Below are 55,454 nucleotides of genomic sequence, written 5' to 3'. Positions count from 1 at the left end.
CGGTGTCCTGGTCGGAACACATGGCGCACTGCCCGTTCGACGGCCGGAAGCTCCCGCTCGCCCCTCGGGGCCCGCGACACTGCATGTGCGCCCGGGCCGGCCACCGCGTCGAGAAGCATCACCAGCGCGCGTTCCTTGTCGCTGGGCACGGACAGCAGACGCCCGGGCGCCCGGCCGAGCCGGTCGGCCAGGTTTCCGGACGGCCCTCGGTGATCCCCCGCCACTGCCCGGTGACCGCCTCCACGACCGTCACGGACATGCGGCCGCCCTCGAACGTCCAGGTCTCCGTCACGCCCGGATCCTTCCCCCGGCCGACGGGGGCGGGCGTGACGCTCGCGCCGGCGGCTGCGGCGCGGCGCACCGGCCCGGCCGTACCGCTGCCGTGGCGGGTTCCAGGTGTTGTCGGGTTCTGGTCAACACGCTTCAATGCGGGGGAACTCGGGGCCGGGCACGCCCGCGTACGCGCGCGGCGTGCGCAGCCAACGGCGTCCACGGGGGTGGCCCCGCACACCAGCTCAGGCGGTCTGACCAGCCGTAGCAACACTTCACAGAAAGGTGCCCCGGCATGCGGCATGCCACAGAGCACGCGCACCTCACCACCGCGGAACTGGACACGGCCCTGCGGGGCGGCCCCTTCCATGTGGCGCTGCGCGCCGCGATCGCCGCACGCGGGCTGCCGCTCCAGCGCGTCCAGCACCATCTGTCCCGGCACGGGGTCAAGGTCGGCGTCACGAGTCTGAGTTACTGGCAGCAGGGCGCCCGCCGCCCTCAGCGCCCGGAGTCGCTGCGCGCCGTACGAGCACTGGAGGAGATCCTCCAGCTGCCGGACGAGTCGCTGATCCGGCTGCTCGCCGAGGCCGACGGGCGCGCTGCCGCCGGGCGCACGGCCGGCCGCTCCTACCGCTCCGTGATCCAGGCCTCGGGCGCCCTGGACCGGCTCCGGGCCGAACTGGGCTGGTCCCTCGACGGCGGGCTGCACACCCTGGGCCATCACGAATGCGTCCGCATCGGCGCCCGGCGCGAGCTGGCGGGCCGCGAGGCACACCACATCGTGCGGGCCCACCGCGACGGCGCCGACCGCTTCGTCGCCGTCCACCACGGCGACCCCGGCTGCCGCCCGCGCGCCATCAGTGTGCGGGCGCTGGAGAACTGCCGCACCGGTCGGATCCGCTGGGACCAGGACACCGGCGTGCTGGCCGCGGAACTGCTCTTCGGCACCCGGCTGCGGGCCGGCGACACCTTCTCCTTCCGGTACGGCATGGAGGACGGCACGGCCGGGCCCTCCCGCGAGTATCTCCAGCGTTTCGGCTCCCCCGGCGGCCAGTACGCCCTCCAGGTGCGGTTCGACGCGGCCTCGCTGCCGGCCCGCTGCCATCGATTCACCCAGCACTCGACGGCGGCTCCCCGCAGCGCCCGCCACGAACTGCCGGTCACCGGCCCGCACCATTGCGTCCACATGGTGGAGCCACGGATCCGACCGGGCATCGTGGGAATCGCCTGGGACTGGGAGTGAGGTCGCCTCGCGCGCCAGCCTGTCCGGTCCGGGATCCCTTCAGACGGGGAGGGCGGTAGATCTGTTCAGTCAGGGGTGGCAGTAGGGCGGGTGCCGGGGGCTCGGCGGGAGGGCTGACGGGAGCCCGGCTCCAGCCGAAAGGGTGCGGTCGCGGCTCAGCCGAAGAGGGTGCGGTCGCGGCTCAGCCGAAGAGGTGCGGTCGCGGCTCAGCCGAAGAGGGTGCGGTCGCCGCGGGCGACCACCGAGATCGGGGGGCACCTGGGCGTGAGGGGGAGGCGGAAGCCGGGCCGTGGCGGAGAACGCCGGCGCGGCATGACGGGACGGGCGCGCATGGCGGCACAGGGTCATCCCATGGCCGTGTCGCCCCGCAGGGCATCGGCGCCTGCGGCTGCGGTGTCGCCCGGTGGGCACCCGCCCGCGCCGTGCGGCTGCGTGAACTCGGGATGGCTGTGCGCCGGTGCTGTACAGCAGTACAAAGCCGCCGTGCGAGGGAGCGGCCATGCGGCCGGGGCGCGGCGTGGCACGGCGCGGCCGTCCGGTCAGGCGGCCGGGCCCGCGATGATCCTGCCCTTCGTGGTCTTCACCGACAGCTCGGCCAGCGGCTCGGTGGCCGGTGCCTGGACCACCTTGCCCGTCACGGCGTCGAACTGGCTGCCGTGGCAGGGGCAGATCAGGGTCGTCCCCTGCAGCTTGTCGATGGGGCAGCCCGCGTGCGTGCAGATCGTGCTGTAGGCCTTCAGCGCACCACTCCCGTCGCGGCTGATGACCACGTTGTGGTCCCGGTAGAGCTTGGCCCCGTCCTTCGGGACCTCGGTCTCGGCACCGAGGTCCACCGGCGCGGTGGGTGTGGCCGCGGCCGGGTCGCCCTGGCCCGGCGCCGCGCATGCGGCCAGGCCGAGCCCGGCGACCGGGGCCACCGCGGCCCCTCGAAGGACGGTACGGCGGCTCGGGGACGGTCGGGCGGGCATCTTGGACTCCACTGCTCAAGGGGTGTGCAGGGCGACGATACCCGGGCAGAACAGCCAGCCGACCCCGGGGTGCGGACTGTGACCGCGGGGCCCGATGGAGGCAGAAGGGGCTGAAGGAAGGGCACGGAGGCCCTGCGGGCGCGCAGATCGGCCGGGACAGTGGACGTAAGCGCTTGCGCAAGCGTTTACGCGAGAGCGGGCGATGGGATAGCGTCCCGGTCGGGAGGCCGGTAGGCCGGTTCGATCGGTTCGGGAGGGAGACGCGATGCCCACCATGGCGGACGTGGCGCGGAGCGCCGGGGTCTCCGTGGCGACGGTCTCCCACGTGCTGAACGGCACGCGCCCGGTGCTGCCCCACACCCGCCAGGCCGTGCTGGACGCCGTCGACGCCCTCGGCTACACCCCCAACACCCTGGCCCGCTCGCTGGTGACCTCCCGCACCCGTTCCCTCGGGCTCGCGGTGTCGGCGATCAGCAACCCGTACTTCACGGAGATCCTCCAGGGTGTCGAGGCCGCCGCACTCGAGGCGGGCTACAGCCTGCTCATCGCAGACCCCCATGACGACCCGGAGCATGAACGCAAGGTCGTGCAGCTTCTCCATGAACGCCGGGTGGACGGCATGATCGTCGCTCCCTCCGCCCGTCCGCACGAACTGGTGGCCTACCTCCGCCGCCACGCCGTACCGACCGTGTTTCTGGACCGGATGATCGACGGCGGCATGGCGGGTGGTGCCGCGGGCATCGGCCCCGGTGAGCCCGCGCCCTGGTACGACCAGGTGTGCGCCGAGAGCGCCGAGCCGACCGCGCGTCTGGTCACCCATCTCGCCGGACTGGGTCACCGCCGTATCGGCCTGGTCGCGGGCCTGCCCGGGCTCAGCACCACCAGTGAGCGTGTCCGCGGTTACCGGGACGGCCTCACCGCCGCCGGACTGGCCCACGACGAACGGCTCCTGGTGTCCGGCAACTCCGAGTCCACGGGTGCCGAGCAGGCCACGACCGCCCTGCTCGCCCTCCCCGATCCACCGTCGGCACTCGTGACGGCCAACAACGCGATGACCATCGGCGCGCTGCGCGCCCTGCGCCGGCACGGCCTGTCCGTCCCCGACGACATCGCCCTGTGCTGCTTCGACGACTTCGCCTGGGCCGATCTGTTCTCACCACGGCTCACCGCCATCGCCCAGCCCAGCAGGGAGCTGGGGACACAGGCCGTCCGGGTGCTCCTGGACCGTCTGGAGGAACCACGCCGGGCGACCCGGACGATGCGGCTGCCGTGCGCGTTCGTCCATCGCACGTCCTGCGGCTGCCCCGAGGAGCCGGGCGGGCCCGAGGAGCCCGGGCTCACCGCATCACCCACGCTGTCGGAGAAGGGAACCGCCTCGTGATCGTCGTCGCCGGTGAGGCACTGATCGACCTGGTACCGCAGGGCCCCGGCGCCCTGGCGGAGCTGAAACCGGCACTCGGCGGCGGCCCGTACAACACCGCCGTGGCCCTCGGGCGGCTCGGGTCCCGCACCGCCTTCTGCTCGCGGACGTCGCACGACGCCTTCGGCGAGGCGCTGCTCGACGGGCTGCGGCACGCGGGCGTGGACGTGTCGGGCGTGCAGCGCGGGACGGAGCCGACGACCCTGGCCGTGGCCACGATCGACGCAAGCGGCTCCGCCGCGTATTCCTTCTATGTGGACGGCACCGCCGACCGTCTGTTCACCGCGCCCGCCGCGCTGCCCGCCGGCACGCGCGCGGTGTCCTTCGGTACCTGTTCGCTCGTCCTGGAACCCGGAGCGAGCGCCTATGAGGAGCTGATGCGCACGGCGGCCGCACAGGGGCTGTTCACCGCACTCGACCCCAACGTCCGGGCGGGGCTGATCCCGGACGCGGATGCCTATCGGGCGCGTTTCAAGAGCTGGCTGCCCACGGTGACGCTGCTCAAGCTCTCCGCGGAGGACGCCGAGTGGCTGGGCGGCACCCCGCGCGAGTGGCTGGCCGCGGGGCCGGCGGCCGTCGTGGTGACCCAGGGCGGGGACGGGCTCACCGTGTTCACCCGGAACGGCGCGGAGTACTCCGTACCGGGTGAGGAGGTCGCCGTGGTGGACACCATCGGCGCCGGCGACACGGTCAACGCGGCCTTGCTGCACGGGCTTTCCACGCAGGACGCGCTGTCGGCGGAAGCGCTCGACGCCCTCGGGACGCAGGGCTGGACGCGGCTGCTGCGCTTCGCGGCACGCGCGGCGGCGATCACCTGCTCACGGGCGGGGGCCGAGCCGCCGTACGCGGCCGAGCTCGGTGATCTGTGAGCGGCTGTCTTCCTCTCTGCTGTTGTCAAGGTGCGGCCGGCCCCGAGGTGCGGGAGCCCGTCGGACCGCGGAGCCGGGGCGGCTGATGGTGGAACGAGCGGCGCCCCGCGGGGAGTTCCCGCGGGGCGCCGCTTTTCTGGTGCTGTGTCAGGCCTTGCGGGCCCGTGTCGTCTTCTTCGCGGGCGCCGCCTTCTTCGTGACCGCGCCGGCCTTCTTGGTCGCCATGTTGTTGGTCTTCGCCGTCACCGTCTTCTTCGCCGCCGTCTTCGCGGCTGCCGTCCGCTTGGCGGCGGGCGGCGCCGTCACCGGTTCCGCGTCGCTGATGCGGTCGGCGCCGAGGATCTCGCGCAGGAACTTGCCGGTGTGGCTGGCCGGAACCCCGGCGACCTCCTCGGGCGTACCCTCGGCGACCACCAGGCCGCCGCCGGCGCCGCCCTCCGGGCCCATGTCCACGATCCAGTCGGCGGTCTTGATCACGTCGAGGTTGTGCTCGATGACGATGACCGTGTTGCCCTTGTCGACCAGGCCGCCGAGGACCTTCAGGAGTTTGCTGATGTCCTCGAAGTGCAGACCGGTCGTCGGCTCGTCCAGGACGTAGACCGTGCGCCCGGTGGACCGCTTCTGCAGTTCGCTGGCCAGCTTCACGCGCTGTGCCTCACCGCCGGAGAGGGTGGTGGCGGACTGGCCGAGGCGGACGTAGCCGAGACCGACGTCCTTCAGGGTCCTCAGGTGGCGCGAGATGGCCGGGACGGCCTCGAAGAAGTCGGTGGCCTCCTCGATCGGCATGTTCAGCACGTCGGCGATGGACTTGCCCTTGTAGTGGACCTCCAGGGTCTCCCGGTTGTACCGGGCGCCGTGGCAGACCTCGCACGGGACGTAGACGTCCGGGAGGAAGTTCATCTCGATCTTGATGGTGCCGTCGCCCGCGCAGTTCTCGCAGCGTCCGCCCTTGACGTTGAAGGAGAAGCGGCCGGGCAGATATCCGCGGACCTTGGCCTCGGTGGTCTCGGCGAACAGCTTGCGGATGTGGTCGAAGACACCGGTGTACGTCGCCGGGTTGGACCGCGGGGTGCGGCCGATCGGCGACTGGTCGACGTGCACGACCTTGTCGACGAGGTCGTCGCCGTCCACGCGCGTGTGGCGCCCGGGAACGTTCCTGGCGCCGTTGAGCTCGCGGGCCAGGTGGGTGTACAGGATGTCGTTGACCAGCGTCGACTTGCCGGATCCGGAGACGCCCGTGACGGCCGTGAACACGCCCAGCGGGAAGGACACGTCGATGTCCTGCAGGTTGTTCTCGCGGGCGCCGTGCACGGTGAGCTTGCGGGACGGGTCGCGGGGACGGCGGATGTCCGGAAGCGGGATCGCCTTGCGGCCCGACAGGTACGCGCCGGTCTGCGATTCCGTGTTGGCGAGCAGTTCCTTCAGGGAGCCGCTGTGCACCACCTTGCCGCCGTGCTCGCCGGCGCCCGGACCGATGTCCACGACCCAGTCGGCGACCTTGATGGTGTCCTCGTCGTGCTCCACGACGATGAGCGTGTTGCCCATGTCGCGCAGCCGGACCAGCGTCTCGATCAGCCGGTGGTTGTCCCGCTGGTGCAGACCGATCGACGGCTCGTCCAGGACGTACAGGACGCCGACGAGGCCGGAGCCGATCTGGGTGGCCAGGCGGATGCGCTGGGCCTCGCCGCCGGAGAGCGTGCCGGCCGCGCGGTTCAGGGAGAGGTAGTCCAGGCCGACGTCGACCAGGAACCGCAGCCGTTCGTTGACCTCCTTCAGCACCCGCTCGGCGATCTTCTTGTCACGGGCACTCAGCGTCAGCCGACCCAGGAAGTCCGCGCAGTCGCTGATCGACATCGAGGAGACCTCGGCGATCGACTTCTCCATGATCGTGACCGCGAGGACGATCGGCTTCAGGCGCGTGCCCTCGCACGAGGGGCAGGGCACCTCCCGCATGTAGCCCTCGAAGCGCTCCCGGCTGGCGTCGCTCTCGGCCTCGCTGTGGCGTCGCTTGACGAACGGCACCGCACCCTCGAAGGGCGTGGTGTACACGCGCTCACGGCCGTACCGGTTGCGGTAGCGCACCTCGATCTGGGTCTTGTGGCCGTGGAGCAGGGCCTTCTTCGCGCGCTGCGGCAGGCCCGCGAACGGGATGTCCGTACGGAAGCCGAGGGCGTCCGCGAGAGCACCGATCAGGCGGCCGAAGTAGTCCTTGGTGTGCCCGTGCGACCAGGGGTGGATGGCACCCTCGTCCAGGGACTTGTCCTCGTCCGGGACGATCAGCTCGGGGTCGACCTCCATGCGCGTCCCGATGCCCGTGCACTCGGGGCAGGCGCCGAAAGGCGAGTTGAAGGAGAAGGAACGGGGCTCCAGCTCCTCGAAGGACAGGTCGTCGTACGGGCAGTACAGGTGCTCGGAGTACATGCGCTCGCGCTCGGGATCGCCCTCGGGGAGGTCGACGAAGTCGAGCACGACCATGCCGCCGGACAGGCCGAGCGCGGTCTCCACGGAGTCGGTGAGGCGGCGCTTGGCCGAGTCCTTCACCGTGAGGCGGTCCACGACCACCTCGATGGTGTGCTTCTCCTGCTTCTTCAGGGTGGGCGGGTCGGAGAGCTGGATGGTCTGGCCGTCCACCCGCGCGCGGGAGTAGCCCTTGGTCTGCAGATCGGCGAAGAGGTCGACGAACTCGCCCTTGCGCTCGCGCACGAGCGGCGACAGCACCTGGAAGCGGCTCCCCTCCGGCAGCTCCAGGACCTTGTCGACGATGGCCTGCGGCGACTGTCGGGAGATCGGGCGGCCGCACTCGGGGCAGTGCGGCTTCCCGATGCGCGCGAAGAGCAGACGCAGGTAGTCGTAGACCTCGGTGATGGTGCCGACCGTCGAGCGCGGGTTGCGCGAGGTCGACTTCTGGTCGATGGAGACCGCCGGGGACAGACCCTCGATGAAGTCGACGTCCGGCTTGTCCATCTGGCCGAGGAACTGCCGGGCGTACGAGGAGAGCGACTCCACGTAGCGACGCTGGCCCTCCGCGAAGATCGTGTCGAAGGCCAGGGAGGACTTGCCCGACCCGGACAGGCCCGTGAAGACGATGAGCGAGTCACGTGGCAGGTCGAGCGAGACATTCTTCAGGTTGTGCTCGCGCGCGCCACGGACGATGAGACGGTCGGCCACGCCGGTCCGCACCTTTCTTGAGAGAAGTGACAGGGGCGAGGCCCCCGTGCTTCTTCAGACTAGGGGGAGCCACTGACAACGCCGGTCGGATTGCCCGGTTGCATAACAACCCCCGGCCATCCAGCATGCCCGACGCCGCCTTCGACGATATAGCACGTGCTTTCGATTTGCGGACGAGGTTCACCACCTTCACCCGAACGTGTGGCGGGGCTAATGTCAGGCCCATGATTGATCACGCTCATGACCTGGCATGTGTACGTGACGCGACCGAACGGCTCCTCACCGCGGTCGCCGGACTGGACAACGCCTCGCTCTCCGGACCGTCACGGCTCCCGGGCTGGTCCCGGGGGCATGTCCTCGCCCACCTCTCCCGCAACGCGGACGCGCTCGTGAACGTTCTCGAGGGCCGGCCCATGTACGCGAGCGCCGAGGCGCGGGACGCCGACATCCGGCGCGACGCCCCGCGTCCGCTGGACGCCCAGCTCACCGACCTGCGCGAGAGCGCGGCCCGCTTCCAGGCTGCGGGCGACGCGCCCGCGGACTGGACGCGCACGGTGGAGCTGCGCAACGGCGTCACCGACTCGGCGTCCCGGGTGCCGTTCCGGCGGTGGGTCGAGGTGGACCTCCACCACGTGGATCTCGGTATCGGGTACGAGCTGGCGGATCTTCCCGCGGAGTTCCTGGAACGGGAGATCGAGTTCCTCGCGCAGCGGTTCACGGATCACCCGGGCCTACCGGGCATCGCGCTGTCCGCCCTGGAGGATCCCGGCCGCCTCACGTGGCCCACGGGCCGCCGGAGCGACGACGAGCCGGTCACCGTGACGGGACCGGCCCCGGCCCTGCTGGGCTGGCTCGCGGGACGCACCCGCGGGGAAGGGGTGACCGTACTCGACGAGGGAGTCGCGCTTCCCGTGCTGCCGCCGCTGTGATCTCGTCGGTAGGCTGGCAGCCATGACGTACACGGGCGAAGTCAAGGTCGGCGGACCGGCGGATGTGCACGAGCTGAAAGACCTGATGATCACGAAGATCGCGGTCGGCCCGATGGACAACAACGCCTATCTGCTGCGCTGCCGGGCCACCGACGAGCAGCTCCTGATCGACGCCGCCAACGAGGCGCACACGCTGCTCGGCATGATCGGTGACGACGGCATCGCGTCCGTCGTCACCACGCATCAGCACGGTGACCACTGGCAGGCGCTCGCCGAGGTCGTCGCGGCCACGGGCGCGCGTACGTACGCCGGCCGCGAGGACGCCCCCGGTATCCCCGTGGCCACCGATGTCCTCGTGGACGACGGCGACGTGATCAGGGTCGGTCGTGTGGAGCTCACCGCGCGGCACCTCGTCGGGCACACCCCGGGTTCGATCGCGCTGGTCTACGACGACCCGCACGGCCACCCGCACGTCTTCACCGGCGACTGCCTCTTCCCGGGCGGCGTCGGCAACACGCACAAGGATCCGAAGGCCTTCGCCGACCTGATCCACGACGTGGAGACGAAGATCTTCGGCGTGCTGCCCGACGAGACCTGGGTGTATCCGGGCCACGGCAACGACACGACGCTGGGCGCGGAGCGGCCGCATCTGCCGGAGTGGCACGCGCGCGGATGGTGAGCGCCGGGCGCGTTGTTCACGCAGCGCGCCCCGTGCGACCTCGCCGCGCGCCCCGTGTCACCTCGCCGCGCGCCCCGTGTGAACGTTTCGCACGCGCTGGGGGCGCGTGCGCGCTCCCCGCACTCCCTGTCCCGGAGTCAACTGGTGACAACCCCGCGGAGGATGACGGCTCCTCTGGGGCAGGGCCGCCGGTCTCAACCCCGCCCTCGGCCGGCGGCCCAGGCCACATCCGGTCACTTGCGGCGCCGTTCACACGGCTGCAACACCCGTTCCCAGCATGCGGACAGTCATCGGCGTGACCTGGACAAACGAGGGGTTCACTGCCAGTCTCCCGCCATGCACCTCGCCCCTCGCGCCCTGCGCCGTGCGGCGGCCGCCGCCACCATAGCTCTGCTCGCCACCGCCGTCGGCTGTGCTCCGCAGCCCGAGCAGAAGTCGTCGGCCACCCCGGCCGGCTCGGCCGCGAAGGGCTGCGCCAAGGGCAAGTTGGCCACCAAGACGACCGGCAGGCTGACGATCGCCACGGACGAGCCCGCGTACGATCCCTGGTTCAAGGACGACAAGCCCGCGAACGGCAAGGGCTTCGAGTCGGCGGTCGCCTACGCCGTGGCGCAGCAGCTGGGTTACGGCAAGAGCGCGGTCCTATGGCAGAGCGTGCCGTTCAACAAGGCGTTCGCACCCGGCGTGAAGACCTTCGACTTCGACATCAACCAGGTGTCGATCAGCGCCGAGCGCAAGAGGGCCGTCGACTTCTCCTCGGGCTACTACGACGTACGCCAGGCCGTCATCGCGCTCAAGGGCAGCAAGGCAGCGGAGGCGACGAGTGTCGCGGCACTTAAGGAGCTCAAGCTGGGTGCCCAGGTGGGCACCACGAGCCTCGACTACATCGACGACGTGGTGAAGCCGTCGCGGGAGGCGGCCGCGTACTCCAAGAACGACCAGGCCATCTCCGCGCTCAGGAACGGCCAGGTGGACGCGATCGTCACCGATCTGCCGACCGCCTTCTACGTCACCTCGGCCCAGGTGACCAACGCCAGGATCGTCGGGCAGTTCGAGCACCAGGGCGGTGCGCCCGAGCAGTTCGGGCTCGTCCTCGACAAGGACAGCGGCCTCACGCCGTGCGTGACGTCGGCCGTGAACGCCCTGCGCAAGGACGGCACGCTGGCCAGGCTGGAGAAGCAGTGGCTGTCCGACGCGGTCGACGCCCCGGTGCTCAGGTGACGGTCACACAGGAGGACTTCGGGGAGCACGACGGCAAGGGCGTCGTGCGGGACGTGTACGTCCCGTCCGAACGCCGGCTTGAGCGCGAGCGCCACAAACGCGCGCGTGCCCGTCGCGCGACGGCGATCGCCGCCCTCTCGACCCTCGTCACCGGCGTCGTCCTCTACCTGGTCGTCGTCGACGCTCCCGGCTGGCCGCGCACCGAGGAGACGTTCTTCGACGGGCAATACGCTCGCGAGGCGTTGCCCAAGGTCCTCGAAGGGCTGTGGCTCAACGTCCGGCTGCTGCTGATCTGCGGCGTGCTGGTGCTCGTCCTGGGCATGCTGATCGCCGTGGCGCGCACCCTTCGAGGGCCCGTGTTCTTCCCCCTGCGCGTGTTGGCGGCCGCGTACACGGACTTCTTCCGCGGCCTGCCACTGATCATCAACCTGATGATCGTGGTCTTCGGGGTGCCCGCGCTGCGCCTGCAGGGCGTGAGCGTCGATCCCGTGCTGCTGGGTGGTACCGCCCTGACGCTGACGTACTCCGCGTACGTCGCCGAGGTGTTCCGCGCCGGCATCGAGTCCGTGCACCCCTCGCAGCGTGCCGCCGCCCGTTCGCTGGGCCTGACCCATCGGCAGGCCCTGCGGTACGTGGTGCTCCCCCAGGCGGTGCGCCGTCAGGTGCCGCCGCTGCTGAACGACCTCGTGTCCCTCCAGAAGGACACTGGGCTCGTGTCGATCGGCGGTGCGATCGACGCCGTGCGGGCGGCCGACATCATCGCCCAGCGCAGCCTCAACTACACGCCGTACATCGTGGCGGGCCTCGTCTTCGTCGCGCTGACCATTCCGATGACCCGCTTCACGGACTGGGTGACGGCTCGGATGGACCGGCGGCGGGCCCAGGGAGGATCGCTGTGAGCGAGGCAGACGCGCCCGTCCTGCGCATGGAGTCCGTCCGCAAGACGTTCGGTGGCTCCGTCGTGCTCCGGGACGTCGGTCTGGAGGTCGCTCCGCACACGGTGACGGCGCTGATCGGGGCCTCCGGCTCGGGCAAGTCCACGCTGCTGCGCTGCGCCAACCTCCTGGAGGAGATCGACGACGGCGCGATCTGGCTGGACGACGAGGAGATCACCGATCCACGCGTCGACCAGGACGCGGTGCGGCGGCGGATCGGCGTGGTCTTCCAGGCGTACAACCTCTTCCCGCACATGACCGTGCTGGACAACATCACGCTGGCACCGCGCCGGGTGCACGGCGTCTCGCGCGCGGAGGCCGAGGAACGGGCCAGGGAGCTGCTGGAGCGCCTCGGGCTCGGCGGCAAGGCGGATGCCTACCCGGACCGGCTCAGCGGCGGCCAGCAGCAGCGTGCGGCGATCGTACGGGCGCTCGCCGTGCGGCCCCGGCTGTTGCTGCTGGACGAGATCACCGCGGCGCTCGATCCCGAACTCGTGGGCGAGGTGCTCGAGGTGGTCCGGGGCCTGAAGGACGACGGCATGACCATGGTGCTGGCGACGCACGAGATGGGCTTCGCGCGGGACGTCGCCGACCAGGTGTGTTTCCTGGACGGTGGCATCGTGCTGGAGCGCGGCACCGCCGAGCAGGTCTTCCGCGACCCGCAGCAGGAGCGCACGAGGCGCTTCCTGCGGCGGATCGTGGAGGCGGGCCGCCTGTAGCTACGCCTCGGCCTGTGCCGCGCCCACCAGGGCGGCCACGCGCTCCACGCCGAACACGTAACCCTGCGCCCCGCACCCGGCGATCACACCGTCTGCGCGCAGCGAGACGTAGGAGTGGTGCCGGAAGGATTCGCGCTGGTGGATGTTGGAGATGTGCACCTCCAACACCGGCATGCCGTCACAGGTGTTGAGTGCATCCAGGATCGCGACCGAGGTGTGCGAGTAGGCACCGGGGTTGATGACGATCCCGCAGTGGTTCAGGCGCGCCTCGTGGATCCAGTCGACCAACTCGCCCTCGTGGTTGGACTGCCGGAAGTCCACCGTGCCACCGTGCGCTGCCGCGGCCTTGGCGCACAGCGCCTCCACGTCGGCCAGCGTGTCCTTGCCGTAGATCTCGGGCTGGCGCCGGCCGAGCAGGTTCAGGGTGGGCCCGTTGAGGATCATGATCGGGGCGTTGGCCAGGGTGCGGGGCACGGTTCCTCCGGTCCGTTCGGGGCGGTACGTCGACGACCGCTTCGCACCCGGTCTATCACGGTGTCGCGAACCCCTGGCGGGCCGTGTGCGCCGGTGGCCTCGGCGCACAGCGTGTTCGCTGATCGCTCCCGCGCGCCCCGTAACCGTTGATCACACGCCGTGGTTGACGCGTCATGCAGCCTGTACGTGCCGGAAACGCCCCTTCGATGGCGAGACTCGCCGTCGCCTCGCTGGTCGGGACCGCGATCGAGTTCTACGACTTCTTCGTCTACGGAACGGCGGCGGCCCTGGTACTCGGGCCACTGTTCTTCCCGACCTTCTCGCCGCTGGCGGGAACGCTGGCGGCGTTCGGGACGTTCGGGGCGGGGTTCGTGGCCCGGCCGCTCGGTTCGGTGCTGTTCGGGCACCTCGGCGACCGGCGTGGACGGCGGCCGGTGCTCGTCCTCTCACTGCTGCTCACGGGCGCCTCGACGGTCGCGGTGGGCTGCGTGCCGTCGTACGGCACGATCGGCGTGGCCGCGCCGCTGCTGCTGCTCCTGCTGCGTTTCCTGCAGGGGCTCGGGCTCGGCGGGGAGTGGGGCGGGGCGGTGCTGCTGACCGCCGAGCACGCGCCCGCCGCGCGGCGCGCCCTGTGGTCGAGCTTCCCTCAAGTGGGACCCGCGTTCGGCTTCGTGCTCGCCAATGGGGTGATGCTCGCGCTGTCGGCGACCCTGTCCGACGCGGAGTTCGCGCGGTGGGGCTGGCGCGTGCCGTTCTGGGGGGCCGGAGCGCTGGCGCTCGCCGGGCTGCGGCTGCGCACGTCACTCACCGAGAGCCCGCGGTTCCTGGAAATCGACGACCACGCGCGCGTGCCGCTCATCGAGGTGGTACGGCATCACGGACGGCTGGTGCTGCTGACGGCCGGCGCACTGGCCATCGGGTACGCGGTGTTCTACGCCGTGACGACCTGGTCGCTGGCGTATGCGACGGAGCGGCTCGGGGTGAGCCGGACGGTGATGCTGACCTGTGTCATGGCCGCGGTGGTCGTGAAGGGGGCGCTGACGCCGCTGCTGGCACTGCTCGGTGACCGGTACGGGCGCCGTCCGATGTGTCTGACGGGCTGCACGGCCTGCGTCCTGTGGATGCTCCCGATGGTGGCGTTGCTGGCCACCGGCCGGCCGCTGCTGATGTTCCTCGGCATCCTGGGCGCACTGATCGCCTTTGTCACCATGTTCGCGGTCGTCGCCGCCTATCTGCCGGAACTGTACGAGGCGCGGGTGCGCTGCACGGGCGCCGCGGTGGGCTACAACCTCGGCGGGGTCCTCGGCGGCGCGCTCACCCCGATCGTGGCCACGGCGCTCGCGGAGCGGAGCGGACGTGTGCCCTGGGGCGTGGGGGTGTACCTGACGGGCATCGCGCTGCTCAGCCTGGTGTGCTTCGCGCTGCTTCCGGAGACGCGGCCGGTGCCCGTGCCTGCGGTGGAACCGGCGACGGGCTGACGGACCTTGCCGAAGAACGCCCCGAGCCGGACTGCGGGGCGGGCCCGGCCGAGGAGCCACGGAAGAGCCCGGCAGACACCCTGGAGACGCCCCGGAGGAGCCGATGCCGGGGCCGGACCGGATGGCCGGGCTACGGGTTGACCGCCAGTTCCAGGTAGGCCGCGAAGATCACCAGGTGGACGCCGCCCTGCAAGGGTGTGGCACGGCCCGGCACCACCGTCAGAGAGCTGACCACCACGGTCAGCGCCAGCAGCAGCATGTGCGTCGAGCTGAGTCCCAGCACGAGCGGACCGGACAGCCAGACGGAGGCGAGGGCGACGGCCGGGATGGTCAGGCCGATGCTGGCCATGGCGGAGCCGAGGGCGAGGTTGAGGCTGGTCTGCACCCGGTCGCGGCGTGCGGAGCGCAGCGCGGCGATCGTCTCCGGCAACAGGACGAGCAGGGCGATGACCACACCCACGACGGCTTGGTGCAGGCCGGCCGCCGCCACCCCGTTCTCGATGGTGGGCGACACGCTCTTGGCCAGGCCGACCACACCGATCAAGGCAAGGCCGAGCAGGCCGAGGCCGAGCCAGGCGGCGCGTGCGGACGGGGGTGCGGCGTGGTCGTCGGCGGTGATGACCCCGCCCTGCCGGGTGATCGGCAGGAAGTAGTCGCGGTGGCGCACGGTCTGCGTGGCGACGAACAGCCCGTACAGGATGAGTGAGGACAGCGCGGCGAAGGTCAGTTGCAGCGAGGAGAACTCGGGCCCTGGTTTGCTGGTGGTGAAGGTCGGCAGCACCAGGCTGAGCGTGGCGAGGGTCGCCACGGTCGCCAGGGCGGCGCCGGTGCCCTCCGGGTTGAAGACGGCGGTCCCGTGCCGCAGGGAGGCCGCGAGGAGACAGAGCCCCACGATGCCGTTGCAGGCGATCATCACGGCGGCGAACACGGTGTCCCTGGCCAGGGTGGAACTCTTGGCGCCGCCGTCGGCCATGAGGGTGACGATGAGGGCGACCTCGATGATCGTGACGGCGATGGCGAGCACCAGGGAGCCGAAGGGCTCGCCGACGCGGTGGGCGACGACCTCGGCGTGGTGGACCGCCGCCAGGACGGAGCCGGCCAGCACCAGCGTCACCAGGGCGACGACCGCGCCCGGCAGGTCACGGCCCCAGGTGAAGACCAGGAGGACGACCGCGAGGACGGGCACGAGGATCGTCCATTGCCGGCTGAGCGACCGAAGCCGAGTGATCATGCGGCGATGGTTGCAGAGACGTACAGGATTCGCATTCCACTCTTTTCAGATACTTTTCATCCCTCCACCGCGGGGCTTGGAACCGGCGCGGGAGCGGGTGTCTGCTCGTCAGAGTCCCGCTCCCGCCGTGGCCTGCCCGGGGCAGGCTCGCTCAGGCGTCGACGCTGTCCTTCGGCGAGGCTTCGCCTGTGCTGTGGGCCGCTTCGTCAGCCGCCTGCCTCCTGGTGGCCGTCAGACTGGTGACGGTCGTGACGGCCAGGACCACGCAGATCACGCCGAGCGAGACCGGGATGCTGATCTCGGGGACCTGGACTCCGGACTCGTGCAGGGCGTGCAGCACCAGCTTGACGCCGATGAAGCCAAGGATGATCGACAGACCGTACGAGAGGTGGACCAGCTTCTTCAGCAGGCCGCCGATGAGGAAGTACAGCTGCCGCAGACCCATGAGAGCGAAGGCGTTGGCGGTGAAGACGATGTACGGGTCCTGGGTCAGGCCGAAGATCGCGGGGATGGAGTCCAGGGCGAACAGGACGTCCGTGGTGCCGATCGCGAGCATGACGACCAGCATCGGGGTCATGATCCGCCTGCCGTTCTGCCGGATCCACAGCTTGGTGCCGTGGTACCGGTCGGCCACACCGAACTTGCGCTCCGCGGCCTTCAGCAGCTTGTTCTCCTCGTACCCCCCGTCCTCCTCGTCCTCCTCGTCCGCGCGGGCCTCCTGGACGAGCTTCCAGGCGGTCCAGATCAGGAAGGCGCCGAAGAGGTAGAAGACCCAGGCGAAGCCGGCGATGATCGCGGCTCCCGCTGCGATGAACACGGCTCGCAGGAGCAGGGCTATGAGCACGCCGACGAGCAGGACGCGCTGCTGGTACGGGGCGGGCACCGCGAACTTCGCCATGATCAGGACGAAGACGAAGAGGTTGTCGACGCTCAGCGACTTCTCGGTGATGAATCCGGCGAAGAACTCGCCGGCCGGCTGTCCGCCGCCGAAGACGAGGAGACCGAGGCCGAACAGCCCGGCCAGGACGATCCAGACGACGGTCCAGACACCGGCTTCCCTGATCGACACCTCATGGGGCTTGCGCCCGATGAGGAAGTCGACCGCGATCAGGGTCGCGAGACCCACGATGGTCAGGACCCACAGGGTCACGGAGACTTCCACGGCACCTCCGGCATCACGTAACGGCAAACACATCAGCGTCGTCGCTGCCGGAGGTCTCTTCCGCCCGCGATGGGCCGGCGCCCCGGGACCGGAACCGGTCCGTACTGACGGGTGCGCCGCAGTCAGGGAGTACTCCCCTCCGCACGGAAGACAGTACCCAATCACCAAGGAAAGGTAAAGGGATCAGCAAAAGAAAGACCAAATACCCTGTTCAATGGCCTTTACCTGCGCTTGGCCAAGGCTTTCGCCACCTCGGCCAGTACCTGGGGCACGATCCGGCTGCCGGCCGGGACCAGCGAGGGTTCGTAGGTCCAGGCGTGCCCCACCCAAGGGTCGGCGAAGTGGTCGTCGGGCAGGGGGGTGAGTCGCGTCAGCGAACGCCACAGCGGATCGAGCAGGGGGCCGTAGGCGGCGTCCTCACGGTCCGCGACCAGCAGGAGGTGCACACCGACGTCGGGCCCTTCGTCGGCGAGATAGCGCAGCCGGGTCACCGCCCGGTCGTCGAAACCGTGCGGGAAGTCATGGACGATCAGCAGCTGACGCGCGGTGTCGACATCGGCCGGGAGTGATTCGGGCGCGCCGCCGCGCAGTGCCATCTGCACGAGGTCGACTCGCCGGGTGAGCCGCTCCAGTGTCTGCGTCACCCCGGCCGCGCCGGCCGCGGGAGGCGCTGCGAGTACGCCGCTGCGGGTGAGCGGGCCGAACGCCGCGGCCGCCGTGCCGGCCGCGTCGATGATCTGCACGGCGAAGTCCCCCGCCGGATGCACGGCGAGCAACCGGGCCGCGAGCGCCACTGCCGCCTCCACGGCCAGGTCCCGCAGTTCCGCGGAGTCCTGGAAGCCGTCGGGTGCCGCCGGACCGCTGTCCAGCCACAGCCCGCGTTCCAGTGGCAGCCTGACCAACAGCGGGATGCGCAGCGGCACGCTCTCGGGCAGGTGGAGGTCGCCGAGGCGCACGGCCATCGGCGGCTCGGTGGGCACGTCGTAGCCATGCCAGACGGGGTTGTCCCAACGGGCGTAGGCGGGCGGAAGCGCGGGCTCGACCACCTCGGACTCGGCGGTGAGCTGGGCGAGGTCCCGGTCGAGGACCGCGCGCGCCTGGTCCACCAGCTGCGTCCGGCGGGCGTGGGCCGCCTCGCGCGCGGCGTCGCCCGCGGTGCCGAGCCGGCCCCGAGGGTCCGTGAGGGCCTCGTCGAGTTCCCTGTCCAGGCGGGAGTCGGCGAACTCGACGGCACTGCGGTACGCGGCGGTCGAACGGGCCAGGTCCTCGAACATGCCCCAGACCTGGTTGTACAGCCGCTCCTCCATCGACCAGCCCACGGCGTCACCCGCGACGGGCTGCGCGGGCCGGTCGTCGGCGGCCGCGGACGCCGGCGGCCGTGTGCCGTGCGGGCGGCGGGCGGGATGCGTGTAATCGACCCGGGAGCCCGGTTCCCGCGGTCCGGCGCCCGGTGCCTGGGCGTCGTACGGATTCCGCGTGTCGAACGAGGGTGCCGGCCCCGCCGTCTCGGAGACGGCCGGAGTGCCGTCCTGCCCGGATGTGCAGGTGTCGTACGGCGCGGCCGCGTAGGGGTCGGACGGCCCTGGAGCCGACATTTGGTGAGGTGCCGGCATGGAAGACGGTGCCGGCAGCACCCGGGACGGGCCGTGGGCCGCCGCCTCATGGACGACGGCCGCGAGGTCGGCGGCCTCACGCAGCCCTTGGTCCGCCAGGAGCGCGGCGAGCCCGGCCGCGTAGCCCTGGCCCACCGCGCGCACCTTCCAGGCAGCCTCTTTGCGATACAGCTCCAGGGCGACCACGGCCGTCTCGGCGTCCAGGCCGGTCAGGGTGTAGGAGGCGAGTTCGGTGCCGCCTGCACCCTCGACCGCGGTGTGCGGGGCGGCGACGGCACCGAACCTCAGTGCCACCGCGGGCCCGGTGGGCAGAGCGAGGAAGACGTCGACGCGGTCCACGCCCTCCGGGAGAGCGTGCAGGTCGACCGCCAGCCGGTGTTCGGTGGAGGCCTGCCGGCTCACCTCGACTCCGGGCAGGGCGGGGGCGCCGGGATGGGCCACCCACTGGGGGCCGTGCACCTTGCCGCCCTGGTCGCCGAGCGTGGCTCCGGTCAGGACCGGTACCCCGGCCGAGATCCGGATCACCAGCCGGACCTCGGTCAGCGTGTGGTTCTGCCCCCGCACCAGCTCGGCCGTCATTCCGTCGCTCCCCCCTGCGTCCTACGTCGTGCGCGCCCCGCCGGTGGGGCGGGCCGTCCTACAGGTGCTGCTGGATCGTCGGCATCAGGTCCTGGAACGTACGGCCGTTGGCCGCCGCACCCAGGGCGGTCATCGTCCAGCCCGAGACCGAGCGGTGGACCTTCGCCATGATCTGGGCGGTGTAGTCGCCGCCGCCGTCCAGCGTGTAGCGGGCGAGTTCCTGGCCGTTGGTCTCGTCCACGAGGCGGCAGAAGGCGTTCTGCACCTCCTGGAAGGTCTGGCCCGTGAAGGAGTTCACGGTGAAGACGATCTGGTCGATGTGGACCGGGACGCGCTGCAGGTCCACCAGGATCGCCTCGTCGTCACCGCCCTGACCGGCGCCGCCCACGAGATTGTCGCCGGTGTGGCGGACGGAGCCGTCGTCGCTCACGAGGTGGCGGAAGAAGACGACGTCGACCGGCTGCTTCTCGGCGAAGAGGACGGCGGAGGCGTCCAGGTCGATCTCGCGCGTGCGGGAACCGAACAGGCCGCGCCGCTTCGCCGCCTGCCAGCCGAGGCCCATACGGACCGCGGTCAGGGTGGCCCCGTCCTTCTTCTCCAGGCTGATGGCCTGACCCTTGCTCAAGTTGACGGACACCGCTGAATCCCCTCTCGATGATCCCCTGTTGCCGCGCATCGCGCGGTTGCCGAGAACCCTACGCAGGGGCACCGACAGTGCCGAACCCCGGCCCGCCCTTTGTGTCGGTGTTGCAACACTTGGCGCATAAGCCGAGGTCCGGCAGGGTGACGCGGCCTAGGCGAGGCCGGCCTCCCGCATCTGACGCAGTTCCTTCTTCATCTCCGAAACCTCGTCGCGCAGCCGGGCGGCGATCTCGAACTGCAGCTCCGCGGCGGCAGCGCGCATGCGTTCGGTCATCTCCTCGATCTGCTCGGCGAGTTCGGCCGCCGGACGGTCCGTGGGAACCGTCGCCGCGGCCTTGCCCTTGGCGGCCTTGCCTGCCTTCGCGCCCCGGGCCGTCTTGTCGCCCAGAGCCGGTACGGGTGCCTTGGCGCCCTTGCCGTCCTTGGACTTGCGGTAGCCGGAACCGAGGAGCTGCTCGGTGTCGACCTCCTCGCGGGCGATCTGCGCGACGATGTCGTTGATCTTCTTGCGCAGCGGCTGCGGGTCGATGCCGTTGGCCTTGTTGTATTCGATCTGCTTCTCCCGGCGGCGGTTGGTCTCCTCGATGGCCTTCTCCATCGCCGGGGTGATCTTGTCGGCGTACATGTGGACCTGGCCGGAGACATTGCGCGCCGCGCGGCCGATGGTCTGGATCAGCGAGGTGCCGGAGCGCAGGAAGCCTTCCTTGTCGGCGTCCAGGATCGCCACCAGGGACACCTCGGGCAGGTCGAGACCCTCACGGAGCAGGTTGATGCCGACCAGGACGTCGAACTCGCCGGAGCGCAGCTCGCGCAGCAGCTCGACACGGCGCAGCGTGTCGACGTCGCTGTGGAGGTAGCGCACCTGGATGCCGAGCTCCAGGAAGTAGTCGGTCAGGTCCTCGGCCATCTTCTTGGTGAGCGTGGTGACGAGGACGCGCTCGTCCTTCTCCGTGCGCTTGCGGATCTCGTGCACCAGGTCGTCGATCTGGCCCTCGGTGGGCTTGACCACGACCTCAGGGTCGACCAGACCGGTCGGACGGATGATCTGCTCGACGACACCGTCGGAGCGGGAGAGCTCATAGGTGCCCGGGGTGGCCGACAGGTAGACGGTCTGGCCGATGCGCTCCTGGAACTCCTCCCACTTCAGGGGGCGGTTGTCCAGCGCGGAGGGGAGGCGGAAGCCGTGGTCGACGAGGGTGCGCTTGCGGGAGGCGTCGCCCTCGTACATGGCGCCGATCTGCGGGACGGTGACGTGCGACTCGTCGATGACGAGCATGAAGTCGTCCGGGAAGTAGTCCAGCAGGGTGTTCGGCGGGGAGCCGGGCAAGCGGCCGTCGAAGTGCATCGAGTAGTTCTCCACGCCGGAGCAGGTGCCGATCTGGCGGAGCATCTCGATGTCGTAGGTGGTGCGCATCCGCAGGCGCTGGGCCTCCAGGAGCTTGCCCTGCTTCTCCAGCTCGGCGAGGCGCTCCCCCAGCTCCTTCTCGATGTCGTTGACGGCCCGCTCCATGCGTTCGGGGCCGGCGACGTAGTGGGAAGCGGGGAAGACGTACAGCTGCTGGTCGTCGCTGATGATCTCGCCGGTGAGGGGATGCAGCGTGGAGAGGGCCTCGATCTCGTCGCCGAACATCTCGATGCGGACGGCCAGCTCCTCGTAGACCGGGAAGATCTCGATCGTGTCGCCGCGGACGCGGAAGGTGCCACGGGTGAAGGCCATGTCGTTGCGGGTGTACTGGATGTCGACGAAGCGGCGCAGCAGCTCGTCCCGGTCGATCTCGTCACCGACCCTGAGGGGGACCATCCGGTCCACGTACTCCTGCGGAGTACCCAGGCCGTAGATGCAGGACACCGAGGCGACCACGATGACGTCACGGCGGGTGAGCAGCGAGTTCGTCGCCGAGTGGCGCAGCCGCTCGACCTCCTCGTTGATCGAGGAGTCCTTCTCGATGTAGGTGTCCGACTGCGGGACGTAGGCCTCTGGCTGGTAGTAGTCGTAGTACGAGACGAAGTACTCGACGGCGTTGTTCGGCAGGAGCTCGCGGAACTCGTTGGCCAGCTGGGCGGCCAGCGTCTTGTTCGGCGCCATCACGAGCGTGGGCCGCTGGAGCTTCTCGATCATCCACGCCGTGGTGGCGGACTTGCCGGTGCCGGTCGCGCCCAGCAGGACGACGTCCTTCTCACCGGCCTCGATGCGCTTGGCCAGCTCGGCGATGGCCGCCGGCTGGTCGCCGCTGGGCTGGTAGGGGCTGACGACCTCGAAGGGCGCCACCGTGCGTTCGATGTGGGAAACGGGCCGCATGCCATCAACCGTACGACCCCCCACTGACAACGGGTCCCGATCAGCGGTTCTGCGGCGCCCCGGAGGCGTGCTGCTCGGCCCGGGGCCCCTGCCGGTCGGCGGGACCGCGCTGCTGGTGGGGAGCGACGGCGCCGGCCGGAACGCCCGGCTTGTCCTCGACGGGCCGGGGGACGGGCCGCCCCATGACCAGCAGCGGGTCGAAGACCACCACGATGCCGGCCAGGAGGAGGAAGGCGAGCGGGCCGATCAGCATCGGCGCGAGGACGGACGGCTCCGGCACGTCTCCGGGGGCGTGGGACGCGCCGTCGAGGTGGACGCCGAGGGCGGCCATGCCCGTGTAGTGCATGCCACTGACCGCGAGCCCCATGACGAGGCTCGCCCCGACGCTCCACAGGAAGCCCCGCACGCGCCCGGCGGCCCACAGAGCGGCGGTGGCGGCCACCACCGCTATGACGACGGAGGCGGCGACGGTGAGCGTGTTGTAGGTGAACCGTCCGTGGAAGCGGACGCCGGCCATGCCGAGGTAGTGCATCGAGGCGACGCCCAGACCGGTGATCGTGCCTCCGGTGAACAGCGCGGTGCCGGTGGCGCCCCGATAGCCGACGATGAAGATCCCGATGCCGACCATGACGACGGCGAGGGCGAGGCTCGCGTAGGTGATCGGCTCGTCGTAGTGGATCGGGGACTCCTTGATGGCGAAGCCCATCATGGCGACGAAGTGCATGGTCCAGATACCGGAGCCGATCGCGGCCGAGCCCAGGGCCAGCCATGCGGGCCGCCAGGAGTGCGTGACCAGCAGGGACCGGGTGGTGCAGCGCAGGCCCAGGGCGCCGCCGAGGCAGGCCATCAGATAGGCCACCACCGGAGTGACGGCCCCGTAGCTGAATCCGTCGACCGTGCCTTGCATGCGCGGCTGCCCTTCCGCCTTCTTGCGTCCCGGAATCCTTGAAATGTTCCCCCCGGCCCAGGACCGCCCGGCGGTCAGGGTTTTCGCAGAGAGTATGACCCCCACCGGAACGGTCGAACGATTTTCCGGCAAAGAAACACGGCCTTGCCGCACTTGTGCGGCACCGGTGAGCGGGCTGGGACGTCTCCCTTCGGTCTGTGGCCGTCGTGCGCCCGGGTACCGTTGACCGTCTGCTGTCAGTCTGGTTGCTGTCGGTATTCGCTCGACGCGAGGAGTCTGCATGCACGCACGCATAGTCGCCGCCGCGGCTGTCGCGATCGTGGGGACGGCGGTGCTGCTGAGTCCCACGTCCGACGCCCGGGCCGGGGACGTCGGCAAGCCCACGGTCGTGGCCCACCGGGGTGCCTCCGCCTACGCACCGGAGAACACGCTGGCCTCGATCGACAAGGCCGCGAAGCTGGGCTTCTCCTGGGTCGAGAACGACGTCCAGCGCACCAAGGACGGCGAACTGGTCGTCATCCACGACGACAGCCTGCAGCGCACCACGAACGTCGAACAGGTCTTCCCGGGCCGGGCGCCGTGGAAGGTGAAGGACTTCACCGCTGCCGAGATCGCCCGGCTGGACGCGGGCAGCTGGTACTCCCCCGCCTACGCGGGCACGCGCGTGCCGACGCTCAAGGAGTACATGTGCCGCATCGAGCACAACCACGAGAAGCTACTCCTGGAGATCAAGAACCCCGAGCTGTATCCGGGCATCGAACAGCAGACCCTCAAGCTCCTCGGCAACGAGGGCTGGCTGGACCACAAGCATCTGGGGCGTCTGATCGTGCAGAGCTTCAGCGCCGACAGCATCCGGACCGTGCACGAGCTGAAACCGGCGATCACCACCGCCTACCTCGGGGCACCCACCGTGGCGCAACTGCCCCGGTACGCCCGTTTCGCGGATCTCGTCAACCCGTCGTACGGGACGCTCTCCAAGGGATACGTCTCGGCCGTGCACACCTTCGACGGGCCGCACGGCAAGCCGCTGCGAGTGTTCGCCTGGACCGTGAACGACGCGGCCGCCGCGCGCCGGGTCGCGGGCTACGGCGTCGACGGGATCATCACCAACAAGCCCGACGTGGTGCGGGCGGCACTCGGCTCGGACTGACCCGGGCGGCGTTGTCAGTGGCGGGTCGTACCGTGGGCGCATGGACAGCCATGGGCAGGATGAGCAGCGGGTCGTGTGGGCCGTGGTGGGCACGGACATCGGGCCCCTGATGCTGGCGGCGACCCCGGAGGGACTGGTCAACGTCGTCTTCCACGCCACGGACGCGGTGCGCGACCGCGCCGTGGAACGGCTGGCGGCCCGGCTGGGCACCGCTCCCGTGGAGGATCCCGAGGCGCCGGTGCTGGCGGAGGCGATACGCCAGCTGCGGGCCTACTTCGCGGGTCGGCGGCACGACTTCGACCTGCCGCTGGACTGGTCACTGATCTCCGGCTTCAACCGTCAGGTTCTGCGCGAGCTGGCGGCGGGTGTGCCCTACGGCTCCGTGGTGGGGTACGGCGACCTCGCCGGACGGGTCGGGCAGCCCGGCGGGGCGCAGGCGGTCGGCGCGGCGATGGGTGCCAACCCCCTGCCGGTGGTCGTGCCGTGTCACCGGGTGGTGGAGAGCGACGGCGGCATCGGCGGCTTCGGGGGCGGGCTGGAGACCAAGCGCAAGCTGCTCGCCCTGGAGGGTGTGCTGCCCGAGCCGTTGTTCTGACCGGGCCCGGCCAGTCGTCGGCCCGGCTAGTCGTCGTAGTGGCGGACCTCGACGACGTTGCCGTCGGGGTCGCGGAAGTAGAAGCTGCGCGTGGCGTTGCCCCGGGCGCCGGACAGGCCGTGATCGATGCCGGACATGGCGACACCGTGTTCCTCCAGGCGGGCGCGGAGCGCGTCGAAGGCGTCGGCGGGCAGGGACAGGCAGATGTGGTTGACGGGGTGGCCTGCGCTTTCGGCCGCTCCGGGCAGCATCTCCATGCGTGCGGCGAGGGTGCGCGGGGCCAGGTCGAGGATCGTCTCCTCGTTGACGCGTACGGAGGGGAAGGCCACGTCGCCCCGGGCGAACGCGCCGACCCCGATCGGTGCCAGGCCGACGGCCGTCTCATAGAAGCCGGCCGCGGCGACCGGGTCGGCCACCCACAGGACGACGTGGTCGAGGCGCGTGCTGTTCTTCGTCATGCGGCCCAGGCTGGTGGCGTGCCCCACAGCCCGCAAGCGTTTAGCGGTGGCCGGTGCTCGCCAGAGATCAGGAAAGGCCGACGGACAGGAGGCGGTGCGCGTGGTGCTGGTGGTGTCGGAAGAGGTCCGGGAAGCGATCGACGCACGGCGGCCGGTGGTGGCTCTGGAGTCCACGATCATCGCGCACGGTCTGCCCCGCCCACGCAACCTGCAGGTGGCGCTGGAGCTCGAGGACGTGGTGCGGCGTGAGGGCGCCGTACCGGCGACCGTGGCCGTGCTCGACGGCCACCCCCGGGTGGGCCTGGACAAGGAACAGCTGGAGCGGGTCGCCAACGAGGACGGCATCCGCAAGCTGGGCCACCGCGATCTGCCGCTCGCCGTGGCGGCGGGGGTGAGCGGCGCGACCACGGTGTCGGCGACGGCACAGATGGCCGCGCTCGCGGGCATCCGGGTGTTCGCCACCGGCGGGCTGGGCGGTGTGCACCGGGAGTGGACCGTGACCCAGGACGAGTCGGCCGACCTGGGGCTGTTGGCCTGCACCCGGATCACCGTGGTCTGCGCGGGCGTGAAGTCGATCTTGGACGTGCCGGCGACTCTGCAGCGGCTGGAGACGCTGGGGGTGGCGGTCGCCGGGTACGGCACGGACCGCTTCCCCGGCTTCTATCTGTCCGACTCGGGGCATCCGGTCGACTGGACGCTGGACACCCCGGAGCAGGTAGCGGACGTCATGCGGGCCCAGGACGCGCTGGACGCGCCGCATTCGGCGCTGATCGTCGCCCAGCCCGTTCCCGAGGCGGAGCAGCTCGATCCCGACGTGCACGCACGCGTGCTGGCCGACTCGCTGAGCGCGTGCGCGGAGCAAGGCGTCACCGGACAGGCCGTGACCCCGTTCCTGCTCGACTACCTGGTCCGGCACACCGGCGGCGCCTCTCTGAGCGCCAATCTGGCGGCCGTGCGCGGCAACGTACGGCTGGCCGCGCGGATCGCCACCGCGTGGACCAGGAGGTGACCGCGGGCCGGGACGGGGCCCTGCTGGTCATCGGCGACGTGGTGACGGATGTCGTCGCCCGGCACCGGGGTCCGCTCGCGGCCGGCACCGACACCGCCGCCGCGATCCGGACGCTGCCCGGCGGCGCGGGAGCGAACGTGGCGTGCTGGGCGGCGTACACGGGCTGCGCGGACGTACGGCTGCTCGGGCGGGTGGGCGCGGACGCGGCCGCGTGGCACGAGCGTGAGCTGGTCGCGGCAGGGGTGCGGCCCCAGCTGGTGATCGATGCGTCGGCGGCCACCGGGACGGTGATCTGCCTGGTCGACACGGGTGCGGCGGCGGAGCGCACGTTCCTCACCGACAGCGGGGCGGCGCTGCGGCTCGAACCCGGTGACTGGTCGGACGCGTTGCTCGACGGAGTCGCCCGGCTGCACCTGTCGGGCTATCTGCTGTTCACGGAGCCGAGCCGGGAGCTGGCCGTGACGGCGCTCGCGGCGGCACGCGCGCGTGGCGTGCCGGTCAGTCTGGACCCGGCGTCGGCGGGCTTCCTGGCGCGGCTGGGCGTGGACCGCTTCCTGGCCTTCGTGGAGGGGCTGGACGTGTTGCTGCCCAGCCGGGACGAGGCGTGTCTGCTGACGGGGCTGCCGGATCCGGCGGACGCGGCGGCCAAGTTGAGTCGTCTCGTCCCTCTGGTGGTGGCCAAGGCGGGCGCGGACGGTGCGCTGGTGGCCCGTGCGGGCAGCGCGCCGGTACGGATCCCGGCCAGGCCCGCGGTTGCCCGGGACACCACGGGCGCCGGCGACGCCTTCACCGGTGCCTTCCTCTCCGCCCTGCTCGCGGGCGCGGACCCCGAGGAGGCGGCGGCACACGGCTGCCGGGCGGGCGCCGATGCGGTGGGACGGGTGGGAGGCAGACCGCCGCATCCGCGGGGCGGCAGCTAGCCGCACCACGGTGCCCCGAAGACACCGGCAGCGGCGGCTCGACAGCCGTGAGCCGCATCGCGGACGCCTGATCACCGTGCGTCACAAAGACGCCGGTGTCCCGTCCTTCCTCCCCCACGCCGAGATCATCGGTGCGGTGGCCAGGTCCATGTCACCGGCCTCGACGTTGGCCAGGTGCCGGTCGATCTCCTCGTCGGTGGCAAGCCCCGCGGTGACCAGTTTGCCGCGGATCTGACGGACCGTCGCGGCCTCCAGGGCGGTGCACGCGGGGGACGTGATCGGGAAGAACGCCTCGGCCCCCACCTCGCTCAGTCCGGCCTCGCGGAGTAGGCGCGGGAGTTGGCGGCCGTACGACAGGTCGGCGCCACGTTCGGCGAGCAGCCTGCGGAATCCCTGGCGCAGCCGGTTGGCCAGGCGCTGCTCGGGACCGTACTCGTCGGGGCAGGTCAACGGCTGGAGAGCGGGGTCGGCGTCCTCGACCAACAGCACTCCGCCGGGCCGCAGGGCCTGGACCATGGTTCGCAGCGCCCTTTCCCGGTCCGGCACATGAACGAGGACGAGGCGGGCGTGGACCAGGTCGAAGCCCTCGCCCGGCGGTTCCTCGGCGCCCACGTCGTGCACACGGACCTCGACCGGCGGGCGGGCCACGGCGGCGAGCCGCGAGGTGTCGATGTCGGTCGCGACGACCGTGCCGGTGGGGCCGACCTTCTCGGCTAGCCAGGACACTACGGAGGTGCCCCCTGCCCCGACTTCCCAGCACCGCCGGCCGGGCCCGATGCCGAGCGCCTCGATGTGCCGGAACGTCGTCGGATCGAAGAGTCCGGCGAAGGCGTCGAAGCGCTGCCCGGCCTCGTTCTGCCGGTTGTCCAGGAGGTATCCGTCGGATGGCGTCATGCCACGATCATCCCAGTCACCCGGCTTGTCCGGAGGCGCGGACTTCCCGGACTCGGGCCTCGACCGGGGCCGGGGCCGGGGCGACGGCCGCCGATCCGACACACGCGATCCGGCACACGCGATCCGGCACACGCGACCCGACACACGCAGGGAACGAGGCCGACCGGGACACCGATGCCGTGTCCACAGAGGGGAACCAAGCGGAACTTCCCCTTCCCACAGGCTTACCCGCGCTTTGCTCTCGGCTGGCAGACTTGCCGGGCAAGGCACGGAAGCATTGCGCGAGGAGATCCAAGCGAGGAGATCCAGATGTCCATGGCGGGGAATCTGCGGAAGGTCACGGGCCTGAGCAGGGTCGGCGGCCTGCGCAAGGTGGCGCGGCTGGCCCGGCGGAGGCCGCGTGTGGACCTCAGTCATCCCGCCAGGTCGCCGCTGGGCTCGTCGGTGGTCAACTGCGTGACGTACCAGGACGGCGTGCGCGTGCCGCACTGCGCGGACCTGGTGGATGCCGTGCGGATGGTGCGCAAGACCGGTGAGGGTTTCGTCTGGCTCGGTCTCCATGAGCCGACGGACCGTGAGTTCGCGGGTGTGGCCGAGCTGTTCGACCTGCATCCACTGGCGGTGGAGGACGCGGTCGAGGCTCATCAGCGCCCGAAGCTGGAGCACTACGGCGACACGCTCTTCGCGGTGTTGAAGACGGTCTGTTATGTGGAGCACGAGCAACTGACGGCGACCAGCGAGGTGGTCGACACCGGCGAGATCATGGTGTTCGTCGGCAAGGACTTCGTCATCACGGTACGGCACGGGCGGCACGGTTCGCTGGGTCCGCTGCGCGAGGAGCTGGAGGCGCATCCGTACCAGCTCGCCAAGGGGCCGGCGGCAGTGCTGCACGCGATCGCCGACCATGTAGTCGACGACTATCTGAATGTCACGGACGCGGTGCAGGCCGACATCGACCAGGTCGAGACGGAGGTGTTCTCGGAGAACGGCGCTCGGCTCGATCCCGGTCGCATCTACCAGATGAAGCGTGAACTGCTGGAGCTGAAGCGGGCGGTGGTGCCGCTGGGCCGCCCGATCGAGGACCTGGCAACCCGGCCGATCCGGGTCGTCGCCCCGGAGATACAGGCCTACTTCCGGGACGTGCTGGACCACCTGATACGGGCGAAGGAACAGATCGCCGCGTTCGACGAACTGCTCAACTCGATCCTGCAGGCGCACCTCGCGCAGGTGACCGTCGCGCAGAACGAGGACATGCGGAAGATCACGGCCTGGGCCGCGGTGATCGCCGTGCCGACCATGGTGTGCGGGGTGTACGGCATGAACTTCGACCACATGCCGGAGCTGCACTGGCGGTTCGGCTATCCGCTGGTCATGGCCGTCATGGCGGGGGCGTGCCTGGTGCTGTACCGGGGCTTCCGGCGCAACGGCTGGCTCTGAGCCGGCGTGCGCGGCTCGGCGGACGGGCCCTTCGGATCAGCCGCTCCAGGCGGGATGGCGCGGGTCGTCGGCGCGTACGAGGACGTCCGACGTGCCGACGGGATCGATCTCGGACTCGTAGCGCTCGAAGGCGGGCAGCGTCCAGTGGTCGGCCTCGGGAGTACGGCGGCGCAGGGCACCCGGGGAGAGGAGGAGATGCACGGTCAGGTCGAAGGGGAACCAGTGGCGTAGGAGAAGGGGGCCGTGGAGCAGCAGGATGCCGCCGGGCGGGAGTTGGACGTAGGGGCTGCGGGTGGCCCGGTCGGTGGCCGGATCCCACAGGTCGGGCAGGACGCGCCCGCTGCCGCCGGGGTCGAGCGGGCCGAAGACCTCGCGCCACAGGGCGCCCGTGTCGAACCATCCGCCGTAGTACGACTCCGCGTCCCGCCGCCCGTGTTCCAGGCGCAGCGAGGCAGGACGCAGGAAGCCCTCGGCGCCGACCACGAGTGAGGGCCAGCCTCGCACCCGCAGGGCTTCCCCGACCCGCGCGGCGAGGTCACCGGGCCGGGCAGCCGGGGCCCCGTCGAAGCCGACCCGCGGCCATGCGCCTCCGTCGGCCGGCTCCAGCGCCGCCAGCCGGTCGGCGAGCAGCTCGGCGAGCCGGTCCCAGGTGATCGCTTCGAGTCGCACAGGGCCATGATGCCGGGTGGCGCGGAACGAGGTGACGCTGCCTGCCGACGCGGACGCCCCGGGACCAGGGGTGAGAGGGCCGGCCGACGACGGAGCGGCGGAGCGGCGGAGCGGCGGCGTCAGGTGCCGTCATCGGACGACTGGTGCGCGACAGAGACCGACGCCGCACTGCCCTGCGGGGAACGCGGGCGCCCCGGGACCAGGGCGAGAGGGCCGGCCGACGACGGAGCGGCGGCGCCAGGGCCGCCCCGCGGACGCCTGGTGGGCGGCTGCCCGCGGGCGAGAGAGGGATCTTGGTCCGGGTGCGGTGGGGCGGCCGCGACGGGGGATCCATGTGCGGCCGAGCCGGTGAGGGCGTACTCGACGCGGGGCGGTCCCGTCGGAAGTGGCGCGCTGATCAGGCCGTCGTGTCGGTGTCCGGCTTTCGAAGAGGAGGGAGAAAGAGGAGGAGAAGGAGGCAAAGCGTGGGGAGCCTCGGGTGGCGGCGGGGAAAGTACCGCGTATGGCGCTTCCCTCAACTCCCCACTCGCCCGGTCGGCTTGTCGTCATCCAGGCGCAGAAGCCCAAGCGATGTGCCGCTTGCCGGCGCGGACCGCTGTCGCTGCTCGTGCTGGAGGACGGGGCACCGCGCTGCCTGGACTGCGCGGACCTCGGCCACCTGGTGTTCCTGCCGCGCGGCGACACCGCGCTGACCCGCAGATCGAGGGAGGAGAGCGGGCTGTCGGTCGTGGTGGTGCGGTTCAACCGGCGCAAGAGCCGTTACGAGCGACAGGGTGTGCTCGTGGAGGAGGCGGCGCTGGCCAGGGCCGAGGCCCGCTGTCTGGCGGACGCGGAGGCGCGCCGCAGGCGGCGGGCGCGGGACGCGGGGCGCCGGGTGGTGGAGGACGAGCGGTTCGCGGCGGCCTTCGCGGCCGAGATCCTGCGGCTGTTTCCCGGCTGCCCGGCCGACCGGGCACGGGCCATCGCTGCGCACGCGTCCCAGCGGGGCAGTGGGCGGGTCGGGCGCAGTGCGGCAGGGCGTGCGCTGTCGGAGGGGGCGGTGATCTCGGCGGTGGTGGCGGCCGTGCGGCATGTGGACACGCCGTACGACCAGCTGCTGATGAGCGGAGTGTCGCGGTACGAGGCGCGGCGCCGGATCGGCCCGGCCGTGGAGAGTGTGCTGCGGGCGTGGCAGGAGGCGGGAGCGGACGTGGGCTGAACACGCCAAGGACTCAGCACAGCAACGACGGAGCGCAGCAAGGACGGAACGCAGACGGAACGCAGCAAAGACTGAGGGAGAGGAAGACGGTCGCTTATGCCGCCGCGGTCTTCGGCCATGGCCGGGGGCCTCCCTCGGGCATTGACTGAATGTGACGGTGATGCCGGGCATGTCCCGGTTGGCAACGAGACGAGAGGGGGGCGTGGAGATGATCGACGGACCGTTCTTCGTGCTGGTCGTGGCGGGGGTTCTCGGCTCCGGGCTGATGGCGGGCGTCTTCTGGGCATTCTCGGCCTTTGTGATGCCGGGACTGGCCGCGCTGCCGTCCGCGCAGGGCGTCGCGGCGATGAACGCGATCAACGCCGCCGCGGTACGGCCCGCTTTCATGACGGTGTTCACCGGTTCCGCGGTGTTGAGCGCGATGATCGCGGTGGTGACGTTCGTGGTGTGGCCGGATGAGGGGAAAGTCGAACTGCTGCTGGGCAGCGGCGTGGGCTCGTTCGGGCTGACGGTGGCCGCGAACGTCCCGCGCAACGACAGGCTGGCCCGGCTGCCCACGGGCGCGCCGGAGGCCGCCGTGTACTGGCCGGCGTACGTGCGCGAGTGGACGTTCTGGAACCACGTCCGGGCCGGCGCCTCCGCCGCGGCCACCGTGGTCTACGTGCTGGCGCTCACGTGACGTCGGTATCGATGGTCACCTTCGACCCGGCTGTGGCCGTGCTGAGCTGAGCTGAGCCATGAGTCGCGGAGTCCCAGGAGACCCGGCAGACCCGCAAGACCCGGCAGACCCGCAAGACCCGGGAGACCCGGGAGACCGGGCAGTTCCGACAGACCTGGAAGACCCGGAAAGCCCGACAGCCACGGGCGGCCCGGAGGCCCAGAGGCCCGAAGGCCCGGAGGCCCGGAGGCCCCAGAACAGCCTCTCCAGAAAGCGCTCTCCGTCACTCTGCGCGGCGGTCGGCGCGGACGTATCGTGGCCGGAAGAGTGCCGAAGAACGCCGAAGGCTGCCGCCCGATGACGTACGGCCACGTCGTACACCCGGTACCCGCGCGGTACTCGTACGCGAGGAAGACGACCATGGCCGATCCCAAGGGGTTCATGACCACGCCGCGCCGGGAGTGGCCGCGGCGGCCCGTCGAGGAGCGGGTGCGGGACTGGGACGAGGTGTACGTCCCGGGAGCGCTGCTGCCCATCATCAGCAAGCAGGCCGACCGGTGCATGGACTGCGGCATCCCGTTCTGTCACGACGCCTGCCCGCTGGGCAATCTCATCCCGGAGTGGAACGACCTGGTCTCGCGGGAGGACTGGCGGGCGGCGAGCGACCGGCTGCACGCGACGAACAACTTCCCCGAGTTCACCGGCCGGTTGTGTCCGGCACCGTGTGAGGCGGGGTGCGTTCTGGCGATCAACCAGCCGGCCGTGACCATCAAGAACGTCGAGTGCGCGATCGCCGACCGCGCCTGGGAGGAGGGTTTCACCGAGGCGCGGCCGCCGGACCGGCTGTCCGGGAAGACGGTCGCCGTCATCGGCTCCGGACCCACCGGGCTCGCCGCGGCACAGCAGCTGACCCGGGCCGGGCACACGGTCGCCGTGTACGAGAAGGACGACCGGATCGGCGGGCTGATGCGGTACGGCATCCCCGCGTTCAAGATGGAGAAGCAGCATCTGGAGCGCCGGATCGAGCAGATGCGGGCCGAGGGGACGAAGTTCCGTACGTCGACGGTGGTCGGACGGGATGTCGGTGCGGTGGAGCTGCGCGGTAGGTACGACGCCGTCGTCATCGCCACGGGTGCCACGGCCTGGCGGGAACTTCCGGTGCCCGGCCGGGAGTTGGACGGGATACACCAGGCGATGGAATATCTGCCGCTGGCGAACCGGGTGTGCGAGGGGGATCTGGAGGTGTCACCGCTGTCCGCGGCCGGCAAGCACGTGGTGATCGTCGGCGGCGGGGACACCGGGGCGGACTGTCTGGGGACCGCGGTGCGCGAGGGGGCGGCGTCCGTGACCCAGCTGGACATCTACGCCCAGCCGGGCACCGAGCGGGAGGAGGACACCGAGCCTTGGCCGACGTACCCCAAGATCTACCGGCTGTCGGCGGCGCACGAGGAGGCGCGGGATCTGCGTACGGCACCGGCGGCGGACGCGGACGCGCGGCTGTTCGCGGCGTCCACGCTCCGCTTCACCGGGGACGGCGCCGGGCGGGTGCAGTCACTGCATCTGGTCGAGGTCGACCAGGCGCGGCGCCCGGTGCCGGACACCGGGCGGACGCTTCCCGTCGATCTCGTGTTGCTCGCCCTCGGGTTCTCCGGGCCGGACCAGGAGGACGGGCTGATCGGTCAGTTGGGGCTGGAGCTCGAACCGCGCGGCACACTCGCACGGGACGACGGCTTCGCGACCAACGTCCCCGGGGTGTTCGCCGCCGGGGACGCGGCGCGCGGGCAGTCGCTCATCGTCTGGGCGATCGCGGAGGGGCGGGCCGTGGCGGCGGCCGTGGACCGCTATCTGACCGGGAGTTCGCGGCTGCCGGCACCGGTCTCTCCGAGGGATCGCCCGATGAGGGTGTAGGTGGGGGCCGACGGGTTCATCGGCGGCCGTTCGTCGTCCCGGCCGGCGGCTTGCCGACGATTCGGCGCCTGTTCCGCTGCCCTGAAGCGTGGCCTGTTCCGCTGCCCTGCAGCGTGGCCTGTCCCGCTGCCCTGGAGGCGCGGGCCTCCCCCGCTGCCGCGAAGACGCGGCCTGTCCTGCTGTCCTGAAGGCATGAGGACACGGATCCGGGTCCTGCCGGCTCGGATCAGCCCTTCCTCTCGTCCGCGCCCGCCACCTTGCCCGTCGACAAGGCCACCCGGTTCCACGTGTTGATCGTGCAGATCAGGGCGATGACCTGGGCCAGTTCCTGGTCGTCGAAGTGGGCTGCGGCCTCGGCGTAGACGGTGTCGGGGACGCCCGCGTCGGCGACCAGGGTCAGCGCCTCGGTGAGCGCGAGGGCGGCCTGTTCCTTCGGGGTGAAGAAGTGCGGGGCCTCACGCCAGACGGCCACCATGTGCAGCCGGTCCTCGCTCTCGCCGGCCTTGCGGGCGTCGTTCGTGTGCATGTGCAGGCAGTAGGCACAGTGGTTGAGGTGCGAGGCGCGGATCTGGATCAGCTCGACCAGCGCCGGGTCCAGGCCCGAGCGGGCGGCGGCGTCGAAGCCGATGAGGGCGCGGAAGACCTTCGGGGCGGACCGGGCGAAGTCCAGTCGGGTGCGGGCGGCCTCGGCCTCGGTGAGCGCGCTGGTGAAGTCGGCTGCGATGGCTGTCGTGTGCGTCGTCATGGCTCCAACCTACGAGCCCGACAGACCGGCGGTAGGGTGCATTTCCATGACCGAATGGTGGGTCAATTCCGCGGAGCGGATCGGCGCCGATCTGTATCTGGAGCTGTCGGGTCCGGGCGGCCGGCGGGCGGCGCTGACCCGGGCGCTGCGGGAGGCGGTGCGCAGCGGCCGGCTGGCGCCCGGCACGCGCCTGCCGCCGTACCGGTCGCTCGCCGCCGATCTGGGCGTGGCCCGCAACACGGTGGCCGACGCCTACGCGGAACTGGTCGCCGAAGGGTGGCTGACCGCACGCCAGGGGTCGGGCACCCGGGTCGCCGACCGAGCGGACCACCGGGCGGACCACCGGGCGGACACGTTGCGACGCGCCGTACGAACGCCCGCGAAGGCACTCCTGCGCGCGCGTGCCCCGCGGCACGATCTTCGGCAGGGAAGACCGGACGCCTCGGCGTTCCCGCGGGCGGCGTGGTCGGCCTGTTATCGGCGGGCGCTCCAGGCGGCGCCGAGCGAGGCGTTCGGTCCGGGGGATCCTGCCGGACGCCGGGAGCTGCGGGAGGCGCTGGCCGAGTATCTGGCACGCGCGCGTGGCGTGCGCGCCGAACCGGACCGGATCGTCGTCTGCTCGGGCTTCGCGCACGCGCTGCGGCTGCTGTTCGGTCAGGGCGCGGGCGGGGTGCTGCGCGGCCCGCTCGGCCTGGAAGCGTACGGGCTCGGTTTCCACCGGGGGCTGCTCGGCACGGCCGGGGTCCGGACGGTGCCCCTGCCGCTGGACGAACACGGCGCGCGGGTGGACCTGCTCGGGCGGGAACGGGCCGTGCTGCTCACGCCGGCCCACCAGTTCCCGACCGGCGGCCCGCTGCACCCGGAGCGCCGGGCGGCGGTGATCGACTGGGCACGCGCGCGTGGGGCGGTCGTACTGGAGGACGACTACGACGGCGAGTTCCGGTACGACCGCAAGCCCGTCGGCGCGCTCCAGGGCCTCGATCCGGAGCGGGTGATCCACCTCGGCTCGGTCAGCAAGAGCCTGTCTCCGGCGCTGCGGCTGGGCTGGATGGTGCTGCCGGAGCGGTACGTAGAGCCCGTGCTCGCGGCGAAGGGCGAGCGGGAGGGCTGGGCGAGCGTCCCGGACCAGCTGGCTCTGGCGGAGTTCATCGTCTCCGGGTCGTACGACCGTCATGTGCGGCGCATGCGGCAGCGCTACCGGCGGCGGCGTGACCGGCTCGTCGCCGCGCTCGCCGAGCACGCGCCGCACGTCGAGGTGACCGGCATCGCGGCCGGGCTGCACGCGGTGCTGCGACTACCGCCGGGCACCGAGCAGTCCGCGTTGAAGGCTGCCGCGTGGCAGGGCGTCGCCGTCGACGGACTCGCCGCGTTCCGGCATCCGGAGGCGGAGACGACAGCCGGTGACGGACTGGTCGTGGGTTACGCGGCCGCCGCCGAACACGCCTACGGCGCGGCCTTGGAGGCGTTGTGCGCGGTGCTGCCTCCCGGGTGAGGAGCGGGGGTGCGGAGTCCGGGACCGGTCCACTGCCTGCGGGGCGGCAGCGCGCCGGCGAGGTTGAGCAAGAAGCAGCTCATGTGCGTGGTCAGGACAGCAGGAAGTCGGCCTCCCCCGCCTTGGCACCCTCGATGAACGCGGTCATCTCGGCGGCGGTGTAGATCAGCGCCGGCCCGTCCGGGTCGGTGGACTGGCGTACGGCGATCCGGCCGTCGGCGAGCTTCATCGCCTCCAGGCAGTTTCCGCCGTTGCCGCCGCTCCAGGGCTTGTGCCAGCCCTCGCTGCCCAACTCCCGCGCGGGCATGCCGTTGTAGACGCGTCCGCGCGGCTTGATGCGATCCATTCACAGCTCCTTGCGGAGATCCCGGAGGATCTCCTTCGTGCGTTGCGCCGTAGCGGCCTGCGCCGCCATGCGGTCCATGACCTCGAGGTGGGTCGCCACCTCGGCACGCCCGTCCAGGTAGACGGCGCCAGTCAGGTACTCGCTGTAGACCATGTCCGGCAGCTCCGGCATGGCGAATCGGAACAGCACGAAGGGTCCGTACGTCCCCGGGTGCGGCCCGCTCGCGAACGGGGCGACCTGGAGCGTCACATGGGGCAGCTTCGTGGCCTCGAGCAACTTGTCGATCTGCGCGCGCATCACCTCCGGGCCGCCGACCGGGCGGCGCAGCGCGGTCTCGTCCATCACCGCCCAGAAGCGGGGGGCATCGGGGCGGGCGAGCAGTTGCTGGCGTTGCATGCGCAGGGCGACGTGCCGCTCGGTGTCGTCCGGGCTGGTCTGGCCGATGGCACCGGACCTCAGCACAGCGCGGGCGTAGTCCTCGGTCTGGAGCAGGCCGGGCACGAAGTGCGGCTCGTAGGAGCGGATGAGAACGGCCGCACCCTCCAGGCTGACGTACATCGAGAACCAGCCGGGCAGGATGTCGTGGAACCGCTGCCACCAGCCGGGCCTGTTGGCCTCCTCGGCCAGCTGGACGAAGAGTTCGGCCTCCTCGTCGGGTACGCCGTAGGCCTTCAGCAGCAGTTGCAGATACGGGATCTTGAGGGCGACCTCGGCCATCTCCATGCGGCGGACGGTGGCGGGCGCGACACGCAGGACACGGGCGGCCTCCTCGCGCTTCAGTCCGGCGCGTTCCCGCAGGTCCAGCAGGCGCCGGCCGAGGACCACCTGGCCCACCGTCGGCGCGGACCGCGGTTCGCTCACGCTCTCACCTCCACCGAAAGCCACCACCGAACGGTTGACGGATGTTTCCCGACAGCCCTGCGGCGCCATCGAAGGTGCATTCGAAGATCGGGCCGGACCTCCGATGACCCCAATTGGCGCCGCTCGACGTGCTGTTGCGAGCAGTGTGCCACGGCCTCTCACCGCGTCATACAGCACTCTGCAATTTTCAGAGTGACACTTGCCAAGTGTTCACGGCGGGGAGATAGTGGCAAGCGTGATTCCGTCCGCGCCCTTAGGAACAGACGCCGCCGCAGACCGTCCGGGTCTCGGTGCCACCACGGGAGCATCCCTCGACGGGGCCGCTGCCGGGCGCCGGTTCCGCTTCGAGCTGGCTGCACATCCGGGTTCCGTCGCCCGGGCCAGACGCCTCGCGCACGCCAGGCTGACCGGCTGGTCGGTGTGTGCGGACACGTGCGACAGCGCGGCCCTGGTCATGTCCGAGCTGGTCACGAACGCCATCGTGCACACGGCGAGCACGCGTGTCGTGTGCGAGCTGCACGACCACGACGACACGGTGCGCATCGCCGTGCGCGACGAGGGCTGCGCCCCCGGCGAACCCCACCCGTCCCCGCAGCGGCCCGATGAGGAGCACGGGAGGGGATTGCTCCTCGTCGACGCGCTGTGCCGGTCGTGGGGAGTCCAGGAGCGCGGCCCCGGCCTGCTGGTCTGGGCCGAGCTGGACCGCCGGGGCCACGCGGCCGACGACATCCCCGCTCCGTGCAACGACCTCGGCTGGGGTGCCCGCCCCAAACCCGGCCGCCAGGACGACTCGGACTCGGACGAGGCGCCCAAGGGCCGGCACGGGTCCTCGGGGCAGCCCTCGCGCCCGGCACCGGAGCACCACCACCGCCCCGCGGCACCGGAGCCCCATCGGCACCGGCCCCTGGACCGGCCCCCGCACCAGCCCTCACACCGGGTCCCCGAGCAGCATCGCTCCGGGGAACGCCCGTGACCGGCGGTTACGACTCCGACCGGCAGGACGTCACCGGCTCCGACCCGAACGGTCCGGCCGCCCTCTCCGGCAGGCTCGAGGCCCCCGGCAGGCTCGGGGCCTTCGGCTGCCTCGAGAGCTCCGGTTCGGGCGAGAACAGCCCCGCCCGCACCGGCCCGCAGACCACCGGCGCCCCCGTCCGGCCCGCCATCGACCGGCACCACACCGGCAGCGCGCTCCGGCCCGGCACCCCCGACGCCGGCGAGCACGGCCTCGGCAGGGCGGAGCACCGCGGCCAGGGGCCTCGGCCGCACCGTCCGGTCGACAGCGAGGGGCAGCACCCCAGGGGACCCTTCGTGCCCGGCACCGCCGACGCCGTCGGCCAGGGCGCCGAGCGGCCCCTCGCACTGGACACCCTGGTGCGGCTGCAGCGTCTCAGGTCCGTCCCGGACGCACCCCGTCGGCTCACGATGCCGGACGGCATGACCGCACCGCTCGGCTGCGACGCCGTGGCCGTTCCCGACCGGCTCGGCCCCCTCGTCGTCCCCCGGCTGCCCCGGCTGGGCTGTGTGTACACCGACGGCTCCCGCTGGTGGTGGATCGTCCCGTCGGACTCCGACTACGCCCTGCCCTGGCCGTCACCGGCGCACTACGCCCCCGGCGCCCGGGTCACCGGCACCGCCCGGCTCATCCACCGCCCGGAGGGCACGGTCCCGTACACCCCGCCGATCCCGCTGTATCTGGCCCTGTGCCGGGTGACCGGGACGACCCCTGACTGGTCGCGGGCGGTCTCGGCGTAGGCGCTGCGTTCGCTTCGGTCGTGGGGCCGTGCCAGCGACCCGGTGTGCGGTTGCCGGCTGCGGGCCGTCCGTGGCGGGGCGCGCCCGGGCGGCGCAGCCGCCCAGAGACGAACTGGAGCACGGACGGCCGGAGGAGTCCCGCACAGCGGAGGGACCTTCGGCCGGGGCCGGAGACACTTGTGATGATCGTGGCGATGTGTACGCGCTCCGAGAGGAGCGGTTCAAGGCGTGGACACCGGCGGCGGAGCCGGCCCGAGCCGACCGGGGGGCGCCGGTCGTCTCACTCGGCGGCGTCGGGCCCGCGCACGATCACCAGGAAGGCGTCCGTCGCGAGGTCCATGACGACCTCGGCGGGCAGGCCTTCCAGCCGCCGCGCGTGAGCGAACTCCTCCGCGGGCCAGGATCCCCGCGGGCCACCAGCGGGAAAGCGTTCGAGCACGGTTCGCCCGTTCACCATCTCGCACCTCCAGAAGCGTCGTACTTGTAGGAGTTAACGCTTCGGAGAACGCAATCGCCTCGCTCGGTGACGGGACTGAGACATTACCTACACCCGTTCGGCGCGGACCGTGAGGATCCGTTCACTTTGTGACACGGATCGGAGGGTCCGTGTCAGTCCTCGTACTCGTCGTGAAGGCGTAACCGGTCGCTGCCGGAGGGGCTGCGGCCGAGTGCGGTGAGGTCGAGCAGACCGGCGAGGGTGCCGAGTCCGCCCAGCCCGTCGTCGTAGACCGAGTAGGTGTGGAAGACCCGGTCGTGGTCGCGCAGGAAGCAGCTGAGGCCCGGGCGCTCGACCAGGCCTCCGCCCTCCTCCACGGTCGCCTCGAGGTCGAGGTTGAAGTCGCACGGGGACGAGGAGTACCAGGGCACCACCCAGCCCATCCGCGCCTTGAACGGCAGGATGCGGGTGAACGGCGCCCGGGAGACGGCGGCGAGGGAGGTGTTGCGGGCGCGCAGGTGGGCGAGGTGGCCGAGCTGGTCCAGGAAGGCCGAGCAGCACGGGCACCCGGTCTCCCACTCCGGCGCGAAGCGGAAGTGGTGGACGACCAGTTGGGACCGGCCCTCGAAGAGGTCCAGCAGGGTGGCCTTGCCGTCGCCGCCCTCGAAGACGTACTCCGCGTCGACCTCGACCATGGGCAGCCGCCGCCGCTCGGCGCCGAGCGCCTCGCGCGCCCGTCCGACCGCCTCCTCCTTGCGCAGCAACTCCTCGCGCGCGGTGCGCCACTGCCCGCGCGAGACGATCTCCGGAAGCGACATGGACCCTCCTGTCCGACGGTCGTTCGGGGTGGTGACCGTCGCGGTGAGCGGAATTCATCGCCGCGCGCGAAGATTCTTTTTCCGGCACAGCAGCCGCCCCCCGACGATCACCGTGCGGACGCCGGAGGTTCGTGTCCACAGGAGCGGCGGGGCGGAACGGGCATACGCCCGGGCTCGCCCCGCCGGTCGACCGTCAGTGCCCGGGTTCGCAGCTCAGGCGGGCCAGCAGCAGATTCGGGTCCCGCTGGGTGAAGTACGCGGCGCTGTCGACGTAGAGCGTTCCGTCGTGCACGGCCACGGAGGTCGGGTTGGACAGCCCGTCCGCCTGTGTGAGGACAGTGGTGTGGGTACCGTCGGGGTGCACCTCGGCGACCTCGTTGTCGCCGATCAGGGCGGCGAAGGCGGTGTCGCCGTCCGGTGCGGCGAAGGTGAAGTCGTCGACGTGGTCGAGCCCGGTGGCACGGGTCTCGACCGGCCCCGCGGAGCCGTTCGGCCGTAGGGGAATGCGCAGCAGCGTCCCCCGGTCGCTGTTGGACACCCATACGGCACCGCCGTGGATCTTGACACCGTTGGCGCCGAAGCCCGCGCCGGTGACGGGGACCGGGGCGAGGGCGGTGTCCTCGGCCCAGACGGCCGGCGCGCCTCCGGTCTGCGGAACGCGCCACACGATCCCCTGCACCGAGTCGGCGGCGTAGAGCACTCCGTGGCGTTCGTCGAGGGCGAGGCCGTTGGGCAGCGCGGTCGCGGGCAGCTGAGCGATCTGCCGGGGCGCGCCGCCGTCGGGGGCGATGCGCCAGATGCCGGTCTTGCCGGTACCGGTGGCGTAGTCGACGTAGAGGGTGCCGTCGTGGGCGCGGGCGATGCCGAAGACCGTCGGGGCCTTCAGCACGGGGGTGCCGGCGTTCGGCTCGTCGGGCAGGGTCGCGCGGATGGTCGTGTGCCCGTCCCGGCTGACGTGGGCGACCTGCCGGGCCGAGGCGAAGGTCAGGTCGGCGGAGCCGTCCGGCTCGACCGTGAGGTTCTCCGGCGACTGTCCGGCCGCGAGGTCGAAGTGGGCCACTATGTGCGGCTGGGTCACGGCCGGTTCACCGGCGACCGCGGGCGACGCGGCGAGCACGACGGCGGCGACGACGGCCGCGGCGGCGCCGGTCGCGAGTCCGAGACGTGTGAGTCGGGACATGAACCTCTCCCTGGGCGGGGAACATGGGACCTCTGTCTTGGACGCAGGCATGCCACGCGGGGTTGACTCCGTCTCCAGGAGCAGAACTTGACGAGCCGTCATCTAAGGAAGGGCTCCGAACGCCCCCGAGGTGACTCTGAGCTCGTCGGCGCCCTCCGAGTGCCCGGCGGGCGGCGGGAGTTCGGCGGCGGCGAGGCCGTCGCTCATGAATCCGACCGTCCCGGCCGGGCTTCATGAGGGCGGTGCCCCCACGATCCGCTCCGCCTCGGCGACGGCACGGACCAGTGCCCCGGGCTCGGCCCGCAGCGCGCCCACCACCGTGTCGATGCCGCGCAGTCCGGCCCGTTCCAGCAGCCGCTTCTCGTTCGTCACCCACTCTCCGCGCGCCGCGAGCACGCCGTGGGCGGCCTGCGCGGCGGCCGTGGCGATGGCACCGGCGGTCTCGGTGAGGCGGCCGTGCGGGGCGTGGTAGTTCCTGGCGTGGTCGAGGGTGGCGCGGGCGGTGCCGTGCCAGCGTGCGGCGGCGGTGACGCGCAGCTTCGCGGGGTAGCCCGCGGGGCGCGGCAGGGTGCCCTCGAGCGCCTGGTTGACGGCGAGTTCGGCCACGACGAGGTAGCTGGGGATGCCCGCGAGGTGGAAGAGCAGCGGCTCCACCCGGAAGCGGCCCTCCTCGGCCTCGGCCAGCTCGTGTTCGACCACGTCCAGGTCCCGGTAGTGGACGTCGACCCGGCGGCCGTCGATGGTCAGCCAGGCGCCGCCGTTGAAGACACCACCGCCCCACCCGCCGATCTCGGAGACCTGGCCGGGCCAGCCGAGAGCGCGCAGGTCATCCGGGTCGAAGGCGCCGCGGTAGTAGACCGCCAGGTCCCAGTCGCTGTCGGGGCGGTGGGTGCCCTGGGCCCGGGAGCCGCCGAGGGCGACCGCCTCGACCGTGGGCAGCGAGGCGAGGCGCTCGGTGACGGTCCGGAGGAAAACAGCGTCGTCGGTCATGGTTCTCGCGGGAGCGTCCGCCGGGCGCGGCGCGGCAGACCGCAGGATCTACGCGCGCCCGCTCGCGCTCCCCCACCCCTCTCGTCACGGCTCGTTGTCAGTGGCGCGCGATATCAAGGAATCGTAACGCGGTGTGACGATGAGGGAGGCTGTCGTGACGATGCAGGACAGGGCACGGACACCAGTCATGGTCCGCGGACCGCTCGGCTGGCCTGCGGCGGCGAAAGGCGGCGGTGCGGATCGTGGCGAAGCCCCTCGACGTGCCGCCTGTGGCTGTCGACGTCCCGTCGCCGCGAGAATTCGGATGCGGAGAGGGCCGACGGGAGCCGACCATCGGGAGGTCGTCCACTGCCGTCGGAGGAGCAGACCTCATGATCCAGCGCGTGACCGCCCCCACCCTGTTCCCGCCGCCCACTTATGCGCACGCCTCGGTGGTGGAAGCGGGCACCGGGCTCGCCTTCCTCGCCGGGGCCGTGCCGCTCGACGGGAAGGGGGAGATCGTCGGCCCGGGCGACCCGGTACGGCAGGCCGAGCAGGTGATCGCCAACCTGGAGGTACAACTCCGGGCCGTCGGAAGCGACTTGGCGCATGTGCTCGCCACGGACGTGTACGTGGTGAGCGACGAGCCCTCCGTGCTGTCCGCGGTGTGGGAGGTCGTCGAGGCCTCCGGGTTGAGCGCGGGCCCGCACGCGTCCACGCTGCTCGGTGTCGCCTGCCTCGGTTACACCGGGCAGCTGGTGGAGATCACGGCCACGGCCGTGGTGCCGGAGCGCGAGGAGAACCGGTGACGGACGAGGTCGTGCTGCGCCGGGCCGTGCCCGCGGACGCCTGGGCCGCCGCCGATGTGTATCTGCGGTCGTTCGACGCCGCCCTGCCCACCGTCACCCGGGGGCACACCGACGACGAGGTGCGCGCGTACATCCGGGATGTCGTCGTGCCGTTCCATGAGACGTGGGTGGCGCAGGACCGGGACGGAGCGATCGTCGGACTGATGGTGCTGCAGGGCGAATTGCTGTCCCAGCTCTATCTGGACCCGAAGCGGCGGGGGTGCGGCATCGGCGCCCGGTTCGTCGCGCTGGCCAAGGAGCGCAGCCCGGGCGGGCTGAGCCTGTGGACCTTCCAGGTCAACAAGCCCGCCCACCGCTTCTACGAGCGACACGGCTTCACCGCCGTGGAGTTCACCGACGGCAGCGGCAACGAGGAGCGGGACCCGGATGTGCGCTATGTCTGGCGGCCCTGAGCCCCGCGGCCGGGTTCGCCCGACGGCCGGCCCCACAGACGGGCCTCGGGCAGCGGCCTGCCGTAGCCGCCCGCCCGGCTGGTGGCCGGCCCCAGGGTGACCGGGGACTCCGCGAGCTTCACCGCCGCCCGGACCCCGTCGACCACCGGCAGCCCGAGCTTCCCCCACCGCCCGCTGCAGTCCCGTCCACCGGCAGCCCCGGCTTCTCACTCACCGCCCGCTGCAGTCCCGTCATCCCGGCGCAGCCCACGACCAGGACCTCGGTACCGGCTTCCCGGGCCCGCTCGGCCGCCGTCAGGAAGGCGGCCTCGGTGCGGCCCGGGCAGCTTCCGGCCGGGATCCGGCTACGGCGCCCCGGCCGCGTCCGCCGCCCTGTGCAGCACCTCGCGGAGCATCTCCGCGGTGAGCCGGCCGGTGAAGGTGTTGCGCTGGCTGACGTGGAAGCAGCCGAAGAGGTCCAGGCCGTCCAGCGCGACCCGGGTGCCGTGCCCGAAGGCCGGGCGGGGCCGGGGCACCGCCCAGCCCGCCTCGCTGAACGCGGGCAGTGCGGCCTGCCAGCCGAAGGCGCCCAGCACGACCGCGGCCTTCAGCGTGGGGCGCAGCAGCCTCAGCTCCTGGACCAGCCAGGGCCGGCAGGTGTCGCGCTCGCCAGGGGTCGGCTTGTTGGCGGGCGGCGCACAGTGCACGGGGGCGGTGACCCTGACGCCGTACAGCTCCAGCCCGTCGTCGGCGCTGACGGAGGTGGGCTGAGACGCGAGTCCCACGTCGTACAGCGCCTGGTAGAGCACGTCTCCGGAGCGGTCGCCGGTGAACATCCGGCCGGTGCGGTTGCCGCCGTGCGCCGCGGGGGCCAGCCCGATGATCAGCAGCCGGGCGTCGGCGGGGCCGAAGCCGGGAACCGGCCGCCCCCAGTAGGTCCAGTCGGCGAACGCGGCCCGTTTGGTACGGGCCACCTCCTCGCGCCACTCGACCAGCCGTGGACACGCCCGGCAGTCCGCGACACGCCGGTCGAGCCGGGCCAGGGCGCTGCTGCAGTCCATACGGCCACCGTATGCCCGGTCCGGCCCGGGAAACGCCTCGCGAGCAGGAGGACTACCGACCTCACCGTCACCGTGACGTCCGTCCTGGCCGGCCGCCGTCAGGCCCCGGGCGGACCCCCAGCTCCGGCCCGGCGGTTCCCCGCCGGCCGCGGCCGCCTCGGTCATCCGTCCGCCCTCTCCCGGACACCTGCCCCACCACAGGCATCGGCCCCGTCACGGACGACCGTCCCGCCACGGACCTCGGCCCCGTAGTGCGCGTACTTCTCGGTGAACGCACACATCGCCACCACCGTGTTGCGCAGTTCCGACAACAGCACACGCTCGTTCGGGGCGTGCAGAGCGCACATCTTGTCCTGGGCGCCGAAGATCAGCACCTCCGCGTCCGGTACGGCCCGGGCCAGCCCGTTGACCAGCGGAATCGAGCCACCGGTCGCGATGCACGACGGCTCGGTGCCACCTGCCTGCGCGAGCGCGTCCAGCGCCGCGCGGTAGGCGGGACCGCCGGTGGCTGCCTCGTAGCCGGGGCCGGCATCGCCGGGTGTGACGGTGAGCGGAACACCGAAGGGCCGCAGCGAGCTCAGATGCTCGACCACCGCCGACTGCGCCTCGTGGGGGTCCTGCTGGGGGTGGAAACGCACGTTCAGCTTGGCGCGGGCGTACGGGACGACGGCGGAGGCGGCGTGGTCGACGCTCGGTGCGTCCAGCCCGATGACCGTGATCGCCGGGCCGCTCCACAACCGCTCCCCCATGGTGCCGCTGCCCATGAGCGGCACGCCCTCCCGCACCCCCGCCAGCTCCCGGAACTCCGCCTCGGTGTAGGAGGCGCCCGCCCACTCGTCCCTTCTGAGCCCCGCTACGGCGACGTCGCCACGCACGTCGTGCAACGTCGACAGCGCCTTGAGCAGCACCAGCAGCGCGTCGGGCGCGGCGCCGCCGAACTCCCCGCTGTGCAGGGCCTGTTCCAGGGTCCGGACCTCGACCGTCACCTCGGCGGCGCCCCGCAGTCCGGTCGTCAGGGAGGGGGTGCCGGGCCGCAGGTTGCCGCAGTCGGCGATGACCATGGCGTCGCACGCGAAACGCTCCGGTTCGGCCGGCGGATACTCCACGAAGGGGCTGCCGTACTCCTCCTGCCCCTCGAACACGATCTTCACCCCGACCGGCGGCCGCCCCTCTGACTGCCGTGTCCACGCCGCCTCCTGCCCGGGGCCCGTCCTCGCCGCCTCGCTGCCGCCTTCGGGTTCCACGGATCGCCGCGCTCAGACCGGTGCCGGGGGCCGATCCGCCGTCGCCCCGGGCCCGGCGCCGGACGCGATGCCGAACACCCAGGTGGTGCGGAGGTACGGCGCATCCGGGGCGCGCGGGCAGGGTGCGGCCGGTCCTCATCGGCGCCCGGGCTCCTCGGCGTCGGTCGGGCACGGCAACCCGGGAAAATCGCCCCCGGGGCACCCGGCCGGGAGGGTTAAGGTCGAGGACATGGCTTGCGAGGATGCGGACGAGAGTGTGAACCGCGAGACCGGCGGACCGGACGGCACCGGCCCCGCCCCGGACACCCAGGTCGCCGAGGGCTCCCAGGACGCACAGGACTCCCAGCAGACCCAGGTCGCCCACGGCTCCGGAGCCTCCGCCGGCCAGCCCCTCGAGCCGAAGGTCGCCGCCGCGGTGGCCGCCGCCGAGGCCGCGGGGCCGGCCAAGGGTGAGACGGTCCGGATCGACAGCTGGATCTGGGCCGTGCGGCTGATCAAGACGCGTTCCCTCGGTGCCGCCGCCTGCCGCGGAGGCCACGTCCATGTCAACGGCGAGCGGGTGAAGCCCGCCTACTCCGTGCGCGTCGGCGACGAGGTGCGTGTGCGGGTCGAGGGCCGGGAACGGACCGTGATCGTCAAGCGCCTGATCCGCAAGCGGGTCGGCGCCCCGGTGGCCGCCCAGTGCTACATCGACAACTCGCCTCCGCCCCCGCCCCGCGAGGCCGTCGCCCCGGCCGGCATGCGCGACCGAGGTGCCGGCCGCCCGACCAAACGGGACCGCCGCGAGATGGAACGCCTCCGCGGCTTGGCAGGCCCGGGGCTTCCGGGTGGTCTCGGCGCCCTCAACGGCCCCGGAGACGGTTTCGCCGGACCAGTCGGGACCGGCGGGACCGGTGGGACCGGTGGGACCGGTGGGACCGGTGGTCCTGGAGGAGCCATGGGCCGGAGCACATCCGGGTCCGGGTCCGGCAAGCGCGGCGAACGCGGTGGCACCGGCGCGTCCGGCAAGCGTGGCGGCACCGGATCCGGCGGGACCGGTGGGCGACCCCGGGGACGGTGACCGGAAGTCCGGGCGCGAGCCGCCACTTCGACCCGGACGCCCGCGCCGGGCGACGGGGCCCCCGCGCCCGGCCGCCGGCGTCGGCGCCACGCGACCGGGTCACGACCGCCGCACCAGCCGCAGCAGCTCCGCGTTGTGCCCTCGCCGGGCCCAGGCGATCAGGGCGAGCGGCACCATGAGGATCAGCGGCGTCGCCGCGTTCTGCCCGTCGAAGACCGTGAGCTGGACGATGAACGCGCCCACCATCAGCGCGCTGAGCGCGATCGCCGCCACGGACTGCAGCACAGGGACCAACAGGGCGACGGCTCCGGCGAGTTCGAGCGCACCTATGGTGTACATGGCCCCGCTGCCCCAGCCGATCCTGTCGAAGGACTCGACGGCCGAGGGGTGCGCGATGAGCTTGGGCAGCGCGCTCGCGATGCCGTAGAACAGCGCGAGCAGCACCTGCACGCTCCGCAGCGCGACCCGGGCCGCCCGCCTCCGGCCGCCGGCGGAGCCGGCCGCGGCGACGGAAGCGGCGGGAGCGGTGGTCTCGGACATGAGGATCTCCTGGGGGAAGCGATACCGATTGCTTTCACCGAGGAAGACCCGACGCGGTCCGAAAACTCATCGCTCCTCGGCCGCCGGGCGCGACCGAGCGCCGGCTATGCCACGGACACCGCCCGCACCCATGTCCGGTCGGGCGTCAGGTACGCGTCCACCTCCAGTCCCGACTCCTTTAGGGCCGACTCGAACTGCTCCTCGGTCAGCGGGCGGGCCAGGAATGTCTGGGTCCACCGGGCGTCCTGGAAGTCGTACTCGACGTGGACCGAGTTGGCTCCGTTCCCCATCGGCTCCGACGACACGATCCGCACGGTGAAGCCCCTCGGATCGGCCCGTTCCCTGGGCACGTCGGTGTGGTAGTCCTCGCCCTCCCGCTGGATGAGCACGCATCCGCCCTTCGCCACATACCGGGCGCAGGTGCGCAGCATCCCTCTGCGGACCTCCTCGTCGCCCGCGTGCACCAGGAACGACGCGAGCATCACCACGTCGAACTTCTCCCCGCCCAGGTCCAGGTCCTCGATGGGGCTGCATATCGTGCGCGCCCCGCGGACCCGGCTCAGCATGTCGGCGGACTCGTCCACCGCCGTCACCGCGAAGCCCCGCTCCAGCAGGGGGTGGGTCATCCGGCCCACTCCGCTGCCCAGTTCCAGGATGTGCGCCCCGGCCGGCACCGCCGCGGCGACGATGTCCGGCTCGCCGCCCACCGGCAGCCGCCCGTACAGCTCCACCGCGCAGCCGTCCGGGGTGATCGCACCGGGTCCCGTGCCCTCGTATCCCTCGCGCATTTCGACCGTCATGCCCGAACAACGGCCGACTGCCGCACGGCCGTTCCCATTCAACCGTGGTTCACCCGTTCGAGTTATTCCACGCTATTCGGCCGGGAACGGGAACCATCCGTGGCCTATGTACCAGTGGCCGCCGGCCCGCAGATGGTCCCCCACCGCCCGCTCCACGGACGTGCGCCGGGGCAGCTGTGCGACCGGCAGGCCGGGGTCGCCGAAGACGAACTGGACGGGTTCGGTGTCGGCCGGCTCGGTGTCCTCGCGGGCGGTGCGGAAGCGGTCCTGGAAGCGGACGATGTTGGAGTCGGCCGGCAGGTACCGCCTCAACTGGGGGTCGAGCAGCCAGGAATGGCACAGAGCTGCCGCCGGCCGCTCCTCGGGGAAGTGCCGGGCGAAGAACTCGCGGGCCCACGCGAGGGAGCGGTCGCAGGCGGCCGGGGTGAGCGGGCCGTGGAAGTCGGGGATGTGCAGGTTCAGACAGGGGGTGCCGGGGGCCGCGTCCAGTCCGGCCGCCGTGAGCGCCAGTGCCGAGCGCTCTCCGAGCCGCGCCCGCTCGAACTGGAGCCGGCCCAGCTGGAACAGCTCACCACGGAAGTGGCGGACGAGCCAGCGCCGCGCATGCACGCCGGTCGAGCCGTACCGTCTGCGGTGGACCGCCATGTGCCGGCCCAGGTCGGCCAGGGTGCGCCGGGTGACCTCGGCCGGGATGCCGCGTGCGCGGTGCCGGGCCAGGGTGCGCGGGACCGCGGCGGCAAAGACGTACACCGCGAAGGTGCCGCTCAAATCGGCCGGCACCGCGTCGAAGAGTTCGGCGAGGTCGGGTGGGTGGCCGGTCCCCTCCGGCCCGCGGAACAGTTCCTCGACGCACTCCCGCAGGAGCCCGAGCGTGCCGGGGTCGTCGGTCACCCTGCGCCGCCGGGCCACCAGTTCGTTGACGTCCTCGTGCGGCACGGCCAGGTCGAGGAGCAGTTCGGGCAGGTCGTCGGTGTCCGGCAGCAAGAGATCCCCCTTCGACGAGCGGCGCACGGCAGCCGTTGGTGGACGTCGTCATCGAAGAGTACGTTGCAAGGAGGAGTGGTGATCCGATGCGTACGGGCAGTGAACCGGCGACCGCGCGCAGTGCTCTGCGAGCGCGGTTCTGGCTGTGCGTGTGGGGACTGGTGTGGGCGGCCTTCGGCACGGTGGCGTTCGCGCTGGTCGGGCGCCCGGGCTGGGCGGCGGCCTGCGGGGTGCTGTGGCTGGTGGTCACCGCCGACATGACCATGGTCCTCCGGCACATCCGGCAGGGGCCGCACTACCAGCCGGGCCGTGACGTACCGCCGTACCGGCCGTCGGACGACGGGCCGCCGTTCCCGCGTCCACCGAAGCACCGGCATCCTTGACCGGACCGGCCCCACCCGCACCGGACCGGCCATGGGCGCCCGCGGCCGGCCGCTCCCCGAGGCGCAACCACGGTCGAAGTGGAGGCTCGGTGGCACGCGTGGGCACCCGCCGCTCAGTCGTCGAAGCGTGCCGCCTTCAGATAGCTCGGGTTGGGGTCCAGCGCCGCTGCGAGGCGGAAGTGGCGTTTGGCCTGGTCGGGGCGGCCCTGACGTTCGTAGGTGCGGGCCAGTGCGAAGTGCGCGAACGCGTTGTCCGGCTCACGCTCCAGCACGATCGTGAACTCGAGCTCTGCGGGCCGCAGTTGCGCCGCGGCGAAGAACGCACGAGCGCGGAGCAGCCGGGCCGCGGTGTTCTCCGGGTGTGCGGCGATGACTGCGTCGAGCAGCTTCACCGCGCCCCGCGGGTCCCGTGAGTTGAGCAGCTGCTCGGCTGCACGGAAGTCGATGACATGCGTTTCCGGAGTACGTCCGGCGGAACCGCTGGTCTCGGGCACGGCAGAGTCCTTCCCTCGCTCCGGCCTTTCAACGCCTCCGGAGGGGGCGCTATTCCGCGGAACCCTCATGCGCCCGCCGCACGAGGCTCTCCCACACCTCGGCGACGCGCTTGCGCAGTGCGTCCAGGGGCACGTCGTTGTCGATCACAATGTCGGCGATGCGTCTGCGCTGCTCGCGGGTGGCCTGCGCGGCCATACGCGCGCGTGCGTCCTCCGCGGTCATCCCGCGCAGCCGGACCAGCCGGTCGAGCTGGGTCTCGGGGTCCGCGTCCACGACGATCACGAGGTCGTAGAGCGGCGCCAGGCCGTTCTCGGTGAGGAGGGGCACGTCGTGGACCACGACGGCGTCGGGGGCCGCCGCCTCCTCCAGCTCACGGGAGCGGGCGCCCACCAGGGGGTGCACGATCGAGTTGAGGACGGCCAGCTTCTCCGGGTCGGCGAAGACGATCGAGCCGAGCCTGGGCCGGTCCAGGCTGCCGTCCGCCGTGAGCACGTCCGCGCCGAAGGCCTCGACGACGGCGGTGAGACCGGGGGTGCCGGGCGCCACGACCTCTCGCGCGATGCGGTCGGCGTCGATCAGCACGGCTCCGTGCTCCACGAGCAGCCGGGACACCTCGCTCTTGCCGGCGCCGATCCCACCGGTCAGGCCCACTTTCAGCATGCCCCGAAGCTTAGGCCCTGCCACTGACAGCGGGACCGGCGGAGGTCAGACGTCGCCCTCACGCTCCGCAAGGAACCGCTCGAACTCGCGCCCGATCTCGTCGGCCGACGGAATGTCCACCGGCTCGGCGAGCATGTTGCCCCGGGTCTCGGCGCCCGCGGCGGCGTCGTACTGGTGCTCCAGGCCCTGGACGAGCGCGGTGAGTTCCTCGTCGCCCTCCTGGATCTGCCGGTCGATCTCGGTCTGCGTGCGGTGCGCGTCCGTGCGGAGCGAGTGGGCGACCGCCGGAAGCACCAGTCCGGTGGCGGCCGTGATGGCCTCCAGGACGGTGAGGGCGGCGTCCGGGTACGCGGAGCGGGCGATGTAGTGCGGGACGTGGGCGGCGACACCGAGAACGTCGTGCCCGGCCTCCATCAGGCGGTACTCCACCAGCGCCTCGGCGCTGCCGGGCACCTGGGCCTCGTCGAAGGGGCTGCGGTGGCCCGGGACGAGGTCGCTCCGGTTGCCGTGGGGGGTGAGACCCACCGGGCGGGTGTGCGGGACGCCCATGGGGATGCCGTGGAAGTTGACGGACAGGCGCACGCCGAGCCGCTCCACGATCTGCCGTACGGCCGCCGCGAACCGCTCCCACTCCACGTCCGGCTCGGGACCGGACAGCAGCAGGAACGGTGCGCCGGTGGTGTCCTGGACGAGGCGGATCTCGATGGCCGGGACCTCGTAGTCGGTCCAGCGGTCCCGCTTGAAGGTCAGCAGGGGCCGACGGGCGCGGTAGTCCACGAGCCGGTCGTGGTCGAACCGGGCGACGAGCTGGTGGGGCAGTGAGTCGAGCAGCCGGTCGACGATCTGGTCGCCGGTCTCACCCGCGTCGATGTATCCGTCGAAGTGGTAGAGCATGACAAGGCCCGCCGACTCCTGGGCGAGCGCCATGTCGACGACGGCGAGGCCCTTCGGCTCCCATGCGTACAAACCCTGCGGATCAAGCACTGTGACCGCTCCTCCTCGTGTTCGTCGGTGACAACGCGCCTTGGTGCGTGGGCATTCCCGCATCAGGCCGCTGATCGGGCATCTCTCCTCCGGCATCTTGACGCCCCGTCAACTGGTCCGTACCTCCACGGACGGGGTGTTCATGAACGAATCTGTCATTCAGGTACGCGATCGATGTGACTGTGTCCGTACGACAGGAAGGCCCCCCATGCGCACACGCCCGCGGCTCACCTCCCCCTCCTCCCCCCCTCCCCCCCCACGCCAGCCGTCACCGGCGGCGTCCTCCTCGCCGTCCCGGGTCCGGTCTCGGCCGTCACCGGTTCCCCCGAGGCCGCACTGGCCGCCGACGGCGGGCACAGGCTGCATCTGAACGGAGCCTCCTACGGGACGATCAGCCGGCTGACCGTCACCGGCGGCCAGAAGGGCATCGTGATCGACTCGGCCAAGGGCGTGCTCGAGCAGCGGCCTGACCGGGGCCAACTACGACGACTCCTGGGTCGGCGAAGGGCGACGACGTCATCGTCCAGGACAACACCGGCAGGAACACCAGCAACGACGACGGCTACCAGACCCGCACCCAGCAGCCGGGCTGGGGCTGCGGCACGGTCTCCAAAGGCAACAAGTCGACATTGACGGGCGCGGGCGGCCCGACCCAGCCGGCCATCGACGTCACCAACCAGAGCGCGAACTGCATGCAGGACGACCGCGTACGGCAGCAACACGGTGACAGGCGGCAAGGGCCTGACGGACATCCCGGTGACTGCCTGAGGGAGAAAAACCCTGAGGGGCCGCACCTCGAAAGGTGCGGCCCCTCAGTCGGCTATCGGTCAAGCCTCAGCGGCAGCGCTCAGCTCTGGCCGCCGGCCAGCTTCTCACGCAGCGCGGCGAGCGCCTCGTCCGAGGCCAGGGCACCGGAGGTGTCCGCGCCCTCGGAGGAGTACGAGCCGCCGGTCGCGGCCGGAGCCGCAGCCTCGCCGCCCTCGGCCGCGGCAGCGGCGTCGGCCTCGCGGGACTTGATGACCTGCTGCTGGTGCTGCTCGAAGCGCTGCTGCGCCTCGGCGTACTGGCGCTCCCACTCCTCGCGCTGCTTCTCGTAGCCCTCGAGCCAGTCGTTGGTCTCGGGGTCGAAGCCCTCGGGGTAGATGTAGTTGCCCTGGTCGTCGTAGGACGCGGCCATGCCGTACAGGGTCGGGTCGAACTCGACCGAGGCCGGGTCGGCACCGAAGGACTCGTTGGCCTGCTTCAGCGAGAGGCTGATGCGGCGACGCTCGAGGTCGATGTCGATGACCTTGACGAAGATCTCGTCGTTGACCTGGACGACCTGCTCCGGGATCTCCACGTGGCGCTCGGCCAGCTCGGAGATGTGGACCAGACCCTCGATGCCCTCGTCCACACGGACGAACGCACCGAACGGCACCAGCTTCGTGACCTTACCGGGCACGACCTGGCCGATCTGGTGGGTGCGGGCGAACTGCTGCCACGGGTCTTCCTGGGTCGCCTTCAGCGACAGGGAGACGCGCTCGCGGTCCATGTCGACGTCGAGGACCTCGACGGTGACCTCCTGGCCGACCTCGACGACCTCGGAGGGGTGGTCGATGTGCTTCCAGGACAGCTCGGAGACGTGGACCAGACCGTCGACGCCACCCAGGTCCACGAAGGCACCGAAGTTGACGATCGAGGAGACCACACCGGAGCGGACCTGACCCTTCTGCAGGGTCGTGAGGAACGTCTGGCGGACCTCGGACTGGGTCTGCTCCAGCCAGGCGCGGCGGGACAGGACCACGTTGTTGCGGTTCTTGTCCAGCTCGATGATCTTGGCCTCGAGCTCCTTGCCGACGTACGGCTGGAGGTCGCGGACGCGGCGCATCTCGACCAGGGAGGCCGGAAGGAAGCCACGGAGGCCGATGTCGAGGATGAGACCACCCTTGACGACCTCGATGACGGTACCGGTGACGATTCCGTCTTCTTCCTTGATCTTCTCGATGGTGCCCCAGGCACGCTCGTACTGGGCGCGCTTCTTCGAGAGGATCAGGCGGCCTTCCTTGTCCTCCTTCTGGAGGACCAGGGCCTCGATCTCGTCGCCGACGGCGACGACCTCGTTCGGGTCGACGTCGTGCTTGATCGAGAGCTCGCGGCTCGGGATGACACCTTCGGTCTTGTAACCGATGTCGAGCAGGACCTCGTCCCGGTCGACCTTCACGATGACGCCGTCGACGATGTCGCCGTCGTTGAAGTACTTGATCGTCTCGTCGATCGCTGCGAGGAAGGCTTCCTCGTTACCGATGTCGTTGACCGCTACCTGCGGGGTGGTGGCGGTGGTCTCGGTGCTGCTCGTCATGTGGGAAAGGGCTCCGGTACGGACATTGAAGTCGTAGGTACTGCTTACGCCGGGAGCCCGTTTCGCTCTGCAGAAGCCGGACAGCCAAGGAAGCGCCACCTTATGGACACCGGGTGCCCGGTGGCGCCTCGACAACCGAGGGGACATACAACAGATGCGAGCGCAGCCTGCTACGTCTGAGGTGCGCAGGCCCGCAGCGCAACTTGTAGCATACGGGGGCAGCCGGACAGGGTCAATGCGCGAAGGCGCACACCCGGGGCGGATCGCCCCATAACCGGCAGAAGAAACGTCCTTTCAGGCCACGCAGGCCCAGGGGGCCGCCTCCGTGAGGACCCCCGGCGGGTTGGACGGAAGAGTACGACGAGGGAGCCGATCATCCAAGAGCCGGAAGCGCACGAGCCCGAAGGACCCGAGACGGACGAGCCCGAGGCCACAAGGCGTGACGCCGGTGTCGCGGAGAGCACGCGGGCCAATCGGGGCTGGTGGGACCGCAACGCGGACGAGTACCAGGTGGAGCACGGCACGTTCCTCGGCGACGACCGCTTCGTGTGGGGTCCCGAGGGCCTGGACGAGGTGGAGGCCGAGCTGCTCGGCCCGCCGCAGGAGCTGAAGGGCAAGGACGTCCTGGAGATCGGCGCGGGCGCGGCGCAGTGCGCGCGCTGGCTGGCCGCCCAGGGCGCCCGCCCGGTGGCCCTGGATCTCTCGCACCGCCAGCTCCAGCACGCCCTGCGGATCGGCGGATCGTTTCCCCTCGTCTGTGCGGACGCCGGCGCGCTGCCCTTCGCGGACGCCTCCTTCGACCTGGCCTGCTCGGCGTACGGGGCGCTGCCGTTCGTCGCCGATCCGCGGCTGGTGCTGCGGGAGGTGCGGCGGGTGCTGCGGCCGGGCGGCCGGTTCGTCTTCTCCGTGACCCACCCGATCCGCTGGGCGTTCCCGGACGAGCCGGGCCCCGAGGGGCTGTCGGTGTCCTCCTCCTACTTCGACCGCACGCCGTACGTGGAGCAGGACGAGGAGGGCCGCGCGGTCTACGTCGAGCACCACAGGACGCTCGGCGACCGGGTCCGCGACATCGTGGTCTCCGGCTTCCGGCTGGCGGACCTGGTGGAGCCGGAGTGGCCGGCGTGGAACACCTCGGAGTGGGGCGGGTGGTCGCCCCTGCGCGGGAACCTGGTCCCGGGGACGGCGATCTTCGTCTGCGAGCGGGACTGAGCATGCGAGCGTAGCGGGGTTGTCCACAGGCCCCGCGGGCGCTGCCGGGGACGTACGACACTAGGGCCTGTGTGATGTTGTGATCAGCCAGTTTCCTTCAGGAGGTCGTTGATCCAGATCATCGAGGCACGGAGGTGGAGGCCGGCGAGGTAGCT

The 55,454-nt window shown here is 71.5% G+C and carries 54 protein-coding genes and 2 pseudogenes; 26 read left to right on the top strand and 30 right to left on the bottom strand.

Going from position 1 to position 55,454, the window contains the following annotated elements:
* Positions 1–118: 118 nt before the first annotated feature.
* Positions 119–292 (bottom strand): hypothetical protein, encoded by a 174-nt coding sequence (locus ABZ919_RS17010; protein ID WP_361248125.1) that lies wholly within the window; start codon positions 290–292, stop codon positions 119–121.
* 273 nt (positions 293–565) lie between these two features.
* Between ABZ919_RS17010 and ABZ919_RS17005 the strand changes: the two genes are divergently transcribed.
* Positions 566–1,513, top strand: a complete 948-nt coding sequence (locus tag ABZ919_RS17005; RefSeq protein ID WP_361248123.1) for a hypothetical protein — start codon at positions 566–568, stop codon at positions 1,511–1,513.
* Positions 1,514–2,052: 539 nt separating this feature from the next.
* Here ABZ919_RS17005 and ABZ919_RS17000 read toward each other — a convergent pair.
* Positions 2,053–2,481, bottom strand: a complete 429-nt coding sequence (locus ABZ919_RS17000; protein ID WP_361248122.1) for a Rieske (2Fe-2S) protein — start codon at positions 2,479–2,481, stop codon at positions 2,053–2,055.
* Positions 2,482–2,746: 265 nt separating this feature from the next.
* On the opposite strand from ABZ919_RS17000, the gene ABZ919_RS16995 reads away from it, so the two are divergent.
* Positions 2,747–3,862, top strand: coding sequence for a LacI family DNA-binding transcriptional regulator (locus tag ABZ919_RS16995; protein WP_361248121.1), 1,116 nt, complete (start codon positions 2,747–2,749; stop codon positions 3,860–3,862).
* A complete protein-coding gene (locus tag ABZ919_RS16990; protein WP_361248119.1) occupies positions 3,859–4,770 on the top strand; it encodes a carbohydrate kinase in 912 nt (303 codons plus the stop codon). The genes ABZ919_RS16995 and ABZ919_RS16990 overlap by 4 nt, the downstream gene beginning before the upstream one ends.
* Positions 4,771–4,917: 147 nt before the next feature.
* Here the strand turns inward: ABZ919_RS16990 and uvrA are convergent, their stop codons facing one another.
* Positions 4,918–7,938 carry an excinuclease ABC subunit UvrA gene (gene uvrA, locus ABZ919_RS16985; protein WP_361248118.1) on the bottom strand — a complete coding sequence of 1,007 codons (3,021 nt, stop codon included), beginning with the start codon at positions 7,936–7,938 and terminating at the stop codon, positions 4,918–4,920.
* Positions 7,939–8,162: 224 nt separating this feature from the next.
* Here uvrA and ABZ919_RS16980 point away from each other — a divergent pair, with 224 nt between their 5' ends.
* The 5 genes from ABZ919_RS16980 to ABZ919_RS16960 all read left to right on the top strand — a co-directional run bounded on the left by ABZ919_RS16980 (position 8,163) and on the right by ABZ919_RS16960 (position 12,421).
* Positions 8,163–8,867 (top strand): maleylpyruvate isomerase family mycothiol-dependent enzyme, encoded by a 705-nt coding sequence (locus ABZ919_RS16980; RefSeq protein ID WP_361248116.1) that lies wholly within the window; start codon positions 8,163–8,165, stop codon positions 8,865–8,867.
* Positions 8,868–8,889: 22 nt separating this feature from the next.
* Entirely contained in the window at positions 8,890–9,546 is a 657-nt protein-coding gene (locus tag ABZ919_RS16975; protein ID WP_361248114.1) for an MBL fold metallo-hydrolase, read from the top strand.
* Positions 9,547–9,882: 336 nt separating this feature from the next.
* The gene (locus ABZ919_RS16970) at positions 9,883–10,767 is read left to right on the top strand and encodes an ABC transporter substrate-binding protein (RefSeq protein WP_361248112.1); all 885 of its coding nucleotides are present in this window, start codon (positions 9,883–9,885) and stop codon (positions 10,765–10,767) included.
* Positions 10,764–11,666 (top strand): amino acid ABC transporter permease, encoded by a 903-nt coding sequence (locus tag ABZ919_RS16965; RefSeq protein ID WP_361248110.1) that lies wholly within the window; start codon positions 10,764–10,766, stop codon positions 11,664–11,666. Before ABZ919_RS16970 ends, ABZ919_RS16965 begins: the two co-directional genes overlap by 4 nt.
* A gap of 26 nt (positions 11,667–11,692) precedes the next feature.
* Positions 11,693–12,421: an amino acid ABC transporter ATP-binding protein gene (locus ABZ919_RS16960; protein WP_361248399.1), complete on the top strand. Its 729-nt coding sequence runs from the start codon at positions 11,693–11,695 to the stop codon at positions 12,419–12,421.
* Here the strand turns inward: ABZ919_RS16960 and aroQ are convergent, their stop codons facing one another.
* Positions 12,422–12,895 (bottom strand): type II 3-dehydroquinate dehydratase, encoded by a 474-nt coding sequence (gene aroQ / locus ABZ919_RS16955; RefSeq protein WP_361248108.1) that lies wholly within the window; start codon positions 12,893–12,895, stop codon positions 12,422–12,424.
* A 206-nt stretch (positions 12,896–13,101) separates the two neighbouring features.
* Here aroQ and ABZ919_RS16950 point away from each other — a divergent pair, with 206 nt between their 5' ends.
* Positions 13,102–14,373, top strand: a complete 1,272-nt coding sequence (locus ABZ919_RS16950) for an MFS transporter (protein ID WP_361248106.1) — start codon at positions 13,102–13,104, stop codon at positions 14,371–14,373.
* 130 nt (positions 14,374–14,503) lie between these two features.
* On the opposite strand, the gene ABZ919_RS16945 is transcribed toward ABZ919_RS16950, so the two are convergent.
* The 6 genes from ABZ919_RS16945 to ABZ919_RS16920 all read right to left on the bottom strand — a co-directional run bounded on the left by ABZ919_RS16945 (position 14,504) and on the right by ABZ919_RS16920 (position 22,806).
* Entirely contained in the window at positions 14,504–15,604 is a 1,101-nt protein-coding gene (locus ABZ919_RS16945) for an ionic transporter y4hA (RefSeq protein WP_361248104.1), read from the bottom strand.
* Positions 15,605–15,755: 151 nt separating this feature from the next.
* Positions 15,756–16,766, bottom strand: coding sequence for a TerC/Alx family metal homeostasis membrane protein (locus tag ABZ919_RS16940; RefSeq protein ID WP_361248102.1), 1,011 nt, complete (start codon positions 16,764–16,766; stop codon positions 15,756–15,758).
* Positions 16,767–16,987: 221 nt separating this feature from the next.
* A complete protein-coding gene (locus ABZ919_RS16935; RefSeq protein ID WP_361248100.1) occupies positions 16,988–18,958 on the bottom strand; it encodes a TerD family protein in 1,971 nt (656 codons plus the stop codon).
* A 58-nt stretch (positions 18,959–19,016) separates the two neighbouring features.
* Positions 19,017–19,595, bottom strand: coding sequence for a TerD family protein (locus ABZ919_RS16930; RefSeq protein ID WP_361248098.1), 579 nt, complete (start codon positions 19,593–19,595; stop codon positions 19,017–19,019).
* Between the two features lie 156 nt (positions 19,596–19,751).
* Positions 19,752–21,899 carry an excinuclease ABC subunit UvrB gene (gene uvrB / locus ABZ919_RS16925; protein WP_361248096.1) on the bottom strand — a complete coding sequence of 716 codons (2,148 nt, stop codon included), beginning with the start codon at positions 21,897–21,899 and terminating at the stop codon, positions 19,752–19,754.
* 40 nt (positions 21,900–21,939) lie between these two features.
* Complete coding sequence (locus ABZ919_RS16920) at positions 21,940–22,806, bottom strand: MHYT domain-containing protein (protein ID WP_361248094.1); 867 nt, start codon at positions 22,804–22,806, stop codon at positions 21,940–21,942.
* 280 nt (positions 22,807–23,086) lie between these two features.
* Between ABZ919_RS16920 and ABZ919_RS16915 the strand changes: the two genes are divergently transcribed.
* Entirely contained in the window at positions 23,087–23,956 is an 870-nt protein-coding gene (locus ABZ919_RS16915) for a glycerophosphodiester phosphodiesterase family protein (RefSeq protein WP_361248093.1), read from the top strand.
* Between the two features lie 40 nt (positions 23,957–23,996).
* Positions 23,997–24,551 carry a methylated-DNA--[protein]-cysteine S-methyltransferase gene (locus ABZ919_RS16910; RefSeq protein ID WP_361248091.1) on the top strand — a complete coding sequence of 185 codons (555 nt, stop codon included), beginning with the start codon at positions 23,997–23,999 and terminating at the stop codon, positions 24,549–24,551.
* Between the two features lie 26 nt (positions 24,552–24,577).
* Here the strand turns inward: ABZ919_RS16910 and ABZ919_RS16905 are convergent, their stop codons facing one another.
* Positions 24,578–25,009, bottom strand: coding sequence for a VOC family protein (locus ABZ919_RS16905; protein WP_361248089.1), 432 nt, complete (start codon positions 25,007–25,009; stop codon positions 24,578–24,580).
* 100 nt (positions 25,010–25,109) lie between these two features.
* Between ABZ919_RS16905 and ABZ919_RS16900 the strand changes: the two genes are divergently transcribed.
* The gene (locus ABZ919_RS16900; protein ID WP_361248397.1) at positions 25,110–26,018 is read left to right on the top strand and encodes a pseudouridine-5'-phosphate glycosidase; all 909 of its coding nucleotides are present in this window, start codon (positions 25,110–25,112) and stop codon (positions 26,016–26,018) included.
* The gene (locus tag ABZ919_RS16895) at positions 26,003–26,938 is read left to right on the top strand and encodes a sugar kinase (protein WP_361248087.1); all 936 of its coding nucleotides are present in this window, start codon (positions 26,003–26,005) and stop codon (positions 26,936–26,938) included. The genes ABZ919_RS16900 and ABZ919_RS16895 overlap by 16 nt, the downstream gene beginning before the upstream one ends.
* 81 nt (positions 26,939–27,019) lie before the next feature.
* On the opposite strand, the gene ABZ919_RS16890 is transcribed toward ABZ919_RS16895, so the two are convergent.
* Positions 27,020–27,832, bottom strand: coding sequence for a methyltransferase (locus ABZ919_RS16890; protein WP_361248085.1), 813 nt, complete (start codon positions 27,830–27,832; stop codon positions 27,020–27,022).
* A gap of 309 nt (positions 27,833–28,141) precedes the next feature.
* On the opposite strand from ABZ919_RS16890, the gene corA reads away from it, so the two are divergent.
* Positions 28,142–29,269 carry a magnesium/cobalt transporter CorA gene (gene corA / locus ABZ919_RS16885; protein WP_361248083.1) on the top strand — a complete coding sequence of 376 codons (1,128 nt, stop codon included), beginning with the start codon at positions 28,142–28,144 and terminating at the stop codon, positions 29,267–29,269.
* A 36-nt stretch (positions 29,270–29,305) separates the two neighbouring features.
* On the opposite strand, the gene ABZ919_RS16880 is transcribed toward corA, so the two are convergent.
* Positions 29,306–29,938, bottom strand: a complete 633-nt coding sequence (locus ABZ919_RS16880; protein WP_361248081.1) for a uridine kinase — start codon at positions 29,936–29,938, stop codon at positions 29,306–29,308.
* A 502-nt stretch (positions 29,939–30,440) separates the two neighbouring features.
* Here ABZ919_RS16880 and ABZ919_RS16875 point away from each other — a divergent pair.
* The 3 genes from ABZ919_RS16875 (at position 30,441) to ABZ919_RS16865 (ending at position 33,702) form a co-directional block, all read left to right on the top strand.
* Positions 30,441–31,136, top strand: a complete 696-nt coding sequence (locus ABZ919_RS16875; RefSeq protein WP_361248079.1) for a DUF2293 domain-containing protein — start codon at positions 30,441–30,443, stop codon at positions 31,134–31,136.
* 208 nt (positions 31,137–31,344) lie between these two features.
* Positions 31,345–31,815 carry an anthrone oxygenase family protein gene (locus tag ABZ919_RS16870; protein WP_361248077.1) on the top strand — a complete coding sequence of 157 codons (471 nt, stop codon included), beginning with the start codon at positions 31,345–31,347 and terminating at the stop codon, positions 31,813–31,815.
* A 399-nt stretch (positions 31,816–32,214) separates the two neighbouring features.
* Complete coding sequence (locus ABZ919_RS16865; protein WP_361248075.1) at positions 32,215–33,702, top strand: glutamate synthase subunit beta; 1,488 nt, start codon at positions 32,215–32,217, stop codon at positions 33,700–33,702.
* Positions 33,703–33,928: 226 nt separating this feature from the next.
* Here the strand turns inward: ABZ919_RS16865 and ABZ919_RS16860 are convergent, their stop codons facing one another.
* The gene (locus tag ABZ919_RS16860) at positions 33,929–34,447 is read right to left on the bottom strand and encodes a carboxymuconolactone decarboxylase family protein (RefSeq protein WP_361248073.1); all 519 of its coding nucleotides are present in this window, start codon (positions 34,445–34,447) and stop codon (positions 33,929–33,931) included.
* A gap of 46 nt (positions 34,448–34,493) precedes the next feature.
* Between ABZ919_RS16860 and ABZ919_RS16855 the strand changes: the two genes are divergently transcribed.
* Entirely contained in the window at positions 34,494–35,939 is a 1,446-nt protein-coding gene (locus ABZ919_RS16855) for a PLP-dependent aminotransferase family protein (protein ID WP_361248071.1), read from the top strand.
* A 91-nt stretch (positions 35,940–36,030) separates the two neighbouring features.
* Here the strand turns inward: ABZ919_RS16855 and ABZ919_RS16850 are convergent, their stop codons facing one another.
* Together ABZ919_RS16850 and ABZ919_RS16845 are read right to left on the bottom strand one after the other, a co-directional pair.
* A complete protein-coding gene (locus tag ABZ919_RS16850) occupies positions 36,031–36,285 on the bottom strand; it encodes a DUF397 domain-containing protein (RefSeq protein ID WP_361248070.1) in 255 nt (84 codons plus the stop codon).
* The gene (locus tag ABZ919_RS16845) at positions 36,286–37,146 is read right to left on the bottom strand and encodes a helix-turn-helix transcriptional regulator (protein WP_361248068.1); all 861 of its coding nucleotides are present in this window, start codon (positions 37,144–37,146) and stop codon (positions 36,286–36,288) included. It lies immediately after the preceding gene.
* A gap of 235 nt (positions 37,147–37,381) precedes the next feature.
* On the opposite strand from ABZ919_RS16845, the gene ABZ919_RS16840 reads away from it, so the two are divergent.
* Together ABZ919_RS16840 and ABZ919_RS16835 are read left to right on the top strand one after the other, a co-directional pair.
* Positions 37,382–38,119 carry an ATP-binding protein gene (locus ABZ919_RS16840; protein ID WP_361248066.1) on the top strand — a complete coding sequence of 246 codons (738 nt, stop codon included), beginning with the start codon at positions 37,382–37,384 and terminating at the stop codon, positions 38,117–38,119.
* A gap of 335 nt (positions 38,120–38,454) precedes the next feature.
* Positions 38,455–38,898 (top strand): hypothetical protein, encoded by a 444-nt coding sequence (locus tag ABZ919_RS16835; RefSeq protein ID WP_361248395.1) that lies wholly within the window; start codon positions 38,455–38,457, stop codon positions 38,896–38,898.
* A gap of 280 nt (positions 38,899–39,178) precedes the next feature.
* Here the strand turns inward: ABZ919_RS16835 and ABZ919_RS16830 are convergent, their stop codons facing one another.
* The 4 genes from ABZ919_RS16830 to ABZ919_RS16815 all read right to left on the bottom strand — a co-directional run bounded on the left by ABZ919_RS16830 (position 39,179) and on the right by ABZ919_RS16815 (position 42,322).
* Positions 39,179–39,355: a hypothetical protein gene (locus ABZ919_RS16830; protein ID WP_361248065.1), complete on the bottom strand. Its 177-nt coding sequence runs from the start codon at positions 39,353–39,355 to the stop codon at positions 39,179–39,181.
* 152 nt (positions 39,356–39,507) lie between these two features.
* Positions 39,508–40,152, bottom strand: coding sequence for a DUF899 domain-containing protein (locus tag ABZ919_RS16825; protein ID WP_361248063.1), 645 nt, complete (start codon positions 40,150–40,152; stop codon positions 39,508–39,510).
* A 193-nt stretch (positions 40,153–40,345) separates the two neighbouring features.
* The gene (locus tag ABZ919_RS16820; RefSeq protein ID WP_361248061.1) at positions 40,346–41,332 is read right to left on the bottom strand and encodes a hypothetical protein; all 987 of its coding nucleotides are present in this window, start codon (positions 41,330–41,332) and stop codon (positions 40,346–40,348) included.
* Positions 41,333–41,563: 231 nt separating this feature from the next.
* Positions 41,564–42,322: a nucleotidyltransferase domain-containing protein gene (locus tag ABZ919_RS16815; RefSeq protein ID WP_361248059.1), complete on the bottom strand. Its 759-nt coding sequence runs from the start codon at positions 42,320–42,322 to the stop codon at positions 41,564–41,566.
* 371 nt (positions 42,323–42,693) lie between these two features.
* Between ABZ919_RS16815 and ABZ919_RS16810 the strand changes: the two genes are divergently transcribed.
* Positions 42,694–43,110: a RidA family protein gene (locus ABZ919_RS16810; RefSeq protein ID WP_361248057.1), complete on the top strand. Its 417-nt coding sequence runs from the start codon at positions 42,694–42,696 to the stop codon at positions 43,108–43,110.
* Positions 43,107–43,562, top strand: coding sequence for a GNAT family N-acetyltransferase (locus tag ABZ919_RS16805; protein ID WP_361248055.1), 456 nt, complete (start codon positions 43,107–43,109; stop codon positions 43,560–43,562). The genes ABZ919_RS16810 and ABZ919_RS16805 overlap by 4 nt, the downstream gene beginning before the upstream one ends.
* Here ABZ919_RS16805 and ABZ919_RS16800 read toward each other — a convergent pair.
* From ABZ919_RS16800 to ABZ919_RS16790, 3 genes and pseudogenes are all read right to left on the bottom strand, one after another.
* Positions 43,544–43,890 (bottom strand): annotated as a pseudogene (locus tag ABZ919_RS16800) (aspartate/glutamate racemase family protein); the annotation flags it as partial. The gene ABZ919_RS16805 and the pseudogene ABZ919_RS16800 sit on opposite strands and share 19 nt — an antisense overlap.
* A gap of 16 nt (positions 43,891–43,906) precedes the next feature.
* Positions 43,907–44,602, bottom strand: a complete 696-nt coding sequence (locus ABZ919_RS16795; protein WP_361248053.1) for a uracil-DNA glycosylase — start codon at positions 44,600–44,602, stop codon at positions 43,907–43,909.
* 161 nt (positions 44,603–44,763) lie between these two features.
* Positions 44,764–45,846, bottom strand: coding sequence for a M20/M25/M40 family metallo-hydrolase (locus ABZ919_RS16790; RefSeq protein ID WP_361248051.1), 1,083 nt, complete (start codon positions 45,844–45,846; stop codon positions 44,764–44,766).
* Between the two features lie 229 nt (positions 45,847–46,075).
* Between ABZ919_RS16790 and ABZ919_RS16785 the strand changes: the two genes are divergently transcribed.
* On the top strand, positions 46,076–46,906 hold the full coding sequence (locus ABZ919_RS16785) for an RNA-binding S4 domain-containing protein (protein ID WP_361248050.1): 831 nt from the start codon (positions 46,076–46,078) through the stop codon (positions 46,904–46,906).
* A 99-nt stretch (positions 46,907–47,005) separates the two neighbouring features.
* On the opposite strand, the gene ABZ919_RS16780 is transcribed toward ABZ919_RS16785, so the two are convergent.
* The 3 genes from ABZ919_RS16780 to ABZ919_RS16770 all read right to left on the bottom strand — a co-directional run bounded on the left by ABZ919_RS16780 (position 47,006) and on the right by ABZ919_RS16770 (position 49,230).
* Entirely contained in the window at positions 47,006–47,446 is a 441-nt protein-coding gene (locus ABZ919_RS16780) for a DoxX family protein (RefSeq protein WP_361248048.1), read from the bottom strand.
* Positions 47,447–47,550: 104 nt separating this feature from the next.
* Positions 47,551–48,246, bottom strand: coding sequence for a class I SAM-dependent methyltransferase (locus ABZ919_RS16775; protein WP_361248046.1), 696 nt, complete (start codon positions 48,244–48,246; stop codon positions 47,551–47,553).
* Positions 48,247–48,318: 72 nt separating this feature from the next.
* A complete protein-coding gene (locus tag ABZ919_RS16770; RefSeq protein ID WP_361248044.1) occupies positions 48,319–49,230 on the bottom strand; it encodes an acyltransferase domain-containing protein in 912 nt (303 codons plus the stop codon).
* 86 nt (positions 49,231–49,316) lie between these two features.
* Here ABZ919_RS16770 and ABZ919_RS16765 point away from each other — a divergent pair, with 86 nt between their 5' ends.
* The gene (locus tag ABZ919_RS16765) at positions 49,317–49,613 is read left to right on the top strand and encodes a DUF6343 family protein (RefSeq protein ID WP_361248042.1); all 297 of its coding nucleotides are present in this window, start codon (positions 49,317–49,319) and stop codon (positions 49,611–49,613) included.
* Positions 49,614–49,726: 113 nt separating this feature from the next.
* Here the strand turns inward: ABZ919_RS16765 and ABZ919_RS16760 are convergent, their stop codons facing one another.
* Genes ABZ919_RS16760 through ABZ919_RS16750 form a run of 3 tightly spaced genes read right to left on the bottom strand, consistent with a single transcriptional unit; the run spans position 49,727 to position 51,752 of the window.
* Positions 49,727–50,107, bottom strand: coding sequence for a tetratricopeptide repeat protein (locus ABZ919_RS16760; RefSeq protein ID WP_361248040.1), 381 nt, complete (start codon positions 50,105–50,107; stop codon positions 49,727–49,729).
* A gap of 49 nt (positions 50,108–50,156) precedes the next feature.
* Positions 50,157–50,768: a dephospho-CoA kinase gene (coaE, locus tag ABZ919_RS16755; protein WP_361248038.1), complete on the bottom strand. Its 612-nt coding sequence runs from the start codon at positions 50,766–50,768 to the stop codon at positions 50,157–50,159.
* Between the two features lie 45 nt (positions 50,769–50,813).
* Positions 50,814–51,752 (bottom strand): PAC2 family protein, encoded by a 939-nt coding sequence (locus ABZ919_RS16750; protein WP_361248036.1) that lies wholly within the window; start codon positions 51,750–51,752, stop codon positions 50,814–50,816.
* 312 nt (positions 51,753–52,064) lie between these two features.
* Here ABZ919_RS16750 and ABZ919_RS16745 point away from each other — a divergent pair.
* A pseudogene (locus ABZ919_RS16745) lies at positions 52,065–52,520 on the top strand (hypothetical protein); the annotation flags it as partial.
* A gap of 79 nt (positions 52,521–52,599) precedes the next feature.
* Here the strand turns inward: ABZ919_RS16745 and rpsA are convergent.
* A complete protein-coding gene (rpsA, locus tag ABZ919_RS16740) occupies positions 52,600–54,090 on the bottom strand; it encodes a 30S ribosomal protein S1 (protein WP_067042841.1) in 1,491 nt (496 codons plus the stop codon).
* Positions 54,091–54,462: 372 nt separating this feature from the next.
* On the opposite strand from rpsA, the gene ABZ919_RS16735 reads away from it, so the two are divergent.
* On the top strand, positions 54,463–55,299 hold the full coding sequence (locus ABZ919_RS16735; protein WP_361248393.1) for a class I SAM-dependent methyltransferase: 837 nt from the start codon (positions 54,463–54,465) through the stop codon (positions 55,297–55,299).
* Positions 55,300–55,454: the final 155 nt, after the last annotated feature.

This window comes from Streptomyces sp. NPDC046759, assembly GCF_040645475.1.
GTDB lineage: Bacteria > Actinomycetota > Actinomycetes > Streptomycetales > Streptomycetaceae > Streptomyces.
The sequence above is the reverse complement of the archived record's forward strand: the minus strand, read 5'-3'. Positions and strand labels throughout refer to the sequence as shown.

Coding starts and splice junctions, on each gene's coding strand:
- ABZ919_RS16780 (WP_361248048.1), bottom strand. CDS start 47,446: ATGTCCGAGACCACCGCTCCCGCCGCTTCCGTCGCCGCGGCCGGCTCC.
- ABZ919_RS16970 (WP_361248112.1), top strand. CDS start 9,883: ATGCACCTCGCCCCTCGCGCCCTGCGCCGTGCGGCGGCCGCCGCCACC.
- uvrB (WP_361248096.1), bottom strand. CDS start 21,899: ATGCGGCCCGTTTCCCACATCGAACGCACGGTGGCGCCCTTCGAGGTC.
- ABZ919_RS16850 (WP_361248070.1), bottom strand. CDS start 36,285: ATGGATCGCATCAAGCCGCGCGGACGCGTCTACAACGGCATGCCCGCG.
- ABZ919_RS16815 (WP_361248059.1), bottom strand. CDS start 42,322: ATGACCGACGACGCTGTTTTCCTCCGGACCGTCACCGAGCGCCTCGCC.
- ABZ919_RS16945 (WP_361248104.1), bottom strand. CDS start 15,604: ATGATCACTCGGCTTCGGTCGCTCAGCCGGCAATGGACGATCCTCGTG.
- ABZ919_RS16860 (WP_361248073.1), bottom strand. CDS start 34,447: ATGACGACGCACACGACAGCCATCGCAGCCGACTTCACCAGCGCGCTC.
- ABZ919_RS16785 (WP_361248050.1), top strand. CDS start 46,076: ATGGCTTGCGAGGATGCGGACGAGAGTGTGAACCGCGAGACCGGCGGA.
- ABZ919_RS16960 (WP_361248399.1), top strand. CDS start 11,693: ATGGAGTCCGTCCGCAAGACGTTCGGTGGCTCCGTCGTGCTCCGGGAC.
- ABZ919_RS16870 (WP_361248077.1), top strand. CDS start 31,345: ATGATCGACGGACCGTTCTTCGTGCTGGTCGTGGCGGGGGTTCTCGGC.
- ABZ919_RS16865 (WP_361248075.1), top strand. CDS start 32,215: ATGGCCGATCCCAAGGGGTTCATGACCACGCCGCGCCGGGAGTGGCCG.
- ABZ919_RS17000 (WP_361248122.1), bottom strand. CDS start 2,481: ATGCCCGCCCGACCGTCCCCGAGCCGCCGTACCGTCCTTCGAGGGGCC.
- ABZ919_RS16825 (WP_361248063.1), bottom strand. CDS start 40,152: ATGTCGCTTCCGGAGATCGTCTCGCGCGGGCAGTGGCGCACCGCGCGC.
- corA (WP_361248083.1), top strand. CDS start 28,142: ATGTCCATGGCGGGGAATCTGCGGAAGGTCACGGGCCTGAGCAGGGTC.
- ABZ919_RS16775 (WP_361248046.1), bottom strand. CDS start 48,246: ATGACGGTCGAAATGCGCGAGGGATACGAGGGCACGGGACCCGGTGCG.
- ABZ919_RS16855 (WP_361248071.1), top strand. CDS start 34,494: ATGACCGAATGGTGGGTCAATTCCGCGGAGCGGATCGGCGCCGATCTG.
- rpsA (WP_067042841.1), bottom strand. CDS start 54,090: ATGACGAGCAGCACCGAGACCACCGCCACCACCCCGCAGGTAGCGGTC.
- ABZ919_RS16795 (WP_361248053.1), bottom strand. CDS start 44,602: ATGGACTGCAGCAGCGCCCTGGCCCGGCTCGACCGGCGTGTCGCGGAC.
- ABZ919_RS16920 (WP_361248094.1), bottom strand. CDS start 22,806: ATGCAAGGCACGGTCGACGGATTCAGCTACGGGGCCGTCACTCCGGTG.
- ABZ919_RS16915 (WP_361248093.1), top strand. CDS start 23,087: ATGCACGCACGCATAGTCGCCGCCGCGGCTGTCGCGATCGTGGGGACG.
- ABZ919_RS16890 (WP_361248085.1), bottom strand. CDS start 27,832: ATGACGCCATCCGACGGATACCTCCTGGACAACCGGCAGAACGAGGCC.
- coaE (WP_361248038.1), bottom strand. CDS start 50,768: ATGCTGAAAGTGGGCCTGACCGGTGGGATCGGCGCCGGCAAGAGCGAG.
- ABZ919_RS16975 (WP_361248114.1), top strand. CDS start 8,890: ATGACGTACACGGGCGAAGTCAAGGTCGGCGGACCGGCGGATGTGCAC.
- ABZ919_RS16810 (WP_361248057.1), top strand. CDS start 42,694: ATGATCCAGCGCGTGACCGCCCCCACCCTGTTCCCGCCGCCCACTTAT.
- ABZ919_RS16935 (WP_361248100.1), bottom strand. CDS start 18,958: ATGACGGCCGAGCTGGTGCGGGGGCAGAACCACACGCTGACCGAGGTC.
- ABZ919_RS16905 (WP_361248089.1), bottom strand. CDS start 25,009: ATGACGAAGAACAGCACGCGCCTCGACCACGTCGTCCTGTGGGTGGCC.
- ABZ919_RS16830 (WP_361248065.1), bottom strand. CDS start 39,355: ATGGTGAACGGGCGAACCGTGCTCGAACGCTTTCCCGCTGGTGGCCCG.
- ABZ919_RS16995 (WP_361248121.1), top strand. CDS start 2,747: ATGCCCACCATGGCGGACGTGGCGCGGAGCGCCGGGGTCTCCGTGGCG.
- ABZ919_RS17005 (WP_361248123.1), top strand. CDS start 566: ATGCGGCATGCCACAGAGCACGCGCACCTCACCACCGCGGAACTGGAC.
- ABZ919_RS16910 (WP_361248091.1), top strand. CDS start 23,997: ATGGACAGCCATGGGCAGGATGAGCAGCGGGTCGTGTGGGCCGTGGTG.
- ABZ919_RS16875 (WP_361248079.1), top strand. CDS start 30,441: ATGGCGCTTCCCTCAACTCCCCACTCGCCCGGTCGGCTTGTCGTCATC.
- ABZ919_RS16765 (WP_361248042.1), top strand. CDS start 49,317: ATGCGTACGGGCAGTGAACCGGCGACCGCGCGCAGTGCTCTGCGAGCG.
- ABZ919_RS16820 (WP_361248061.1), bottom strand. CDS start 41,332: ATGTCCCGACTCACACGTCTCGGACTCGCGACCGGCGCCGCCGCGGCC.
- ABZ919_RS16980 (WP_361248116.1), top strand. CDS start 8,163: ATGATTGATCACGCTCATGACCTGGCATGTGTACGTGACGCGACCGAA.
- ABZ919_RS16950 (WP_361248106.1), top strand. CDS start 13,102: ATGGCGAGACTCGCCGTCGCCTCGCTGGTCGGGACCGCGATCGAGTTC.